Here is a 53,703-nt window from a genome sequence, read left to right as displayed (position 1 = left end):
CCGGGCGCCCACCCCCCCGCCCCCCCCCCCGCGCCCGCCGCCCCCCCCCCCCCCCCCCCCCCCCCCCCCCCCCCCCCCCCCCCCCCCCCCCCCCCCCCCCCCCCCCCGGTGCACCCGGTCCACAGACCACGGAGGCCCGGTCATGACAGACCAGCGACCCACCCCGCCCCGCCTGCAGGTGCGCGGCGTCACCAAGCGGTTCGGCGCCGTCCGCGCGATCCGCAACGCCGACATGGTCGTCCAGCCGGGCACCGTGCACGCCCTGGTGGGCGAGAACGGCGCCGGCAAGTCGACCCTCATCAAGATCCTGGCCGGGGCCGAACGCCCCGACTCCGGGTCGATCACCTTCGACGGCGAACCCGTCTCGATCACCACCACCACCGACGCGATGGCCCTGGGGATCGCGACCGTCTACCAGGAACCGCAGCTGTTCGACGAGCTCACCGTCGCCGAGAACGTCTTCCTGGGCCGGGAGATCACCCGGGGCGGCCGGGTCGACTGGGCCGCCCAGAACGCCCGGGTGACCGAGCTGCTCGAGCTGATCGGCCTGCCCGCCCGCTACGCCACGGTGACCGCGGGAGACCTCTCGATCGCCGAGAAGCAGCAGGCCTACATCGCCAAGGCCCTGGCCGGTGACGCGAAGGTGCTCATCCTGGACGAGCCGTCGGCGATCCTCACCGACCGCGAGGTGGAGGTGCTCTTCGGCGTCGTCCGCCGGCTCACCGAGCGCGGGGTCTCGATCATCTACATCTCCCACCGGCTCGACGAGCTGTTCGTGATCGCCGACGAGGTCACCGTCATGCGCGACGGGGAGACGATCGGCACCCACCCGATCGGCGACCTCACCGTGCGCCAGGTCGTCGAGATGATGGTCGGCGGCGCGATCGAGGACACCCGCCCCGAGCGGACCGTGCCCCCCGGCGACCCGCGCCTGGAGCTGCGCGGGCTCGGGCTCGCCGACCGGTTCCACGACGTCGACCTGCAGATCCGCCCCGGGGAGATCCTGGCCCTCTACGGGCTGGTCGGCTCCGGCGTCGCGGAGATCGGCGCCACCGTCTACGGCATGTCCCGGGCCACCTCCGGCACCGTCCTGGTCGACGGCCGCGAGGTGCGCCCGCGGTCGCCCCGCGAGGCGCAGGAGCTCGGCATCGCGCTGCTCCCGGCCAACCGCAAGGAGCAGGGGCTGTTCTCCTTCCAGCCCATCTCCTTCAACATCTCCGCCGGCCACCTGGGGCTGCTCTCCCGCTTCGGGGTGTGGCTCGACCGCCGCCGGGAGACCTCCGTCGCCCGGTCGATGATCGACCGGCTCGCGGTGAAGGCGCCCAGCGAGCGGACACCGGTCGGTGCCCTGTCCGGCGGCAACGCCCAGAAGGTGGTCCTGGCCCGGCAGCTCGTCGACAAGCCGGGGGTCCTGGTCCTCGCCGAACCCACGCAGGGGGTCGACGTCGGCGCCAAGGAGGAGATCCACCGGCTGATCACCCAGCTCGCCGACGACGGGGCTGCGGTGCTGATCGTCACCTCCGACCTCCTGGAGGCCATCCGGATCGCCGACCGCCTGCTCGTGGTCCGCGCCGGCACCACCACCGTGGAGTTCGGACCCAACGCCGACCAGGTCGACGTGCTCACCGCCGCTGCCGGTGACGAGTCGGCCGCTCCACCCCCCGGGCAACACCCCCAGCAGACAGGAGTCCCGGCATGAGCAGCCCGACGCTCACCCCACCCGGCCCGGGGGGCAGCTCCGCCGCCGGGGAGGCGGAGGCAGGCACCGGCGTCCGCGGCCGGGTGCTGCCCCCGCCGGTCACCGGCCAGGAGACCGTCCTCATCGCCGTCATCGCGCTGCTGTGGCTGGTGCTGAGCCTGGCGACCCCGGCGTTCTTCACCGCGGGTTCGATCGTGCCGCTGCTGGTCGCGACCACCCCGATCGCGCTCATCGGCATCGGCATGACGATCGTGATCATCACCGGGGGGATCGACGTCTCGGTCGGCAGCATCGTCATGGTCGCCTCGGTGATCACGGCGAAGACGATGGTCGACACCGGGCTGCCCCTCACGCTCGCGGTGCCCCTGTCCATCGCGGCCGGCGGCGTGCTGGGCCTGGTCAACGGCGTGCTGATCGCCTACGGCCGGGTGCACGCGATCATCATCACCTTCGGCACCCTGAACCTGTTCCGCTTCATCGGGCTGCAGATCTTCGGGTCCTCGACCGTCGAGGGCATCCCCCGGACGCTGAACTTCTTCGGCCGGGGGGAGGCCGGGCGCACCCTGGGCATCCCGCACGCCTTCCTCATCACCATCGTGATCGCCGCCCTCGCCTGGTACTACCTGCGGCACACCGCCGGTGGCCGGCACTTCTACGCCATCGGCGGGGACGCCCACGCCGCCCGGCTGGCCGGCGTCGCGGTGCGGGCCCGGGTGCTGTCCGCCTACGTGGTCACCGGACTGCTGGCCGGGCTCGCGGCCTGCTTCGTCCTGGCCCAGGGCACCTCCAGCCTGGCCGCGAACGTCGGATCCGGGCTGGAGCTCGCGGTCATCGCCGCGGTGGTGATCGGCGGGACCTCGATCACCGGGGGCCGCGGGTCGGTGCTGGGCACCGTGCTCGGCGCGCTGCTGGTGCAGACGGTGGCCACCGGGGTCACCCAGCTCGGCTGGCCCACGCAGCTGTCCTCCCTCTTCGTCGGGCTGTTCATCATCATCGCCGTCGGGGCCGACCTGCTCCGGCAGCGCACCAGGAGCGCGTCATGACCACCTCGACCACCCCACCCGACGCCCCGGCCCCGGAGAAGCAGCAGCCCGGCGCCGCCACGGACCGCCCCGAGAACCTCGCGGCCCGGACGCTGCGCATCCTGCTCACCCAGCGGATCGCCCTGCTGGTGCTGCTGCTCGTCGTCGTCGTGGTGACGATGCTGACGCTGAGCCGGAACAACTACCTGGCCGCGCCCTACGACGGCTCCTACATGGCCGCGACCCTCATCAACGCGGTGCCGCTGGTGCTGCTGGGCCTGGCCGAGCTGCTCGTCATCACGTCCGGCCGCGGCGGCATCGACCTGTCGGTCGGCGCGATCGTGTCGCTGACCGGGATGGTCTTCGGCTTCGCCTACGGCGAGTGGGGCTGGTCGCTGTTCCCCGCCCTCGTGCTCGCCGTCCTCTTCGGTGCGCTGTGCGGGGCGATCAACGGCTTCCTCGTCGCCTACCTGGGCTTCCCGGCGCTGATCACCACGCTGGCGACCTACTACGCGTTCAGCTCCCTGGCCCTGGTGATCAACGACCAGCAGCCGATCAACGCCCGGCCGATCCAGGAGCTCTACTCCACGGCCCGGGCGGTGGAGCTCCCGTTCCTCCCCGACCCCGTCCCCGCCGTCCCGCTCGGGGTCTTCACCTACCTGATCCCCGCCGTGGTGGTGATCTGGCTGGTGATGGCGCGGACCACCTACGGCCGCCGGCTCTACGCGATCGGCACCAACGACGTCGCGGCCGAGTGGACCGGGATCGACGTGCGCCGCACCCGGTTCCTGGCCTACGTGGGGGCCGGCGCGCTGTCCGGGCTGGTCGCGGTCTACACCGTGGCCCAGTTCGCCTCCGCCCGGCCGGACGCCGGGGTGGCCGGCAACGGCATGGCGCTGCCGGCCATCACCATCGCCGTGCTCGGCGGGGTCGCGATCACCGGCGGCATCGGCCGGGTCGCGGGGGTGGTGCTGGCCACGCTGCTGATCGTGTGGCTCAACGCCGGGATCCTGCTCGCCGTGCCGGGCAACGCCGGCACCCAGTTCCAGCTGTTCGCGCTCGGCTTCGTCCTGGTCTTCGCCGCGCTGCTCAACGGCTTCGCCAACCGGCGCTACGGCGGGACGTCCTAGCCGGCCCGCCCACGGATGCCACCGCCCGCTGCACGGCCCCGGGCCACCGGGGCAGGGAGAGAGGAAGTCCCATGACCGTGACCCACGGCGTCCACGCCCTGGTCTGGACCGGAGGCTGGTCGCGCGAGGAGGCGCGCCGGGCGATCGCCGCCACCGCCGAGGCGGGGTACGACCTGATCGAGATAGCCCCGATCGACCCGGCGGGGTTCGACGGGGACATGACCGCCCAGCTGCTGCAGGAGCACGGGCTGCAGGTCAGCGCCTCGCTCGGGCTGAGCGCGGACACCGACGTGTCCAGCGAGGACCCGGAGACGGTGGCCCGCGGCCGCGAGCGGCTGGCCGCCGCCCTCGGGGTCCTCCGCGACAGCGGCGGCACCACGCTGTGCGGGGTCCTGTACTCCAAGCTCGGCAAGTACGACGCCCCGGCGACCGAGCGCGGCCGGGCGAACTCGCAGGAGACGATCGCCTGGCTGGCGGACAAGGCCGCCGCGTCGGGGATCACCCTGGCCCTGGAGTTCTGCAACCGGTACGAGACCAACATCGTGAACACCACGCAGGAGACGCTGGACTTCATCGCCGCGGTCGACCGGCCCAACGTGATGGCCCACCTGGACACCTACCACATGAACATCGAGGAGCACTCGTTCGCCGCGGCGGTGCGGGCGGCGGCGGCCGCCGGTCGGCTGGGCTACGTGCACATCGGCGAGTCGCACCGCGGTGCCCTGGGCACCGGCTCCATCCCGTGGCCGGAGTTCTTCGGGGCGCTCGACGAGGTGGGCTACGAGGGGATCGTCACCTTCGAGTCCTTCTCCTCCGAGGTCGTGCACCGGACGCTCTCCAACGACCTGGCGATCTGGCGCAACCTGTGGACCGACAACGACCGGCTGGCGCGGGACGCCCTGGCGTTCACCCGGGCCGGCCTGGCCGAGGCCGCAGCCCAGCGGGGCGCCGGACCGCGCTGAACCGGCGACCCCGCTCCACCGGGCCGGTGGAGCGGGGTCAGCCCCGCGTGGGCTGTGGTCGGCGGGTCGCGCCGGGGACGTACCGCACCAGGTCGGAGGTCTCCGCCACCAGCGCGCGCAGGTCCTCCAGCGCCCCGGTCACGGTGCCCGCGGCGCGGGCCTGCACCAGCACGTTGCCCAGGGCGGTCGCCTCGACGGGCCCGGCCAGCACCGGCCGGCCGCAGGCATCCGCGGTGAGCTGGCACAGCAGCGCGTTCTGCGCCCCGCCGCCGACCACGTGGACGACGTCGACGTCCCGGCCGGACAGCCGCACCGCGTCCTCCACCACCCGCGCGAACGCGGCCGCCAGGCTGTCCAGCACGCAGCGCACCACCGCCGGCCGCCCGGCCGGCACCGGCTGCCCGGCCGCCTCGCAGGCCCGCTGCACCCGGGTGACCATCGGCCCGGGCGGGAGGAACACCGGGTCGTCCACGTCGATGACCGGGCCGCCGGCCGGCAGCTCCCCGGCCGCGGCCAGCAGCCCGGGCAGGTCCGCGCCGTCCTGCCCCCAGTCGGCGAGGCAGCCCTGCAGCACCCACAGGCCCATCACGTTGTGCAGGTAGCGGATCCGGTCGTCGACGCCCCGCTCGTTGGTGAAGCCGACCGCCAGGCTCTCCTCGGTGAGCACCGGCTCCTCCAGCTCCACCCCGACCAGGGCCCAGGTGCCGCAGGCGACGTAGGCGAACCGCTCGTCGGTGGCCGGCACGCCGACCACCGCGGAGGCGGTGTCGTGGCTGCCGACGGCCACCAGCCGCGCATCGGCCAGGCCGGTGCTCTCGGCCACCTCGGGCCGCAGCCCGGCCAGGACGGCGCCGGCGTCGTGCACCGGCGCCAGCAGCGCCGGGTCGATGCCGGCGAGTTCCACCAGGTCCGGCGCCCAGCGGCCGGTGCGCACGTCGGCCAGCCCGGTGGTCGAGACGTTGGTCGACTCCGCGCCACGGTGGCCGGACAGCCACCAGCCGACCAGGTCCGGCAGCAGCAGCAGGCTGCGCGCCGAGCCGAGCAGGGGCTCCTCCCGCTCTGCCACCAGCTGGTAGAGCGTGGTGAACGGCAGGTGCTGGAGGCCGTTGCGGCGGTACAGCTCGGCCGCCGGCACCCGCTGGTGCACCAGCTCGGCGATCCCCTCGGTCCGGGGGTCCCGGTAGGAGCGTGGGGCGGCCAGCAGCGTGCCGTCGGCGTCCAGCAGGCCGTAGTCCACCGCCCAGGTGGCCACCCCCACGCTCACCACCGGCTCCCCCGCCGCCCGGGCCAGCTCGGCGACCCGCGTCAACCCGGCCAGGGACTCCCGCCACAGGCCCAGCAGGTCCCAGCACAGCGCGACGTCCCGGGCCCGCGGCACGGTCACCGCCCCGTTCCGGAAGCGGGCCGCCTCGGTGAGCGCCAGGTGGCCGGGCCCGACCGCGCCCAGCATCACCCGGCCGCTGGAGGCGCCGAAGTCGACGGCGGCGTGCAGGCTCACCGCAGGAAGGCGGCGGCGACGCCGGAGTCGACCGGGACGTGCAGACCCGTCGTCCGGGTGAGCTCGCCACCGGTGAGCGCGAACACGGCGTCGGCGACGTGGTCGGGCAGCACCTCGCGCTTGAGCAGGGTGCGCTGGGCGTAGAACTGGCCCAGTTCCTCCTCCGGCACGCCGTAGACCGCGGCCCGCTTGGCGCCCCAGCCGCCGGCGAAGATCCCCGATCCGCGGACCACGCCGTCGGGGTTGATGCCGTTCACCCGGATCTGGTGCTCGCCCAGTTCGGCGGCCAGCAGCCGCACCTGGTGCGCCTGGTCGGCCTTGGTCGAGGAGTAGGCGATGTTGCTCGGGCCGGCGAACACCGCGTTCTTGCTGGAGATGTAGACGACGTCGCCGCCCATCCCCTGCTCGATCATGATCCGGGCCGCCTCGCGGGAGACCAGGAACGAGCCCTTGGCCATCACGTCGTGCTGCAGGTCCCAGTCGGCCTCGGTGGTCTCCAGCAACGGCTTGGAGATCGACAGCCCGGCGTTGTTGACCACCAGGTCCACCCCGCCGAAGGCGAGCACCGCCGACCGGAACGCGGCTGCCACCGCCTCCGCGTCGCTGACGTCGGCCGCCACACCCACCGCAACGTCGGCCGAGCCGATCTCCGCAGCTGCGTCGGTGGCCTTCTGCAGGTCCAGGTCGGCGACGACGACGCAGGCGCCCTCGGCGGCCAGCCGCTGGGCGATCGCCTTGCCGATGCCGCTCGCCGCGCCGGTCACCAGCGCGACCCGGGTGGCCAGCGGCTTGGGCTTCGGCATCCGGGCCAGCTTGGCCTCCTCCAGCGCCCAGTACTCGATCCGGAACTTCTCGCTCTCGTCGATCGGCGCGTAGGTGGAGACCGCCTCGGCACCGCGCATCACGTTGATCGCGTTGACGTAGAACTCGCCGGCCACCCGGGCGGTCTGCTTGTTCGCGCCGAAGCTGAACATGCCGACGCCGGGCACCAGCACGATCGCCGGGTCGGCGCCGCGCATCGGCGGGGAGTCCGGGCCCGCGTGCCTCTCGTAGTAGGCCGCGTAGTCGGCGCGGTATGCCTCGTGCAGCTCCTTGAGCCGGGCGACGACGTCCTCGACCGGGGCGGACGCCGGCAGGTCGACGACCAGCGGGCGCACCTTGGTGCGCAGGAAGTGGTCGGGGCAGGAGGTGCCCAGCGCCGCCAGCCGCGGGTGCTCGGTGGAGGCGAGGAAGTCGAGCACGACGTCGGTGTCGGTGTAGTGCCCGACCTGCGGCTTGTCGGTGCTCGCCAGCCCGCGGACGACGGGCAGCAGCGCGGCGGCCTTGGCCCGGCGCTCGGTCTCCGGCAGCGCCTCGTAACCCGGCAGCGGCGCCCCGAAGGGCTGCGGCCGGCCGCGCTCGGCGAGGAAGCGCTCCGCCGTCCGGATGATCTCGAGGCTGTTGGCCTCGCACTGCTCGCTGGTGCCGGCCCAGGCGGTGATCCCGTGGCCCCCCAGGATCGCGCCGATGGCCTGCGGGTTCTCCTCCGCGATCTGGGCGATGTCCAGGCCCAGCTGGAAGCCGGGACGACGCCACGGCACCCAGACGACGCGGTCGCCGAAGCACTCCCGGGTGAGCGCCTCGCCGTCAGCGGCGGTGGCCAGGGCGATCCCGGAGTCGGGGTGCAGGTGGTCGACGTGCGCGGCGCGGACCAGCCCGTGCATCGCGGTGTCGATCGACGGGGCCGCCCCGCCCCGGCCGTGCAGGCAGTAGTCGAACGCGGCGACCATCTCGTCCTCGCGGTCGACGCCGGGGTAGACGTCGACGAGCGAGCGCAGCCGGTCGAGTCGGAGCACGGCCAGGCCGGGCTCGGTGAGCGTGCCGAGGTCGCCGCCGGAGCCCTTCACCCAGAGCAGCTCGACGGGCTGCCCGGTCACCGGGTCGGTCTCGGTGCCGGCGGCGGAGGTGTTGCCGCCGGCGTAGTTGGTGTTGCGCGGGTCCGCACCCAGGCGGTTCGAGCGGGCGAGCAGGTCACTGACCACGGGGTTCGTCATGTCGTCGTCCTTCGTCGTCGGTTCAGGCGCCCCAGGAGGCCTGCTGGCCCCCCACGCGCTCGGTGGCGATCCGCTCCTGGTGGCCGGAGGCGGCGTAGGCGGCGTACGGGTCGCCGGCCAGGCCCTTCGACTCGCGGAGCTCGGCGAGCAGCGGGCGGACGTCGGTGTTGTAGGCGTCCATCAGCGCGGCGTTTGCGCCGAGCACGTCACCGGACTGCTGGGCGGCCCGCAGCGCGTCCCGGTCGACCAGCAGCGCCTTGGCGGTGGCCTCCTGCACGTTCATCACCGAGCGGATCTGGCCGGGGATCTTCGGCTCGATGTTGTGGCACTGGTCGAGCATGAAGTTCACGCCGGAGTCCGGGCGGAGCGCGTCGGCCCGGACGATCTCGTTCATGATGCGGAACAGCTGGAACGGGTCGGCAGCGCCCACGATCAGGTCGTCGTCGCCGTAGAAGCGGGAGTTGAAGTCGAAGGCACCGAGCCGGCCGACCCGCAGCAGCTGGGCGACGATGAACTCGATGTTGGTGTTCGGCGCGTGGTGGCCGGTGTCCAGCACGACCTTCGCCTGCTCCCCCAGGGCCAGGCAGTGCAGCAGCGAGGTGCCCCAGTCGGGGATGTCCATCGTGTAGAAGTACGGCTCGTAGAACTTGTACTCGAGGATCAGCCGGTGCTCGGGGTCCAGCTCGGCGTAGATCTGCTGCAGCGAATCGGCCAGCCGGTCCTGCCGGTCGCGGATGTCGTCCTGGCCCGGGTAGTTGGTGCCGTCGGGCAGCCAGATCTTCAGATCGGTGGAGCCGGTCGCCCGCATCACGTCGATGCACTGCACGTGGTGGGCGACGGCCTTGGCCCGCACAGCCGGGTCGGCGTGGGTGAGCGACCCGAGCTTGTACTCGTCGGCCTGGAACAGGTTCGAGTTGATCGCGCCGATCGAGACCCCCTCCTCGGCGGCGTGCTGCGCGAGCTTCCCGAAGTCGTCGACCAGGTCCCACGGGACGTGCAGCGAGACCCGGGGGGCGGCGCCGGTGTACCGGTGCACCACGGCGGCGTCGCTGATCTTCTCGAAGGGGTCGCGGGGCACACCGGGGGTGCTGAACACCTTGAACCGGGTGCCGGCGTTGCCGAACGCCCAGGACGGCAGCTCGATGGTCTGCTCGGCGAGCGCGGCGAGGGCCTGGGTGCGGAGGTCGGTGGTCACGGGGTCTCTCCGTTCGTGGTGGTGTGCTCCCCAGCGGCGCGCAGCTGGGCGTCGAGGTCGAAGACGAGGTCGAGCGAGGACTTGCCCCGGCCGTCCCCCGTCTCGAAGAAGGGGGCCATCTCGGCCTCCCACCGGGCGCTGACCTCTGCGGCGTCCACGGCCGCCTGGGCGGCGACCAGGTCGTCGGTGACCACGGTCCCGACGAGCAGGCCGTCCTCGCGCAGGAAGAGCTGGTAGTCGCGCCAGCCGGCGTCCCGCAGCGCACGGAGCATCTCCGGCCACACGGCGGCGTGCCGCTCGCGGTACTCCGCCAGCCGGTCGGGCCGGACCTGGAGCGTGAAGCAGGCACGAGCCACGGGACCTCCTCGTCGAGTGGCGGGGTGAAACGTTTCAGAGTGCTTGTGGCGCAGACCATAGGGAGCCTGCTAAGAAGTGTCAACCGCCACCGGCCGGTGGCGCCAGCGCTCACCCCGCACGGTCCGACCCGGGGGTTGAGACGTTTCAACGGTCCGGGCCGTTACCGTGACCCCACACACCGAGGGAGGCCCGCGCTGACCGCCAGCATCCGAGACGTCGCCCTCCGGGCCGGGGTCTCCGTCGGCACGGTCAGCAACGTCCTGAACCGTCCCGACGCGGTCAGCCCGCCCACCCGGGAACGGGTGCTCGACGCGATCGCGCAGCTGGGCTTCGTGCGCAACGAGTCGGCCCGGCACCTGCGGGCCGGCCGCAGCCGGACGATCGGGCTGGTCGTCCTGGACATCGCGAACCCGTTCTTCACCGACGTCGCCCGCGGGGTGGAGGAGGTCGCCAACGCCGCCGGGCTCGCCGTCGTCCTGTTCAACTCCGACGACCGGCCGGCCAAGGAGCGCGCGCACCTGGACGTGCTGGCCGAGCAGCGGGTCCAGGGCGTGCTGATCACGCCCACCGCCGAGCTGTCCCCGCACGTGGAGTCGCTGCGCTCCCGCGGCACGCCCGTCGTCCTGCTGGACCGGCGCGCCGCCACCGCGGACCGCTGCGCCGTCGCGGTGGACGACGTGCACGGCGGCCGGCTCGCCGCCGACCACCTGCTCGAGCGCGGCCACCGTCGGATCGCCTTCATCGGCAGCTCCTCGGGTCTGCCGCAGGTGCAGGAACGGCACGACGGGGTGGTCGCCGCGGTCCGTGAGCGCAGCGGGTCCGACGACGCGCTGACGGTCCTGCCCCCTGTGGCCCTGACCGTCGCGGGCGGGCGCGAGGCGGCGGCGCGGATCATCGGGCTGCCGGCCGCCCGCCGGCCCACTGCCGCGGTCTGCGCCAACGACCTGGTCGCCCTCGGCGTGCTCCAGGAGATGGTCCGGCACGGGGTGCCGGTGCCCGACGACTTCGCCATCGTCGGCTACGACGACATCGACTTCGCCGCGGCCGCCGCCGTCCCGCTCACGTCGGTGCGCAAGCCACGGCAGGAGCTGGGCCGCCGCGCCGCCGAACTGCTCCTCGACGAGGCCACCCGGGGCGCCGAGCACGTCCACGAACAGCCGGTCTTCGAGCCCACGCTCGTCGTCCGCGAGTCCAGCATGGCCCGGCGTCCCCGGGCCGGCACGAGCTGAGAGGGGAACGACCGATGCGGGTCTCGCTCTTCGCCACCTGCCTGGTGGACACCATGACGCCCTCGGTGGCGGTGGCCACCGCGGCGCTGCTGCAGCGCCTGGGCCAGGAGGTCGTCGTCCCACCGACCCAGGCGTGCTGCGGGCAGATGCACGTCAACACCGGCTACCGGCGCGAGGCGGTCTCGATCGTCGCCAACCACGTGCGCGCCTTCGAGGGCGCGGAGGTGGTCGTCGCACCGTCCGGCTCGTGCGTGGCCTCGATCCACCACCAGCAGGCCGCCGTCGCCCGGCGGGCCGGGGACGAGGCGCTGGCGCAGGCCGCCGAGGAGCTGGCCGGGCGCACGTACGAGCTGTCCCAGTTCCTGGTCGACGTGCTCGGGGTGACCGACGTCGGCGCGTACTACCCGCACCGGGTCACCTACCACCCCACCTGCCACTCGCTGCGGATGCTCGGGGTCGGCGACCGTCCGCTGCAGCTGCTGCGCGCGGTGCGCGGGATCGACCTGGTCGAGCTGCCGGGCGCCGAGCAGTGCTGCGGGTTCGGTGGCACCTTCGCGGTGAAGAACGCCGACACCTCGACCGCGATGCTCACCGACAAGATGGCCAACGTGCTCGGCACGCACGCCGAGGTCTGCACCGCCGGCGACGCCTCCTGCCTGATGCACATCGGCGGCGGGCTCTCCCGGTTGCGTGCGGGCACCCGCACCGTGCACCTGGCGGAGGTCCTGGCCGCCACCGAGCACGACCAGGCGCTCGTCACCGGGACGGTGACGTCGTGACCGCGACCTTCCTCGGTCTGCCCACCGCCCCCCGGGGGGTGGGCCACCTGCGCGGCGACGAGTCGTTCCCCGACGCCGCGCGTGGCGCACTGCGCGACGGGCAGCTGCGGGCCAACCTCGGCCACGCGACCAGCACCATCCGCGGCAAGCGCGCCCGGATGGTCGCCGAGGTGCCCGACTGGGCGCAGCTGCGCGCCGCGGGCAAGGCGATCAAGGCCGCCACCATGGCCCGGCTCGACGAGCACCTGGAGGAGCTCGAGCGCCAGGTCACCGCCCGCGGCGGCACGGTGCACTGGGCCCGGGACGCGCACGAGGCCAACGCGATCGTGACCCGCCTGGTGCAGGCCACCGGCACCCGCGAGGTGGTCAAGGTCAAGTCGATGGCCACCCAGGAGATCGGCCTCAACGAGGCGCTGGAGGCCGCGGGGCTGGACGTCTTCGAGACCGACCTGGCCGAGCTCATCGTGCAGCTCGGCGAGGACCGGCCCTCGCACATCCTCGTGCCGGCGATCCACAAGAACCGGGCCGAGATCCGGGAGATCTTCGCCCGCACCATCCCCGGCGTCGACCCCGGCCTCACCGACGACCCCCGCCAGCTGGCGATGGCCGCCCGCACGCACCTGCGCGAGCGGTTCCTGCGGGCCCGGGTGGCGGTCAGCGGCGCGAACTTCGGCGTCGCCGAGACCGGCACGCTCACCGTGGTGGAGAGCGAGGGCAACGGGCGAATGTGCCTGACCCTCCCGGAGACACTGATCACCGTGATGGGGATCGAGAAGGTGGTGCCGACCTGGCGCGACCTGGAGGTGTTCCTGCAACTGCTCCCCCGCTCCTCCACCGGCGAGCGGATGAACCCCTACACCTCCACGTGGGCCGGGGTCACCCCCGGCGACGGCCCCCAGGAGTTCCACCTGGTGCTGCTGGACAACGGCCGGACGGCGGTGCTCGCCGACGAGGTGGGCCGCGAGGCGCTGCACTGCATCCGCTGTTCGGCCTGCCTCAACGTGTGCCCGGTGTACGAGCGGGCCGGCGGGCACGCCTACGGCTCGGTCTACCCCGGCCCGATCGGCGCGGTGCTCTCCCCGATGCTCACCGGGGTGGAGGACAACGCCTCGCTGCCCTACGCCTCCTCGCTGTGCGGAGCCTGCTACGAGGTCTGCCCGGTGGCGATCGACATCCCCTCGATCCTGGTGCACCTGCGCGCCGAGCACGTCGAGGCCCAGGAACGGCCGACCGCCGAGGGCACCGCCTTCAAGGCGCTGGCCCGGGCGATGAGCAACCCGCGGCTGTGGCACCTCGCGCAGCGGGCGGCCCGGCTCGGCCGGCTGATCGCCCGGGGGCGGCCCACGCTGCCCAACGCCCTGCCGCCGCCGGTCTCCGGCTGGACGCGCAGCCGTGACCTGCCCACCCCGCCGGCGAAGACCTTCGTGCAGCAGTGGACCGAGGAGCACGGGAAGTGAGTGCACGCGAGGAGGTGCTCGGCCGGATCCGGACCGCGCTCGGGGAGACCCGGTCTCCCGCGCCCGAGGTGACGCGCGACTACCGGCAGGCCGACGACGTGCCTGCCGACGCCGCCCTGCTCGACCTCCTCGTCGAGCGGGTCGAGGACTACCGCGCCGAGGTGCTCCGCTGCGCGGCCGACCAGGTCGGGGCGACGGTCGCCGCCGCGCTCGACCGCGGCCTGGGCGCCGGCTGGTCGGCGTCCGGCGTCGTCGTGGCGCCGGGGCTCCCCGCGGCCTGGCGCCCGGACGGCTGCGACGTCGACGACGAGCGGCCCGCCCCCCAGCTGGCCGAGCGGACGGCGTCGGTCACCGCCGTCGCCGTGGCCATCGCCGAGACCGGCACCCTGGTCCTGGACGGCTCCCCCGCCTGCGGCCGGCGGGCGCTGTCGCTGCTGCCCGACGTGCTCGTCTGCGTGGTGACCGCCGACCAGGTCGTCCGCGGGGTGCCCGAGGGCATCGCCCGGCTGGACCCGCTGCGGCCGCTGACCATGGTCAGCGGCCCGTCGGCGACCAGCGACATCGAGCTGGAGCGGGTGGAGGGCGTGCACGGGCCGCGCACCCTGCTGGTGGTGCTGGCCGGCTGACCTGCGCCACGCCGGGCAGGGCCCTCCGGAACCGCCAGGACGGGAGCGACCCGCCGTCCCGGGGAGAGGTCCGCTCCGTGCCCCGTCCCGAGCCGGACGGTCACCTGGCCACCCCGCTCCCCGCTCAGTTCGAGGCCCTCACGTCGGCGGTACGTCCGCGCACCCGCTCGACGGGGCGCCGGCGGCCCTCTCGCTGCGTTCGCGCCAGGAGACCGCGGACGGGCTCGGACCGGACGGCCCGACCTGCGGGCGGCCTCCGGCCGGCCAGCTCACCGACTGGGTGGACGCCGGCCGGGCCTGGGGTCGGCGGTCGATGAGGCCGGCCCGGCGCCCTACCGGGTGCGGTGAGTCGAACCCGCCAGCTGCGGCCGTCCGCCGTCCGGCGGACGGCGAGGGGTCGCTCTTGCACCGCCGGCACGTGACGACGTCGTCCTCGCCGTACCGCTCACGCACCAGCTGCCGTCGGCTACTCGTGCACCGCCCAGACCTCGGCGGGGCCGCGGGGGGTGTCCACCGTCCGCCGGGGCTCGACCCGCTCGTAGACCCCGAGCCAGCGGGGCCCGTCGTAGACCAGCAGGGAGGAGGCGAGGGCGTCGTCGGGCAGGTCGTCGACCTGCCCGTCACGAGGCCCGCCGACGTGGAGGATGAGCGGCACCGAAGCAGTCTAGTCAGCGGTGTTTACGGTGTAAACCGCCCGACGGTGCGGTGTCCGCGGATCAGCCGCCGACGTAGGCCGCCAGGTGCTCGCCGGTCAGGGTGGCCCGGGCGGCGACCAGGTCGGCCGGCGTGCCCTCGAAGACCACCCGGCCGCCGTCGTGACCGGCACCGGGGCCCAGGTCGATGATCCAGTCGGCGTGGGCCATCACGGCCTGGTGGTGCTCGATGACGAGGACCGAGGTCCCCGAGTCGACCAGCCGGTCCAGCAGGCCGAGCAGCTGCTCGACGTCGGCCAGGTGCAGTCCGGTGGTCGGCTCGTCGAGGACGAGGACACCGCCCGGCTCCCCCATGTGCGTGGCGAGCTTGAGCCGCTGCCGCTCGCCACCGGAGAGCGTGGTGAGCGGCTGACCGAGGGTGAGGTAGCCCAGCCCGACGTCGGCCAGGCGGGTCAGCACCTTGTGTGCCGCGGGCGTGCGCGCGTCACCGGCGCCGAGGAACTCCTGGGCCTGGGCCACCGACATGGCCAGCACCTCGCTGATGTCCCGCCCACCGAGCCGGTGCTCCAGCACCGCGGCCTGGAACCGCCGGCCCTCGCACTCCTCGCAGACGGTGGCGACGCCGGCCATCGTGGCCAGGTCGGTGTAGATGACCCCGGCGCCCTTGCAGGTGGGGCAGGCGCCCTCGGAGTTGGCGCTGAACAGCGCGGGCTTCACGCCGTTGGCCTTGGCGAACGCCTTCCGGATCGGGTCGAGCAGCCCGGTGTAGGTCGCCGGGTTGCTCCGGCGTGAGCCGCGGATCGGGCTCTGGTCGACGGTGACGACGCCCTCCCGGCCGGACACCGAACCCGAGATCAGCGAGCTCTTGCCCGACCCCGCGACGCCGGTGAGGACGACGAGCACGCCGAGCGGGATGTCGACGTCGACGTCGCGCAGGTTGTGCGTGCGGGCGCGGCGCACCTCCAGCGCACCCGTCGGCGTCCGGACGGCGGGCTTCACCGAGACGCGGTCGTCCAGGTGCCGGCCGGTGAGGGTTCCGCTGGCCCGCAGCCCATCGACGGTTCCCTGGAAGCAGATCGTGCCGCCCCCCGTCCCGGCGCCGGGGCCGAGGTCGACCACGTGGTCGGCGATCGCGATCGTCTCCGGCTTGTGCTCGACCACGAGCACGGTGTTGCCCTTGTCGCGCAGCCGCAGCAGCAGGTCGTTCATCCGCCCGATGTCGTGCGGGTGCAGGCCGATCGTCGGCTCGTCGAAGACGTAGGTGACGTCGGTGAGCGAGGACCCGAGGTGCCGGATCATCTTGGTCCGCTGCGCCTCGCCACCGGACAACGTGCCCGCGGGCCGGTCGAGGCTCAGGTACCCCAGCCCGATCTCGACGAAGGCGTCCAGCGTCTCCCCCAGCCCGCCCAGCAGCGGCGCCACGGACGGCTCGTCGAGGGCGCGCACCCACTCGGCGAGGTCGCTGATCTGCATCGCGCAGACCTCGGCGATGTTCTTCCCCCGGATCCGCGAGGACCGGGCCTCGGCGCTGAGCCGGGTGCCCTCGCACTCCGGGCAGGTGGTGAACACGACCGCCCGGTCCACGAACGCCCGGACGTGCGGCTGCATCGCCTCCCGGTCCTTGCTGAGCATCGACTTCTGGATCCTCGGGATCAGGCCCTCGTAGGTCAGGTTGATCCCGTCGACCTTGATCTTGGTCGGCTCCTTGTGCAGCAGGTCGTGCAGCTCGGTGTCGGTGAACTCGCGGATCGGCTTGTCCGGGTCGAAGAACCCGGACCCGCTGTAGATGCGCCCGTACCAGCCGTCGGCGCTGTACCCGGGGACGGTGAACGGGCCCTCGTTGAGGGACCTGCTGTCGTCGTAGAGCTGCGTCACGTCGATGTCGGTGACCCGGCCCATCCCCTCGCAGCGGGGGCACATGCCGCCGGTGATGCTGAACTCGCGCCGCTCCTTGACCGTCTTCCCGCCCTGCTCGAAGGTGACCGCGCCGGCGCCGCTGATCGAGGCGACGTTGAAGGAGAAGGCCTGCGGCGAGCCGATGTGCGGCTGCCCGAGCCGGCTGAACAGGATGCGCAGCATCGCGTTGGCGTCGGTGGCGGTGCCCACCGTGGAGCGCGGGTTGGCGCCCATCCGCTCCTGGTCGACGATGATGGCCGTCGTCAGCCCGTCGAGCAGGTCCACCTCGGGGCGGGCCAGCGACGGCATGAACCCCTGCAGGAAGGCGCTGTAGGTCTCGTTGATCAACCGCTGCGACTCCGCGGCGATCGTGCCGAAGACCAGCGAGCTCTTGCCCGAGCCGGAGACACCGGTGAACACCGTCAGCCGGCGCTTCGGGATCTCGACGCTGACGTCCTTGAGGTTGTTCTGCCGCGCGCCGACCACCCGGATCAGGTCGTGGCGGTCGGCCACGTGGCGCTCACCGGACGGCGCGTCGGTGCTGGTGGCCGTGCTCATCGCACTCTCCCTCCGCCCGGCTGGGGCCCGGGCTGCTCAGCGCAGCTGCTGGATGCGGATCAGGTTGCCCGCCGGGTCCCGGACCGCACAGTCACGCAGACCATAGGGCTGGTCGGTCGGCTCCTGGACGACCTCGACGCCGCTGCCGGCCAGTGCCGTGAACGTGCGGTCGAGGTCGCGGGTGGCCAGGTTGACGCCGAAGAAGCTGCCCTTGGCGAGCAGCTCCTCGATGGTGCGGCGCTCGTCGTCGGTGAGGCCCGGTCCGGCGGCCGGCGGGTGCAGCACGATCGCGGTGTCGGGCTGGCCGGGCGGGCCCACGGTGATCCAGCGCATCCCCTCGTAGCCGACGTCGAGGCGGACCTCGAAGCCGAGGGTGTCGCGCCAGAAGAGCAGCGACGCCTCCGGGTCGGTGTGCGGCAGGAAGCTGGAGTGGATGGTCAGTCCAGGGCTGGTGGTGTCCATGCCGGTCACGCTAGGGATGCCTCGACCGTTCGTGCTTCTCGATTCCTGACCGGCCTGGTCACCTGCCGCGCCACGCACGACGGCATGCCCGCCGTCGCGTCACCGGCCACCCGCCGGTAGACGCTCGGCGGCACCCCGACCAGCTCGGTGAAGCGGGTGCTGAAGGTGCCCAGCGACGAGCAGCCGACCGCGAAGCACACCTCGGTGACGCTCAGGTCACCGCGGCGCAGCAGCGCCATCGCCCGCTCGATCCGCCGGGTCATCAGGTAGGCGTAGGGCGGCTCGCCGTAGGCCGCCCGGAAGGCCCGGCTCAGGTGGCCGGCGGACATGTGCACGCCCCGCGCGAGGGCCTCGACGTCCAGGGGCTGCGCGTACTCGCGGTCGATCCGGTCACGGACCCGGCGCAGCCGCGCGAGGTCGCTCAGGCGCTGGTCGGCGGCGGACGAGCTGCTCACCGGCCGGATCCTGCCGTACCCGGTGGGCCGGTGGCGTGCTCGACGCCGCGCCCGCCGCCGGAGCTCGTGGGAGGCTCAGGTCCATGCCCCGGCCGCTGTGCTCGGTTGACACGGTGCGATCGCTGTTCCAGCCGATCGTCGACCTGCAGGACGGTGCCCTGGTGGCCGTGGAGGCGCTGTCCCGGGGGGTGACCGGCCCGCTGGAGTCGCCCACCGCCTTGTTCGCCGCCGCCGCCACGACCGGGACGACGGCAGCGCTGGACGGCGCGTGCCTGCGCGCCGCGCTGGCCGGGGTGGCCGGGGTGACCGAGCCGACGACGCTCTTCGTGAACATCGAACCGGCGACCCTCTCCGGCCTCTCCCCGGAGGCCGTCGCGGAGCTCGCCGCCCTCACCCCTGACCTGGTCCAGGTCGTGCTGGAGGTGACCGAACGGGACCTGCTGGAACGTCCCGCGGAACTGGTGCGCGGAGTGGGCCGGGCCCGTGACATCGGCTGGCGGGTGGCGCTCGACGACGTCGGCGCCGAGCCGGCCGGGTTGGCCCTGGTCTCGTTCCTGCGGCCGGACGTGATCAAGCTGGACCTGGCCCTGGTGCGGGGACACACCACCCTGCAGGTGGCCGGGGTCGTCAACGCCGTCCGGGCCGAGGCCGAACGCTCCGGCGCCGTCGTCCTGGCCGAGGGGATCGAGACCGAGCAGCACCTCGAGCGGGCGCTGGCGCTGGGCGCGCGGCTGGGGCAGGGCTGGATGTTCGGTCGCCCCGAGGCGCGGCTGCCCACCGGCATGCGGGCGGTGCGCTTCCGGCCGACCGCACCCCGGGCGCTCTCCTCGGCGGCCGGCGCGGCGCCCACCCCGTACACGGTGCTCGCCGCCGCCTCGGAGCCACAGCGCACCAGCGTGCCGCTGCTGGCCTCGATGACCCGGCAGCTCGAACGCCAGGCCCTGCTGCTGGACGAGCAGACCGTCGTCCTGGCGAACTTCCAGCACGCGGCGTCCCTGAACGCGCGCACGCGACGCCGGTACGAGACGCTCGGCAGCGTCACCGCCCTCACCGCGGTGACCGGGGTGAGCATGCCCGCCGAGCCCGCTCCGGGGGTGGTGGGCACCGCGCTGGACGCCGACGACCCGCTGGCCGCCGAGTGGGTCGTGACGATCGTCAGCCCGCACTTCTCCGCCGCGCTGGCCGCCCGCGACGTCCCGACGGAGCGGAGCGGGAACGGCGGCCCGGCGGGGGCCGCGGACCGGCGGCTGGACTACGCGCTGACCTACGACCGGCAGCGGGTGCTCGACGCGGCCGGGCTGCTGCTGGCCAGGACACGGCCCCGGACGACCGGCACCACGGCGCCGGTGACCACCGAGCACCGCGCCGACCCCGAGGTGCGGCGCGTCGCCGAGGGCGAGCTCCCGGACCTCATGCTGCGGGCCGTCGCCGTGGCGAGCAACGGCATCGTCATCGCCGACGCGCGCCGGCCCGACCAGCCGATCGTCTACGCGAACACGGCGTTCCTGCGCATCACCGGCTACCCCGAGGCGGAGGTCCTCGGCCGCAACTGCCGCTTCCTGCAGGGCCCGGACACCGACGCCAGCCAGGTGCAGCCGATCCGGCGGCGGATCCTCGCCGGCCGGGACGTGCACGCGGTGCTGCTCAACTACCGGCGCGACGGCTCCCCGTTCTGGAACGAGATCCGCGTCAGCGCCGTCTGGAACGGCGGGGAGATCACCCACTACATCGGCAGCCAGCTCGACGTCACCGCACGGGTCGACCGGGAACGACGGACCACGTACCTCGCCCACCACGACGAGCTGACCGGCCTGCCCAACCGGGCACACGTCCTGGAGCACCTGGACCTGGAGCTGCGGCGGGCCCGGCGGAGTGGCACCGGCGTGGCCGCCGTCCTGATCGACCTCAACGGCTTCAAGGCCATCAACGACCGCTTCGGCCACGCCGTCGGCGACGCCGCGCTCGTCGGGGCGTCGACCCGGTTGCGCGGCGTCCTGCGCGCCGGTGACCTGCTCGGACGGCTCGGCGGGGACGAGTTCCTCGTCGTCCTCGCCGGCCTGCCGCCGACCCACGGTGCGCCACCGGGCACGAGCGGTGCCGAGGCGACCGTCCGCCGCGTGCAGGAGCACCTGCACACCGCCCTCGGCCAGCCGCTCGAACTCGCCGGGGCCACCCTCCGGCTCAGCGCCAGCTCCGGCGCCGCCTTCTTCCCGCGGGACGCGCACGACCCCGCGACGCTCATCGCCCGGGCGGACGCGGTCATGTACCTGGGCAAGCCACGAACCGCGTGACCGAGAGGAACTCCGTGACCGAGACCATCGCCGGCATCGCCGTCCCCGACTCCACCCTCGCCCGGGAGGCGACGGAGCTGGTCCGCGACGCCACCAGCGACCTGCTCTTCCACCACTCGCGCCGGGTCTTCCTCTTCGGCTCGCTCCAGGGCCGTCGGCTGGGCCTGAGCGCCGACCCGGAGCTGCTCTACGTCGGCGCGATGTTCCACGACCTGGGCCTGACCGAGCGCCACCGCCGCGACGACCAGCGCTTCGAGCTCGACGGCGCCGACGAGGCCCGGCGGTTCCTGCAGGCGCAGGGCGTGCCCGAGCCGCGCGTCCGGCTGGTGTGGGAGGCGATCGCGCTGCACACCACGCCCGAGGTGCCCTGGCGACTGGAGCCCGAGGTCGCCCTGGTCACCGCCGGCGTGGAGACCGACGTCCTGGGCATCGGCTACCGGGAGCTCTCTCCCACCGACGTCGCCGCGGTGACCGCCGCGCACCCGCGCCCGGGGTTCAAGACGGCGATCGTCGACGCCTTCGCCGACGGCTTCCGGCACCGCCCCGACACCACGTTCGGCACCGTCAACGGCGACGTCCTGGAGCACCGGGTGCCCGGCTACCGGCACGTCGACTTCGTGGAGGTCATCGAGAACTCCCCCTGGCCGGAGTGACCGGCGCGCCGGGCGACGTCAGGAGCTGGTGAGTTCGGCAGCAAGGGGTGACATGGGTGGAAAGGCCGCGACCCGTCCAGGGCTGACCCAGCGCCTGAGTGGTCCGAGGCCCCTCGGTCACGACCTCCTCGTTCCGGAGGCGCGCCGTAGCGGCACCGTGGGTGCTCACCGAGTCACCGGACTGGCGAATCGCAGAAGCGGCGCAGCCCCACCGTCGAGGCGACGGTGGGGCTGCGTCCTCACTCGCCCGCGTGAGGCGTGCGACCTGCTAGCGGTAGTCGCTCAACAGCGTGCGAAGCACACGGGTGACGTCCGCCAGGACACTGTCGAGGTCGGTGAGGTCACGCCACTCGTGCCAGTTGGCACCGCCGCGCCGGCGCCACCACGGGCCGCCGCGGTCCTGCCACGCCGCGATGTCCTCATCGAGCCCGTCGAACCACACCTCGATGGGGTCGCCTGCTGCCTCGTCGCGGGACAGCAGCGCCTCGTCGCAGTCGTCGCCCGCGCGGCGCAGCGCGGCCTCGTCCCGGGGCGGCGAGGAGGTTGGCGTGGGCCGCGGGTCAGCCCTGGGAGGGCGGCAGGACGTCGAGGACCCAGGTGACGCCGAACCGGTCGGTGACCATGCCGAACAGCGGCGCGAAGCCGGCCGGGCCCAGGGCCGTGCGCACGGTGCCGCCCTCGGCCAGCCCGTGCCAGTACCGGCTGATCTCCTCGGCGTCGTCGCCGCGCACCGAGACGTAGACGGCGTCGGTGCCGGCATCGTACGGCCGGTTCGGCGGCACGTCGAAGGCCATGATCGAGAAGCCGCCGGGAGCCTGCACGCCACCCCACTTGAGCTGCTCGGGCACTGCGCCGTCGGCGGCGTCCCGCTCGTCGCCGCCCTGGGCGAAGGTGAACGCCATGACCTCCCCGCCGAAGACGGCGGCGTAGCGGTCCAGCGCCGCGCGGGCCTGGCCGCGGAAGTTCAGGTGCGTGGTCGTGGTGACGCTCATGTCGGGCTCCTCGCCTCGGTTCGGTCCGCCGGCGGTGCCCGCTGGCGGTCTGCACCCACCGTGACAGCGGTAGCGGACGGGTTCTGTCCTCTTCTTCGGGCATCCTCCGTCGCATGAGCGGAACGTCGTCCCGGCTGCTGGCGCTGCTGTCGCTGCTGCAGGCGCGCCGTGACTGGCCCGGCGCACTGCTCGCCGAGCGCCTCGGCGTCACGCCCCGCACGGTGCGCCGCGACGTCGACCGGCTGCGCGAGCTCGGCTACCCGGTGCAGGCGGTCAAGGGCCCGGACGGCGGGTACCGCCTGGCTGCCGGGGCCGAGCTGCCGCCGCTGCTGTTCGACGACGACCAGGCCGTCGCCCTCGCCGTCGCCCTGCGCGTCGCCGCGACCAGCGGCGCCGGCGTCGCCGAGGCAGCAGCCAGGGCCCTGGTCACCGTGCGGCAGGTGCTGCCCAGCCGGCTGCGGCACCGCGTCGACGCCGTCCAGGTCACCCCCGTGCCCGCACGTCCCGACGGCGACGCGGTCGACCCCGCGGTCCTGGTCGCGCTCTCCGCCGCGGTCCGCGCCCGCGAGGTGCTGCGCTTCGACCACGCGCGTCCGCACCCCGAGGACGGCGGGACCCCCGGACCCCCGCGGCGGGTGGAGCCCCACCACCTGGTCACCCGGGCCGGGCGCTGGTACCTCCTCGCCTGGGACCTCGACCGCGCCGACTGGCGGACCTTCCGCGTGGACCGGATCAGCCCCCGCTCCCCCACCGGCCCGCGATTCAGCCCGCGCGAGCTGCCCGGCGGGGACGTCGCCGCCTTCGTCGCCGCCCGGTTCCGGGGTTCGACCGGCACCGACGCCTGGCCCTGCACCGGCGTGGTCGAGCTGGACCTGCCCGCCGCCGACGTCGCACCGTTCGCGTTCGATGGGACCGTCGAGCCCATCGGGCCGGACCGCTGCCGGCTCACGCTCGGTGCCTGGTCCTGGGCGGGGCTGGCCGCTACCCTCGCCCGGTTCGACACCGGGGTCCGCGTGCTCGACCCGCCACAGCTGCGCGAGGCCTTCGCCACCCTCGCGGCCCGCTGCGCCGCCGCGGCCTGCTGAACACCGGCCCCGGCACGCCGCTCAGCAGGCCGCGAGGTCCTCGGCCAGCGCCTTCAGCGTCGCGGCGGGCAGCATCGCGGCGCGCGCCAGGCCCAGCAGCCCCATGGTCGGCGGGACCGTCAGCAGTTCCGTCTGGGTCAGCTGGGGAGCGTGCCGCTCCACCACCGCCCGGGCCCGGTGGTCCTGCAGCAGGCGGGGCAGCGGCTCGGTGAGCAGGTCGGCAGCCGGCAGCTCGGCCAGCGGCGGCAACGGCTCGGCCGTGGCCGCGGCCCGGTCCGCCTGGGTCCGCACCAGCAGGTGCTCCGCCCCGATCTCGCCGTCGAACGGGATGCCCAGCCGCTGGAACTGGCTGGCCGGTGCGTCGTTCTCGTGCATCAGCCGGGCCAGCAGCCGCAGCATCCGGAGCTCGACGTCGTCGTCCCGCAGGGGGTGCTGCTGGCCGGGGTCCGCCGCCAGGTCGAACAGCAGCGTCCCGTGCAGCCAGGGGTTGTTCCGGGCCGGGCCGGCCGGGATGCGCATGGTCCGCAGGCCCTTGGTGAACGAGAACGGCTCGGCCGGCTCCCAGGCGGCGAGCTCCCCCACCCCGAACCGGCTGCGCATGTGATTGGGCATCAGGGTGTGCTCGTCCAGCGGGGCGTTGGCGGCCTCGGCCGGCGCCCGCATGTAGACGTACCGGCCGTCGGTGACGTTGACGTGGCCCCCGTGCGCCCCGAAGAGCGCGCCCTCGCGGGCCAGGCGGCCTGCGGCCAGCGCATCGGCCAGGTCCCGGCCCTGCATGTCCGGGGTCGGCTCGAGGCCGAAGAAGCGGAGCAGCGTCGGCGCCAGGTCGATCGTCTGGGCCAGCGCCCCGCAGCGCGTGCCCCGCTCACCGGTGCGCGGGTCCCAGAGGAAGAACGGCAGCCGCACCAGCTCGTTGAACCACGGCATGGCCGACTTGGCCCACCAGCCCCGCTCACCGAGCAGGAAGCCGTGGTCGGTGTTGACGATCAGCATGGTGTCGGCCCACATGTCGTGGCCGTCCATGAAGTCCAGCAGCCGCCCGAGCGAGGCGTCGCACATCGAGACCAGGGCCGCGTACTCGAAGCGGGCGTGCGCCACCTGGTCCGCGGGCTCGGTGACCTTCTGGTAGCCGGGCCAGTCAAACTCCGGGCCGGCGTAGTCGTGTGCGTAGCGCTTCTTGTAGTCCTCGTGCGTGAAGAAGGGCTCATGCGGGTCGAACAGCTCCAGCTGCAGCAGCCAGTTGTCCGCCTCGACGTTGGTCTCCAGGAAGTGGATCCCGGCGTCGACCGTGCGGGTCTGGTTGTGGTCGGCCTCGGTCGGCATGTAGCTGCGGTTGATCACGTCCTGCCGGCGCATCGCCTGGAAGAACGGAGGCCCGGGGTAGTCGACCACCGGGTCGGTGGGACGGGGGACGACGCCCTTCCACGGGTCGCCCTCCTGGCCCCGGAAGAACTCCCAGGTGGAGTAGCGGGTGTGGTAATCGCCGCCGCCGTCCTCGAAGTAGTGCTGGTGGTCGGTGGCCAGGTGCGTGTGCACCCCCGCCGTCTTCAGCAGCTCCGGCATCGAGTCGTCGAAGGGCTCGAGCGGGCCCCAGCTGCGGTGCAGGAAGTTGTACCGGCCGGTGTGCATCTCCCGGCGAGCCGGCATGCAGGGCATCGACCCGGCGTAGAAGCTGTCGAACGTCACCGTGCGCTCCGCCAGCCGGGCGAAGTTGGGGGCGTCGACGAAGGTGTCCCCGTAGGGCGGCAACATGTGCCGGTTGAGGCTGTCGAACATCAGGACGATGGCGCGCATGGGTCCTCCTCGGGGACGGCGGCGGAGACGGTCGGATGGCGGTGCCGGGCCCTGCGGGGCCGCTCCCGGAGGGAACGGCCCCGCAGGGCCCGGGTCACGTCGCGGCGATCACCCCGGCGCGGGGCCGGTCGCCCCGTGCTCGGGCCGGACGGAGTCGAGCGCCCGCTGCAGGCGTCGCTCGACCTCGTACAGCGGGGCGGGGCGGCTGTGCTGGTCGAAGGCCATGCCGCCCTGCCGGTCGGCCCACCGGGGCCAGCCGGGGTCGCCGTCCCGGATGAACCGGACCCACGCGGCGTGCATGGCGTCGGCCAGCGACTGTGGGGGCGTCGCCCCGAGCGCTGCCGGCACCCCAGGGGCGTCGAGCAGGTCCCAGGCGAAGGGGAGCTCGGCGCAGTGGACAGCCAGACCCGCAGTGGTCCCGCGGAAGCGGAAGTCGTACAACCAGGTGCGGTCGGCCGCGCTCCCCCGGGCCGCGCGGGCCTCGGCCCACCGCAGCAGGGGCAGCCGGAACGTCGCCTCGGTCCGCAGCTGCGCGAGCTGTTGTGCCGGCTCGGTCAGCTCCGGGTGGTCGCCGAGGAACTCCGCGGCCGCCTCCGGCGGCAAGCCGGCCTGCACGAGCACCTCCCGCGCGTCGAGGCCGGCCAGGGACTCACGCACCCGCATCAGGCTCATCGTGAACTCGTGCGCGGTGGTGCCGGCCAGCAACGGCTTGCCCGCGCCGGTGCCTCGCGCCAGCGCTACATCGACCGGGTGCGGCATCAGCTCCCCGTCGACCACCGGCCCGAAGGCGAGCCCGTCGTCGACCGGGAACAGGCTCTTCCTGGTCACGGCCACCGCGTCCACGGGGCCGGTCAGCGGGCGGAACCCGAACGGCGCCTGGACGTCGAGCACCTCGTCCTCGCTCAGCCTCGACCACCCGGCGCGGGTGGGGGGCACCCCGGCCGCCTCGGCGATCTGCCGCCCGATCCGCTCGGACACCACCGAGTCCTGGGTGCGGCCCGCGGCGGAATGGCTGATCACCGAGCGGAACAGGTGCTGGGCCCCCGGGGTGGCCAGCAGCGCCATCACCGAGGTGCCGCCGGCCGACTGCCCCGCGATGGTGACGGCGTCCGGGTCCCCACCGAAGGCGGCGATCTCCCGCTGCACCCACTCCAACGCGGCGATCTGGTCGCGCAGGCCGCGGTTCTGCGGGGCGTCCTCGATCCAGCCGTAGCCGTCGAAGCCCAGTCGGTAGGACAACGAGACCACCACGACGCCGTCCCGGTTGAACGCGGAGCCGTCGTACCACGGGCTCGCCGAGACACCGGCGATGAAGCCCCCACCGTGGATCCAGACCAGCACCGGCAACCGCGCTGCCGGATCGCCGGGAGCGGGCGTGAACACGTTGACGCTGAGCGTCTCGTCCCCGGGCACGGAGCGCTCCGGGATCATCGCGACGGCGGTGAACGGGCGCCGCTGCGGCGTCGGACCGATATCGGTCGCCGCGCGGACCCCTTCCCACGGCACCACGGGCTCGGGTGCGGCGAACCGCAGCGGTCCGACCGGGGCCTGGGCGTAGGGGATGCCCAGGAAGGCCGCACCCGTGGACCGCCAGGAGCCGCGGACCGTGCCGGACGTGGTGTGCACCGTGGGTGCCGACGACCGGTTCACGACAGCACCAGCGTCGCGCGGACGTCGCCCAGCCCCCGGGCGACCAGCAGGGCACCGTCGAGCGGCAGCAGCTCCCAGCTGGCTGCACCGGGGTCCCAACGCCGCCACATCCGCAGGTCGGTCGGCACCTCCACGGTCCGGCTCTGCCCCGGTTCCACGGTCACCGCCTGCCAGCCGGCCAGTCGCACCGGCTGCTCGGGGTCGGCCGGCTGCAGGTAGACCTGCACGACCTCCCGGCTGCGCCGGAGACCGGTGTTGGTCACCGTCACCGCCGCACCGGGGCGCTCCGGGCCGGTGAGAAGGCGGGCATCGGTGTACTCCCAGCTGCCGTAGCCCAGGCCGTGCCCGAACCAGAACGCCGGCTCCGGCGCCCGGCCGGCGGCGTGCCCGCGGTGGCCCAGGAAGGCTCCCTCGGCGTAGACCAGCCGGCCGTCGACCGGCGTCACCGACCAGGCCGGGGCCGCGCCGTCCGCGACCGGCCAGGTGGAGACCAGCCGGCCGGCGGGCTCGCGGTCGCCCAGCAGCGCCGCGGCGACCGCGTGGCCGGCCTCCTGCCCGGGCAGCCCGGCGATGAGCACGGCGTCCACGTCGTCGATCCACGGCATCAGCACCGGGGTGGCGGCGTTGACGACGACGATCGTGCGCCGGGCCGCAGCGGCGACCGTGCGCACCAGGGCGTCCTGTTCGCCGGGCAGCGCGAGGGTCGACTTGTCGACCGACTCGGTCTCCTGCTCCTCGGTCACCCCGACGACCACGACGGCGACGTCGGCGTCCCGCGCCGCAGCGGCTGCCTCGCTGAGCACGGTCCCGGGGTCCCGCGGTGCCGGCCCGGCGACCAGGCCGAAGAGCCCGGCGCCCGCCATCCGGCCCGGACGGCCCAGCCCGCTGGCCGAGCGCAGGTCCACGGTGGCCTCCACGAGCGCACCGTCGGGAACGGCGGCGAGCACGGTCCCCGACGGCGGCCGCAGTATGGCCTCACCGGCATCGTCGGTCGAGAGCCGCAGGTCGAAGCCGCCGACCGGGCGGCCGGCCACCGCGAACCGCCAGCTGCCGACCCCGAGGGCACCGAGCTGCATGTCGCCACCCTGCGGGACCACCGCCCGGAAGCGGGCCTCGGTCACCGGCGCCGGCAGGTCGTCGTCGACCCCGATCATGCTGCTCGCCGTCCGTTCGTGCCGCTCCTCGATCACCTCGCCGTCCGCACCCAGCAGCAGCAGGTGGACGCCGTTCCCGCCGGTCACCGGGTCGAGCACCGTGCCGGCCCGGGCAGCCACTGCCCGGCTGCGGACCTCGACGCCGTCGACGATCCGCACCGCCGAGCCCAGCAGCGAGGTGAGCCCGTCGGCGATGCTGACCTGGTGGGCCGCCCGCACCTGCGCCGACCCGCCCCCCATGCAGATGGTGTCGATCGCGTGCCGCCCGATGAGGGCCACCGTCGTCCCCCGCTCCAGGGGCAGGGTGGCCCGCTCGTTCCGGACCAGCGTCATGCCCTGCGCCGCCAGCTCGGTCAGCTGCGCCCGGCGCGCGGCGCTGTCCGGCCGAGGCGGCGCCGCGGGCGCCGGCCGGGGAGCGCCGAGGGTCCCCACCCGCTCGGCGAGCAGCAGCAGCCGGTACAGGTGGTCGTCGACGACCCGCTCGTCCACCTCACCGTCGGAGACCGCCGCGACCAGGGCGTCACCCCACGGGCCCACCGGGCCGGGCATCACCAGGTCCAGGCCACCGTTGGCCGAGGCCGCCGTGCTGCGGGTGGCGAACCAGTCGGAGATGACCAGCCCGTCGTAGGACCACTCGCCCTTGACCACGCCGTTGAGCACCGCGTCGTGCTCCGTGGCGGCCACCCCGTTCACCCGGTTGTAGGCGGCCATGACCGACCACGGGTCGGAGTCGGCGATCGCCATCTCGAAGGGCAGCAGGTAGACCTCCCGCAGCGTGGCCTCGTCCACCACGCTGTCCACCGCGTGCCTCTCGGTCTCGGACTCGTTGGCGACCACGTGCTTCAGGCAGGCACCGATGCCCCGCTCCTGCAGGCCACGCACGTAGGCGGTGGCCAGCCGGCCGGAGAGGTAGGGGTCCTCGGAGAACGCCTCGAACAAGCGGCCACCCAGCAGGCTCCGGTGCAGGTTGATCGTCGGGCCGAGGACCACGTGGACGTCCTGGGCGTACGCCTCCTCGGCGAGCAGCCGCCCGGTCTGGTGGAGCGCCTCGTCGCTCCACGTCGAGGCCAGCAGCGAGGCGTTCGGGAAGAGCGTCACCGGCGGACCGCTGGTGAAGGTCAGGCCCCGGACGCCCGTCGGCCCGTCGGACAGGTGGATCTCGGCGAGGCCGATCTCGTCCTCGGCGTGCAGGCCGTACATCGTGCCACCGGTGAGCAGACGCACCTTGGCCTTGAGATCCAGCTGGGCGATCAGGGCGTGCAGATCTGGGCGGGGCATCGGAGTGCTTCTCTCTGGCGTCGTTGCGAGGGTCACGGAGCCGGGGCGGCCGCTCAGTCGAGGTCGTCGTCGCGCTGGGCGAACATCCGCGCCATGCTCGTCCGCCGCTCCGGCGTCCAGGACTGCTCCGAGGCGTGCCAGGACACCGGGGTGGCGCCCACGGCGGTGGCCAGCTGCTGCTCGAGGTCGTCGGCCAGGTGCGCCCGTCCGGTGGCGCGGAGGTGCTCGGCGTACATGACCGGGTCGTTGTAGTAGGTCGGCCCGACCTGCAGGGTGGTCTGCATCGGGTCCGGCAGCGCGCCGGGCCGGCCGGCGTAGGTGTGCCACCACTCGGCCAGGTGGGTGCGCATCGTCCCCGCCAGCTCCGGCTGCTCCTCGACCAGGTTGCGGGTCAGGTGCCGGTCGGCGGTGACGTCGTAGAGCTGCTCCCAGTCCACCTTCATGCACCCCGGGTGGTAGGTGCGGATGTACATGTGGTCGCGGGTGCGCACCGCACGCTGGTAGGTGTGCGCTCCCTGGCCGAGAACCAGGTACTCCCGTGAGCCGATCTCCTCCCCGCGCACCGCGTCGGCGAAGGAGGTGCCCTGCCAGCCGGAGGGGATCGGGACGTCGAGCAGGTCGCAGAGGGTGGGCGCGAGGTCGATGTTGTACAGCAGGCTGTCGCAGTGCCGGGCCGACTCGGGCAGGTCGTCGGTGACGCCGGGCCAGTAGACGACCAGCGGCAGCCGGAGCACCGCCTCGTTCGCGTGGCCGTGCTCGCCGTAGGAGCCGTTCTCGCCGAAAGACTCGCCGTGGTCGGCGCTGACGATGATCGCCGTCTCGTCGGCGATGCCCAGCTCGTCCAGGGTGGCCAGCAGCTCACCGAACAGCTGGTCCCAGTACATGATGGTGCCGTCGAAGCCGTTGATCAGGTGCTCGAAGTCCGCGCGGGTGCGGATCTGGTCGGGGGCGTTGTGCGGGGTCGGCGACTTCTGCGGCACGACGCTGTAGTGCAGGTCGCCCGCGCTGCGCGGGCCGTAGACCTCCTGGTGCCCGTCGATCGCGGCCTGGTCCGGCCAGGCCGGCGGCGGGCCCGAGGCGGCGGCCTTCTCCGTCCAGCCGGGCTCGGTGAGGTACGGGGTGTGCGGCTCCCAGTAGGTCAGGTGCAGGTACCAGTCGTCCTCGTCGGCGTGCCGGCGGATCCAGTCCAGCCCCACCCGGTTGATCGCGCTGCCGTCCTCGTCGTTGATCTCGTTGGTCGCCCGGATCGACTCCCGGAAGTTGCCGAGGAAGTGGTAGGCCCGGTGTCGCTCGGCGAACATCGACACCGCCGCGGTGTACCAACCGTGGTCACCCAGCCGCTGGCCCAGCAGCGGGCGCTCCGGGTGCGGCCGGTGGCCGGAGTCCAGCCGGTAGCGGGCCGCCTCGCCGAAGTGCCCGATGACCCCGTTGCTGATGCCGAACTGGCCGCTGGTCAGCGCCGTACGCGAGGGCAGGCACGGGGAGTCCGAGCAGTAGTAGCGGTCGAAGGTGACCCCCCGGTCGGCCAGCGCCTGCAGGTTGGGCGTGGTGGGCCGGGCGTAGCCGTAGGGGGTGGTGTGGTCGGCGCGCAGGGTGTCGACGTCGATGTAGATGATGCGCATGGGTCGCCTCCGGGGCGGTTCGGTTCGGACGCTGGGGCTTCGGACGACGCGCCGGCTCAGCCGGCGTCGCGGGCGCAGCGAAAGCCGGTGTTCCCGCCGGCGCTGCCGAGCTCGTTGCGGGTACGGGCGGCCACCCGGTAGCGGTTGCAGTAGCTGTCGTGGCAGAGGTAGGAGCCGCCGCGCATGACCTTGCCGGGGCCGGCGGCCGGCCCGGCCGGGTCGCGGACCCGGCCGGTCGGGTGGTCGGTCCCCCACCAGTCGGCGCACCACTCCCACACGTTGCCGGCGGTGTTGAACAGCCCGAAGTCGTTGGGCGCGAAGGCGTCGACCGGCGCCGTCCCGGCGAAGCCGTCGTCCTTGGTGTTCTTGACCGGGAAGCGGCCCTGCCAGATGTTCGCCCGGTGCTCGCCACCCGGGGTGAGCTCGTCCCCCCAGGGGTAGCGCCGCTGGTCGTGCCCACCCCGGGCTGCGTACTCCCACTCCGCCTCGGTCGGCAGCCGCTTGCCGGCCCACGTGGCGTAGGCGACCGCGTCGTCCCACGACACGTGGACCACCGGGTGGTCACCCCGGTCGTCCAGCGAGCTGCCGGGGCCCTCCGGCCGCCGCCAGTCGGCCCCGGTGACCGCCGCCCACCACGGGGTGATGTCGGGGCGGGGGGAGACGCGGCGCAGTTCACCCGGCAGGAAGCCGGCGAACACGTACGACCACCCGAACCGCTCGGCCTCGGTCACGTACCCGGTCGCCTCGACGAACGCGGCGAACTCGTCGTTGCGGACGGCGTGCCGGTCGATCAGGAAGGGGGACAGCTCGACCTCACGCACCGGTCCCTCGCCGTCGGAGGGGAAGCCGTCCGTGTCGGTCGTCCCCATCCGGAAGGCCCCGCCGGGCAGGTACACCATCGCCTCCTGCCCCACCACGGTGCCCGCCGGGACCACACTGGGAGCCGGACCCGGCGCGGGGCGGCCCGGGGGTGCGGAGTCCGCCCCCCGGGCCGGGGTGCAGCAGGAGCCGGTCACGCCGGCGCCCCCGCGCGGGACAGCTCCCCCGCGAAGTGGCACGCGGCCAGCTGTCCGGTCGGGGTCGGCTCCAACGCCGGAGCCTGCTCGATGCAGATCGTGCGGTCCGGGTGCGCGAGCGGGCCGATCGGGCACCGGGTGCGGAACCGGCAGCCCGACGGCGGGTTCTTCGGGCTGGGCAGGTCCCCGCCCAGCACGATCCGGTCCCGGTCCCGCTCGGCGGTGTCCGGGATGGGCGAGGACGCCAGCAGCGCTGCGGTGTACGGGTGCTGGGGGTTGCTGTACACCGCCTCGGCGTCGCCCATCTCGACGAACGACCCCAGGTACATGACGACCACCCGGTCGGACAGGTGGCGGACCACCGACAGGTCGTGGGCGATGAACAGGTAGCCGAGGTCGAACTCGTCGCGCAGCGACTCCAGCAGGTTGATGATCTGCGCCTGGATCGAGACGTCCAGGGCCGACACCGGCTCGTCGAGGATGAGCAGCTTGGGCCGCGCCGCCAGGGCGCGGGCGATGCCGACCCGCTGGCGCTGCCCACCCGAGAAGGCGTGCGGGTAGCGGTCGAGGTGCCGCTCGTGCAGCCCGACCCGCTCGACGAGGGCGCGGGCCTCGTCGCCCCGCTCGGCGGTCGGCACCCCGCGGACCGCCAGCGCCTCCTCCAGCGACTGGCGGATGGTGCGCCGGGGGTTGAGCGAGGCGTAGGGGTCCTGGAAGACGTACTGGACGGTCTCTCGCAGCGCTTCGGACCCGGCCCCCTCCTTGGACCCGACGACGTGCTCGCCGACCTGGATCGACCCGGAGGCGGCGGCGTTGATCCCGACGATGGTGCGGGCCAGGGTGGACTTCCCACAGCCGGACTCACCGACCAGCCCCAGCGTCTCGCCGCTGCGGACCGTGAGGCTGACCCCCGCCACCGCGTAGACCGGTTCGTGTTTGCGAAACAGGCTGCGCTTGTCCCCCGCGACGTCGACCTTCAGATCCTCGATCTGGAGCAGCGGCCTCGACTCGCTGTTCCGGGCCGGCCCGGCTGCATCGTCCGCCCTCAGCGGCGGGATCTCCGTCCCGCGCTGGGTGACGTGGCAGGCGGCCAGGTGCCGCTCACCCTCCCGCGGCAACAGTCCGGGGACCCGCTCGGCGCAGACGTCCTCGGCCAGCCGGCAGCGCGGCTGGAACGGGCACCCCGGCGGCAGGTGTGCCGGGTCGGGCGGCGATCCGGGGATCGCCGGCAGCCGGCGGCCGGCGGACTGCTCGTCGATGCGCGGCATCGCGGCGAGCAGGTCGGCGGTGTACGGCAGCTGCGGACGACGGAAGATCGTCTCCACCGGCCCGCGCTCCATGACCCGGCCGCCGTACATGACGACGACTTCGTCGCACATCTCCGCGACCACGCCCATGTCGTGCGTGATCATGATGACCGCGATCCCGAGTTCGTCGCGCAACTGTCCCAGCAGTCGCAGGATCTGTGCCTGGATGGTGACGTCCAGGGCGGTGGTCGGTTCGTCGGCGATCAGCAGCGACGGCTTGCTGGCCAGCGCGACGGCGATGACCACGCGCTGGCGCATGCCGCCGGAGAACTGGTGCGGGTACTCGTCCAGCCGCCGGTCGACGTCGGGGATGCCGACCTGGCCGAGCAGTTCCCGGGCCCGGGCGCGGGCCTGCTCCTTGTCGGTGCCGTGGACGATGAGCGCCTCGGCGATCTGGTCGCCAACCGTCATCACCGGGTTCAGCGCCGACTGCGGGTCCTGGAAGACCATGGCGATCTCCTGGCCGCGTAGCTCACGCATCCGCTTGTCGTCCAGGGTCAGCAGGTCGGTGCCGCGGTAGTGCACCTCACCGGCGGTGATCTGGCCCGGCGACCGCACCATCCGCAGGATCGAACGGGCGGTGACCGACTTGCCGGACCCGGACTCCCCGACGATGCCGAGGACCTGGCCGGGGCGAACTGAGAAGCTCACGTCGTTGACCGCCCGGACCACCCCCTCGCCGGTACGGAACTCGGTGCGCAGACCGCGCACGTCGAGCAGGACGTCGGTCGCCGGGGTACCGGCGACGGGGGCACCCAACGCGGTGGCACCCGAGTGCTTCGAGGAGAGGGTCATCGCCGGTTCGCCACCTGGTTGAGAGCGTCGGACAGGAGGGTGAAGGCCAGCGCCAGCAGCAGCAGCATGACGCCCGGGCCGACGACGTAGGTCGGGAGCGTCTGCACGTACCGGGCACCGACGTTGAGCATCGCGCCCAGCGAGGGGTTCGGTGGGTTGATGCCCAGGCCGACGATGGACAGGCCGGCCTCGATGAAGATCGCGACCACCATGAACACCGAGGCCTGGACCAGCAGCGGGTCGACCACGTTGGGCAGGATGTGCCGGGTCATCACCGTCGACCGCTTCACCCCGAGCACGCGGGCGGCCATCACGTACTCCCGCTGTTCCTCGCTCAGTAGTCCGGCGCGGGCCATGCGGCCGAAGCCGGGCAGCCCGGCGACGACGATGGCCAGGAAGAGCGCCAGCCACCCGGTGCCGATGACCAGCACGATCATGATGCCCAGGATGAGCCCGGGGAAGCCGAGGATGATGTCCAGTACCCGCTGCGTCACCGACCCAAGCGTCTTGGAGACGTAGCCGGACAGGCCGAGGGCCGTGCCGATCACCATGCTCACCGGCACCGCGGTGAGGATCAGCGAGAGATCTGTCCGCAGCCCGTAGATGGTGCGGGTCAGGATGTCCCGGCCGAACTCGTCGGTGCCCAGCAGGTGGCTCGCCGAGGGCCCGGCCAGGGCACCCCGGCCCTGCTGGTCGTACCCGCCGGGGAAGATGACCGGCGCCAGGACCGCCACCCCCACCAGCAGGAGCAGCAGGACGGCCGCGGCCATCCCCTTCGGGGTGCGCAGCGAGCTGGCGTACCGCGACAGGGCGCCGCCACCGGTGGCCCGCCGGCGGCGCCTGGCAGGAGCGGTGGGCACCGGGCCCGAGCCGGGGTCCCCGGGGACGTCCCCGGGGCCGTTGGTCGACGTGTCGATTGCCTTGGTCATGTCGATCAGCCCAATCGGACTCGGGGGTCGAGGGCGGCCAGTACGATCTCGGTCAGCAGCTGACCCGCCACGGCGATGAAGACCGCGAACACGATGAGCACCTGGACGACCGTGTAGTCGGCGCTCTGGGCGCCGGAGACCGCCAGCTGACCGAGGCCGTTGCGGGCGAAGATCGCCTCGATCACCACCGCGCCGGCGAGCAGGTCACCGAACCGGATCCCGATCGCCACCACCGCGGGGCCGAGGCTGTTGCGCAGCACGTGCCGCAGGCTGATCCGCCGCGGCGGCACGCCCTTGCTGACGGCCAGGTCGATGAACTCCTCCTGGCGGATCGCCAGCATCCGGGTCTGCACCAGCCGGGCCACTCCCGCCGACATCGGCAGGGCGAGGGCCAGTGCCGGGAGCACCAGGTACTGGATCCCGATCGACGGGTTCTCCAGCACCGACACCTCACCGCTGGTGGGCAGGATCCGGAAGGCGACCCCGAAGAGCAGGATGAACAGCAGCCCGACGAGGAAGGGCGGGGCGGCCAGCAGGCCGGTGTTGGTGCCCTCCACCAGCACCCGCGCCCAGCGGGCCCGGGCCGAGCCGGCCAGCACACCGAGCCCGATGCCGAAGACGATCAGGAACAGGCCCGACAGCAGCGCCAGCTCCAGCGTGCTGGCCAGGCGGTCACCGATCAGCTCCGACACCGGCCGGTTGAAGCGCAGGGACTCCCCCAGATCGCCGGTGAGGACACCCCCGATCCAGTCGAAGTACTGGCTGATCAGCGGGCGGTCGAGCCCCAGCTCGGTCCGGATCGCTGCGATCGTCTCCGCCGACGCATCCGGACCAGCGACGACCGCGGCAGGGTCGCCGGGCACCAGTCGTGGCAAGAGGAAGGCGATTACGCTGGTGGCGACGAGCACCAGGGCGACCGACGGGATCCTCCTGATCAGGAAGCGGATCATCGGACGAAACAGGTCTCGTTCGGCACCCAGCCCATCAGGTCCATGGGCGCGTTCCGGACGTCGGCGCTGCGCACCGACACGCCCTCGGTGGTCACCAGCGGCACCACGACGGCCTGGTCGTTCATGTACTCGGTGAGCTCGCGGACGGCGTCGGCGCCCTGGTCCCCCTCGGCCTGGACGACCTGCTCGACCAGCTGCTCGTACTCCGGGGTGGTGGTCTGCCGGTGCGCCCCGGTCAACCGCAGATCGGTGTTGGTCTGCACCATGAACGCGGCGGTCCCGTTCAGACCCCGCAGGGCGAGGAAGTTGCCGGCACTCCCGGCCGCCAGGCGCTGCTGGTAGTCCGGCGGGGCGAGCGCGGTGAGACTCGGCTGCAGCCCGATCTCGGTCAGGTTGTTGGCGATGATCTCGTACTCCGCGGCGATCACCGGCAGGTTGATGATCGTGATCGGGACCTCGGTGCCCTCCGCGCCGGCCTCCTCGATCAACTGCCGCGCCTGGTCGGGGTCGTACGGGTAGGGGTTCGCCAGGTCGTCGGGGTAGTCGGAGCTGCCCTGCGACCAGTAGAGCCCCTCGGTGGTGCCGAGACCGCCGTACACCTGCTCGTTGATCCGCTCCTTGTCGATCGCGTACGCGATCGCCTGCCGCACCCGCTGGTCGGGCACCTGGTCCAGGACGATCGGGTAGACCCCGTTGATCGTGCGGTCCAGCTCGAACTGGTCGCTGCCCTCGGTGACGCTCAGCGCGTCCTGCACGGTGAGCCCGTTGGAGAGCTGGGTGCGGCCGGACCGCAGCGCGGAGACCTGGGCCGTGGAGTCCGGGATGATGTTCAGCTCGATGCCGTCGAGGAAGACCCCGTCCTGCCAGTAGTCCTCGTAGCGCGTCAGCGACATCGAGGCGCCGGGCTCGTACTCCGTCACCTGGAACGGCCCGGTGCCGATCAGCTGGGAGCCGTCGGCCACCCCGGCCCAGGTATCGGAGTCCACGATCGGGGCCATGTCGAGCGTGCTGCCCAGCACGGGCGACAGCGGCGCCGAGGAGCGGATGGTCACCTCGAGGTCACCCGTCGCCTCCACCTCCCACTGGCTCACGATCGGCGCGACGTTCGAGGCGTTCACCGGGTCCAGCGTCTGCTGCAGGGTCAACAGCACGTCCTCCGCGGTGAACGGGCGACCGGAGTGGAAGGTCACGCCCTCCTGCAGCTGGAGCACGACCTCGCGGTCGTCATCGGAGAACTCCCAGGACTCCGCCAGCAGCGGCTGCGGGTCGTCGATCGACTCGGTGGTCACGGTCATCAGCGGCTCGAAGACCGCCCGGGCCCAGAGCAGGTTCGTCGCGCTCTGCGCGAGCACCCGGTTGGTCTGCGGCGCACCTGACGCGGCCACGACCACGGTGCCACCCTGCTGGCAGGCGGCCTCCTCGCCGGAGGCGGCGACGTCGTCGGCCTGCTCGACCGCCGACTGGCAACCGGTGGCGAGCGCCGTGACCGCCGTCAGGGCCAGCGCGCTGCGGACGAGACGCGGACGGCGGCTGGGGGGGACGGTTCGCATGGGAGCAACCCCTTCGTCACTCGATGGAACAGGTGGGGCACCGCGCAGCCGTTGATCCGAGAACCCTGTGACGGCGAGCACCGTTGTGATGCCGGTAACTTACCTAACACTCGGTAGGGCGCAAGAGGCAGCGGACGGATGACGCAAGCGTTACCGAACGGTGACACCGCCCCCCGCCGACCCTGCCCCGGCGGGGACGGCGGAGGACGACCGGACGCACCACGGCCCCACCGGGCAGCGCCGGGCGGGGCCGGGTGCGGCCGTGGTGCAGCAGGCGCCCTCAGCGGTCGGCGGCCTCCACCGCCGAGCGGGCAGCCAGCGCGTCGCTGAGCTCGCGGAGCAGCCCGACGGGCAGGAGGCCGACCGCGAACGCGGCGATCTCCACCAGGCTGAGCGGGCCGGCCACCGTGCGCAGCGGTTCCCGGAGCAGCCCGGGGGCGGTGGACGCCAGCACCGCTGCTGCGGCGCCGTCGGCGAGCAGTTCCCGCAGTGGCGTGTGCACGCTCGTCGGACCTGCGGTGTAGTCGTCGCGGCGCACCGGCGTCCGGGCCGCCTCGACCTGCAGCCACTGCCGCCGGACCAGCAGGTGGCGGTCGTCCGCATCTCCCCCGACCGGCAGGCCGAGCCGCTCGTACTGCTCCGGCGGGGCGTCGTTGGCCCGCATCAGGTCCAGCATGAGCCCGATCATCCGGGCCTCGAGCGCGTCGTCAACCAGCGGCGACCGCTGCTCCGGGTCCGCCTCCAGGTCGAACAGCAGGGTGCCGAACGCAAAGGGGCTGGCCAGGGTGCTCCCCGGGGTCCGGAGCGTGGGCACGCCCTTGGTGAACCGGAACGGCTCGGCCAGGGTGGCCGACCGCAGTTCGGCCGGGGTGAACCGGGCCATCATGTGGGTCGGCATCAGCGTGTACTCGGCCAGCGGCTCATTGGCCGCGGCGACCGGGGCGCGCATGTACACGTACCGCCCGTCGGTCACGTTCACGTGCCCGCCGAAACCCCCGAACAGGCCGGCCCGCCGGATCGGCTCGTCCCGGGCCACGACGTCGCGCAGCGGCAGCCCCTCCATGTCCGGCGTCCGGTCGACCCCGAAGAACTCCAGCAGGGTGGGGCCGACGTCGATCGTCTGGACCAGGCTCGCCCGTCGCTCCCCGGCCACCCGGCTGCGGGGGTCCCAGACGAAGAGCGGGGTGTGGATCGTCTCCTCGTACCACGGCGGGATGTTCTTGCCCCACCAGCCGTGCTCACCGAGCAGGAAGCCGTGGTCGGTGACGACCATCAGCAACGTGTCGTCCCACAGGGCCAGCTCGTCCATCCGGTCCAGCACGCGCCCCAGCGAACGGTCGCACATGGTCAGCAGCGCGGCGTACTGCCGGCGGAGGTGGGCTGCCTGATCCCGTGACTCCAGCACCTGGGCGTAGTCCGGCCAGTCGAAGTGCGGGCCGCCGTACTCCTCCGGGTACAGGTCGGCGTACCGGTCGTAGCTGAAGAACGGCTCGTGCGGGTCGAAGGTCTCGATCTGCACCAGCCAGCCGTCGGAGTCGGCGTTGGTGTCGATGAACTCCAGCCCGGCATCGAAGGTGAGCGTCTGCGGGTGGTCGGCCTCGTCGGTCAGGTGCTGGCGGTTCACCCAGTCCTGCCGATAGGCCGGCCGGCGCAGCCGCTTGAGGTCCTCCGGCATCGGCGGGTCGGCGACCTGCCCCTTCCAGAAGTCACCCTCCTGGCCGCGGAAGAACTCGTAGGTGCTGAACCGGTTGTGGTAGGTGGCCCCGCCGTCCTCCCAGTAGTGCTGGTGGTCGGTCACCAGGTGGGTGTGCACCCCGGCCGCCTTCAGCATCTCCGGGACAGAGTCGTCGAAGGGCTCCAGCGGACCCCAGCCGCGGTGCAGGAAGTTGTACCTGCCGGTGTGCATCTCCCGCCGCGCCGGGATGCACGGCATGCTGCCGGCGTAGCAGGTGTCGAAGGTCGCCGTCCGCTCTGCCAGCCGCGCGAAGTTGGGCGCGTGTACCCCCTCGGCCCCGTACGGCGGCAGGTAGCGCCGGTTGAGACTGTCGAACATCACCACGATGGCCTTCACGCGTGCTCCTTCGTATCCAGCCGGGGGGCGGCGCAGTGCGACCCCGGCCGCCTGGACGGCGACCGGGGTCGGACCGGGTCCTGGCGGGTCACTCGGTGAAGCAGGTCCTCGCCGGCAGCCAGCCACCGATCGCCACGTCCACGTTCTGGATGTCGGCGGTCTGCACCGCGACACCCGACGAGGACACCAGCGAGTGCAGGAACGCCTGGTCGTTCATGTACTCGGTCAGCTCGCGCACCGCCTGTGCGCTCTCCTCCTCGCTGCTGGCCTCGATGACCGCCTGCGCCAGCCCCTCGTACTCCGGGGTGCTGAACTGCCGGTGCGCACCCTGCAGGCGGAGGTCGGCGTTGGTCTGCAGCAGGAAGGCCGGCGAGCCGTTGATGCCGCGTAGCGAGAGGTACGTGCCACCCGCACCGCTGGACAGGCGCTGCTGGTAGTCCGGCGGCGCCAGCGCGTTCAGCGTCGGGTTGAGCCCCACCTCGGTGAGGTTGTTGGCGATGATCTCGTACTCGGCCGCGAGGACTGGGACGTTGATGGTGGTGATGGGCACCTCCATACCGGTGGCGCCGGCGTCCTCGATCATCTGCCGGGCACGGTCGGGGTCGTACTCGTAGGCGCCAACCAGGTCCTCCGGGTAGGTGGCCGAACCAGGCGCCCAGTAGAGGCCATCGGTCTCGCCGAGGCCGCCGAAGACCTGCTCGTTGATCCGCTCCTTGTCGATCGCGTAGCCGATCGCCTGACGGACGGCCTGGTCCTCGATGCCGTCCAGGATGATCGGGTACGTGCCGTAGACGGTGTCGAACAGCTCGAACTGGTCGTTGCCCTCGGTGATCGAGAGGGCGTCCTGCACCGTGAGCCCGTAGGAGATCTGCGTGCGGCCGGAGCGCGCGGCCGAGACCTGAGCGGTCGAGTCGGGGATGATCGTGATCTCGATGCGGTCCAGGTACGGCCCCTCGTCACCCCAGTAGTCGGCGAAGGGCGTCAGCGCCATGTCGGCGCCGGGCGTGTAGTTGTCCACCTGGTACGGACCCGTGCCGATGATCTGCGAGCCATCGGCGAGGCCGTCGTAGGTCTCGGAGTCGACGATGGGGGTCAGCGCCAGGGTGCTGGCCAGGGTCTCGGTCAGCGGCGTGGTCGAGGTGATGGTGATCTCGTGCTCGCCGGTGGCCTCGATGGTCCAGTTCGCGAGGATCGACTTCACGTCGGAGACGGTCGCCGGCTCGAGCGCCTTCTGGATGGTGAAGACCACGTCGTCGGCGGTGAACGACCGGCCGGTGTGGAAGGTGACCCCCTCGCGCAACTGGAGGACCGCCGACAGGCCGTCCTCGCTGATCTCCCAGTCGGTGGCCAGCGCCGGCGTGGGGTTGTCCAGGTCGGTGGTGTCCACGTTGATGAGCGGCTCGAAGACGCCACGGACCCAGAGCAGGTTGGTCGCGCTCTGGGAGAGCACGCGGCCGATCTCCGCGGGTGTGTTGGCGGCGGCGACCAGGGTGCCGCCCTGCTGGCAGGTGGCTTCCCCGTCACCGGAGGCGGCGGCGTCGTCGGCCTGCTCGACCGCCGACTGGCACCCGGCGGCCAGCAAGGACGTCAGCGCCAGAGCGGCGACCCCGGCCCGACGATGACGTGTGGTGGTGGACTTCCGCATGGACAGACTCCTCGATGAGCGCTGAACGGGCCTTCGGGCGGGAGCGCCCGGCTGGTCGGGCGTCACGCGGCACGGATGTGATGCGGACCACGTGACTTGGTTCAACTTACCGACCACTCGGTAAGGGGCAAGCCCTTTCCGGGTGGAAACCGGGATGTCACCGAACCGTTACCCGCCGATCCCGAACTGGCCGGGACCGGCAGGCCGGCGACCGGGCTCAGCCGACCTCGACCCGGACGTCCTCGCTGGGCTCGTGCCCCAGCCGCCAGGCACGGACCCAGACGACGTCGGAGTCCGGCAGTTCGACGGGGCCGGTGTAGAGGCGCCAGCAGCGGCCGTCCTGCTCCGGGGACCCGATGGCGGCCGCGAGGAAGGTCGGCGGCCCCGGGTCCACCCCGGGATCGGTGGTCCAGCCGATGGACGCGCCGGGCGTGGCGCAACTGGCCTCGAGCCGCCCGTTCCGCACGACGACGTCCGGCGCCGCCGTCGGACGCGGCCGGCCGCCGGGACGCCACTGCTCGAGCAGCTCCTCCTCGGGGACCTGCCCGAGGTCGCCGTACTCGGCGATCCAGCCGTCCAACGCCCCGCGCAACCGGTCGAGCGTCTCCGCGTGCTCGGGCACACCGGCCAGGTTCACCGTCTCGTGCGGGTCCTCCTGCAGGTCGTACAGCTCCTCGGCGGGCTTGCTGGCCGCCACGACCGACCGCTGCAGCGGGGTGAGCTGGTCGGGAACCTGCCCCGCGGCCAGCCGGTTGCCCTCCAGCGAGTGCAGCCGGCGCATCTCCGCCCAGGTGGCGAGGTGGTCGGGGTACTCGCAGTGCTGCATGCCGGAGCGGTCGGGGTGCAGGTTCCGGATGTACCGGTACCGCGCGTCCCGCACGGTGCGGCAGGTGTCCTCCTGCACGTCCATCCGGTCGCGCCCACCGAAGGCGTACTCGTTCTGGGCAAGGAACTCCCCGGTCCGGTCCAGGAACGGCTTGGCCTGTACGTGCTCCGGGATCGGGATGCCGCAGACCTCGAGCATGGTCGGCGCGAGGTCCATCAGCTGGATCAGCTCCGTGCGCCGCTGCCCCGGGGCGAGGACACCTGGCCAGCGTACGATCAGCGGCTCACGCAACCCGCTCTCGTAGGCCCAGCGCTTGCCCCGCGGCATGCCCAGCCCGTGCTCGCTCCAGAACACGACCACGGTGTTCTCCGCGAGTCCGTCCTCCGCCAGCTGGTCGAGGATGTCCCCGGCCCACTGGTCCATCTCCGTGATCAGGTCGGCGTAGCGGGCCCAGGCCTGCCGGAACACCGGGGTGTCCGGGTGGTAGGGCGGCAGTGGCGCCTGGGCCGGGTCGTGCCGGTCCTCGGGTCGCACCCGACTGGTCCGCGCCGCGAACGCCTCGTCGTCCAGATAGATCTGCGACTCGTGGGTGATCATGCCCTGGAAGGTGGCGAAGAACGGGGTGTCGTCGCTCGGCCGGTTCCGCCAGTGCGCCGTGGTGCTGCAGTCGTCGAACGCAGTTCCGGGGGTCTGCACCTGGAAGTCGGTGAACCAGTTGTTCGTCGTGTAGTAGCCGGCCGCCCGGAAGTACTCGGTGAACAGCTTCACCTCCGGCGGGGGCACCGCCTTGGTGCGCATGTGCATGGTGCCGATGGACACCGGGTGGCACCCGGTGTAGATGGCCGACCGGGACGGCGCGCACACCGGCGCGCTGGCGAAGGCGTTGTCGTAGACGACCCCTTCGGCGGCCAGCTGGTCCAGCCGGGGGGTGACCGCGTACTCGGCGCCCGGGTAGACACCCTCGTAGCAGCCCAGGTGCGGGTTGATGTCGTGGGTGCTGATCCAGAGCACGTTCGGTCGCTCCATCGCGATCCCCTCCTCCTGCTCGGTGGCCACAGCCCACCACCGGCGGACCGAGGACGTGACGCAGGCAACTTACCGAGTGTTCGGTAAGCAGCCAAGGGGTGCCTTCAGCGTTCGAGCACGAACGCGAGCGCGAGCACACCGACCACCAGCCCGGAGCAGGCGAGGACCGCGATCGGCACCCCGGCCTGTCGGACGCCGGTGAGATCACCGCGGGTGGTCAGCGACTCGTGCACGGCGCGGTACCGGCGGCCCGCCGCTGCGGCGACGACCACCGCCTGGAGCACGCCCACGCCGGCGACGACCAGAGCGGCCACCCCGAGCGCCGGGACAGCCAGCCGGCCGGCCCCGACGGCGCCGACCGCCATGGCCAGCGCGGTCCGCCGCCAGGCCAGGGCGGTGCGCTCGGCCTGGAGGCCGGTGTCGAACACCCGGCCCGGAGGGCGGCTCACCGCAGGAGGAGCCCGATCAGCACCAGCAGCCCCGCGACGGTGACCCCGACGGCGGTCAGCAGGCCGAGCCGCGGCGACGGCAGCGGCCTCGACTGCCGCATCGCCCGCTCGGTCGCCACCCAGCCGAGCCACGCCTGCACCGGCGCCAGGAGGCCCAGCACGATGAACACCAGCGCGCTGGCCAGCCGGACGCCTTCGGCGATGGGCAGGTCCAGCGCCTCCAGCGCCACCCCGGCCGCCAGCAGCGCCAGCGAGGTGCGCATCCAGGCCAGGAAGGTCCGCTCGTTGGCCAGGCTGAACCGCGGGTCCGGCTCCTCCCCAGTCCCGTACACCCGCCGGGGGAAACGGCGGTCGGCGCGCTGGCCGGCCCTGGTTCCCTCAGCCATCAGACCGAGCCCCCTCGCGCCGCGCGCCGTCGGCCACCAGTCGCCGCAGGAACTGCTCGAGGAGAGCACACATGTCGACCGGGGGCTGCATGAGCCACTGCAACTGCAGGCCGTCCATCAACGCGATCATCTCGGAGGCGAGGTCTTCGGGGACCAACGTCGCCGGGAGCCGCCCCTTCTCCTGGTCGAGCTCGACCCGGCGGGCGACCGCGCGCCGGATGCGCTGGTACCTGCCCTGGAAGTACTCGTGTGCGGGGTGCGCCGGGTCCAGGCTCTCGGCCGCCGTCACGGTGTACAGCCGCACGAGCTCGGGCTGGTCGGCGTTGCGGGCGCACAGCGCCGTCAGCCAGTCCACGACACTGGGGTCCGCCCCGCGGAAGTGCTCGTCGAGGTAACGGGTCTGCACCTCGTCGCGCTCCTCGAGCACGGCCAGGATGAGGGCCTGCTTGTTCGGATAGTGGTGCAGCAGCCCGGGCTGGGACACCCCGACGCGGGTCGCGACGTCGGCCAGGCTGGTGCCGTGGAAGCCGGTCTCGGCGAAGGCCTGAGCCGCCGCGGCCAGGATCTGCTGCCGGCGCTGCGTCCGCGGCAGGCGCAGCCCTTCGATGCGTTCAGCCACCACTGCAGGACCCCTTGCCACCGACGAACTGATGTGCGGGCACTGAGCCCCGTGCTGGGGATCATGCCATGAGACACGCCACTTACCGACCGGTTGGTAGGTCACCTCACCCCCGGGGCCGAGCCGGCGCGGCGCTCGGAGCGGATGGCGGGGGTTGCCCGTCACTCGTTGCTTACCGAGCGCTCGGTAGGTGCATTACAGTGGGCCACGTCACGCACCCCGTCTCCTCGCCCTCCGGGTCGCTGCCCGCGCGAGCAGCCTTGACCGAACGGATCCCATGACGAACAAGCCGGAACGTCCCGACCCGAGCGTCACCGAGGCCCTCGCCGCGCTCTCGCTCGAGGAGAAGGTGCAGTTGCTGACCGGCCGCGACTTCTGGACCACCTGGCCGGTGGAGCGGATCGGGCTGCGCCGGCTCCTGGTGTCCGACGGCCCCTCCGGCGTCCGCGGCGAGGTGTGGGACGAGCGCGACCCCTCCCTCAACCTGCCCTCGGCCACCGCGCTGGCCTCGGCCTGGGATACCGACGTCGCCCGCCGCTACGGGGCCGCCGCCGCGGTCGAGGCCCGCCGCAAGGGCGTCGACGTCGTGCTCGGCCCGACGATCAACCTGCACCGCTCCCCGCTCGGCGGCCGGCACTTCGAGGCCTTCAGCGAGGACCCGGTGCTCACCGGCGAGCTCGCCGCGGCCTACGTCACCGGGGTGCAGGACAACGGCGTCGGCGCGACCCCCAAGCACTACGTGGCCAACGACTTCGAGACCGACCGCTTCACCGTGGACGTCCGGGCCGACGAGCGCACGCTGCGCGAGGTGTACCTGCTGGCCTTCGAGAAGGCGGTCACCGAGGCCCGCGCCTGGGCGGTGATGAGCGCCTACAACTCGGTCAACGGCGCCACCGCCACCGAGAACGAGCTGCTGGAGACCCCGCTGAACAGCGAGTGGGGCTTCGACGGCGTCGTCATCAGCGACTGGACGGCGGTCCGCAGCCTGGAGTCCGCGAAGGCGTCCCAGGACCTGGTGATGCCCGGTCCGGACGGCCCGTGGGGCGATGCGCTGGTCGCCGCGGTGCGCGGCGGGGAGATCGCCGAGGCCGTCGTCGACCGCAAGGTGCTCCGGATCCTCACCCTGGCCCAGCGCGTCGGCGCCCTGGCGGGGTCGCCCACGACCGAGCCGGTCTGGGTGGAGGACGGCGTCGCGTTCGCCCGCGAGGCGGCCGCCGAGGGCACCGTGCTGCTGGAGAACCGCGGTGTCGACGGGAGCCCGGAGCTGCCCTGGGACGCCGCCGCACTGCGGAAGGTCGCGGTCATCGGCAACAACGCGGCGGCCGCCCGCACCCAGGGCGGGGGCAGCGCCACCGTCGTCCCGGAGCGCACCGTCTCCCCCCTGGACGGCCTCCGGGCCGCGCTGCCCGGCGTGGACGTCAGCTACTCCGTCGGCGCGGTCGTGCAGAGCGGGGTGGTCGAACTCCCGCTGGCCGAGCTGACCAACCCGGTCAGCGGCGCACCGGGGCTCCGGGCCCGGTTCCTGGCCGCGGACGGCACCGAGCTGTCCGGCGAGGACCGCCGGTCGAGCAACCTGGTCTACTTCGGTGGCGACGCCCCGATCGACGCGGCCGCCACCTACGAGCTGAGCACCCGGTGGACCCCCGCCGAGTCCGGTGCGGTGCGGCTCGGCTTCGCCCTGGTCGGCCGGGCCCGGCTGTACGTCGACGGCGAGCTGCTCCTCGACTCCACCCTCGCCCCCGTCGGCACCGATCTCGGCGCGGCGTTCCTGAGCCCGCCGACCGCCGCCGCCGAGGTGCGGCTGACCGCCGGCACACCGATGGACGTCCGGCTGGCGTTCGACCTCAGCGACCGGGTCGGCTTCAACGCGCGGGCGATGTCGCTACGGCTGGGCACCGAGCCTGCCGACGCCGACCCCGACGCCCTGATCGCCGACGCGGCGCGGGCCGCGGCCGAGGCCGACGTGGCGCTGGTGGTCGTCGGCACCAACTCGGTCGTCGAGTCCGAGGGCTACGACCGGGAGTCCCTGGCGCTGCCCGGGCGGCAGGACGACCTGGTCCGCGCCGTCGTCGCCGCCAACCCGCGCACCGTCGTGCTGGTCAACGCCGGCGCCCCGGTGCTGATGCCGTGGTGCGACGAGGTCGCCGGCCTGTTGATCGGTTGGTTCGGTGGCCAGGAGTTCGGCAACGCGGTCGCCGACGTCCTGCTCGGGGTCACCGAACCGGGGGGCCGACTGCCCACCACCTGGCCGGCGCGCGAGGCCGACGTCCCGGTGCTCGACTGCACTCCCGTCGACGGGGTCGTCGAGTACACCGAGGGCGTGCACATCGGCTACCGCGGCTGGCTCCGGTCCGGCGCGGAGCCGGCCTACTGGTTCGGCAGCGGGCAGGGCTACACGACGTTCGAGGTGACCGGCGTCGACGCCCCGGACGAGGCCCGGCCCGGCGAGGTGGTGACCGTGACCGTCGAGGTCGCCAACCGCGGTGAGCGCGACGGCAAGGAGGTCGTGCAGGTGTACGCCGAGCGGCCGGACTCCGCCGTCGACCGCCCGGTCCGCTGGCTGATCGGCTCGGCCGCCGCGCGGGTCCCGGCCGGGCAGACCCGCCGCGTCGACGTCGCCGTGCCCACCCGGTACCTGGCCCACTGGGCCGACGGCTGGCAGTACGAGGCGGGCACCTTCCGGCTGCGGATCGGCACCTCGGTCGCGACCCTGCCGGCGGACCGGACGTTGCGCCTGCAAGCCTGAGGAACGGGTGTTCTAGCGTCTGGGTGTGGAGATGTCGTCCCCGGCCGAGCTCGGTTCCGCACTGGGCCGGGCCGGGGTGTCCGACGTGCTCACCGACGCCACCTACCGGGCCGCCTACTCGGCGGACGCCTCCCTGTACCGGGTGGTGCCACAGGCCGTGGTCCGCCCCCGGCACGAGGACGACGTCGCGGCCACGCTGCAGGTCTGCCGGGACCTCGGCGTCCCGCTGACCGCCCGCGGCGCCGGCACGTCGGTCGCCGGCAACGCGATCGGCCCGGGCGTCGTCCTCGACCTCTCCCGGCACCTGGACCGCGTCCTGGACGTCGACCCGGACGCGCGGACCGCGCGGGTGCAGGCCGGCGCCGTGCATGCCACGCTCCAGGCGGCCGCCGCCCGGCACGGTCTCCGCTTCGGCCCTGACCCGTCCACGCACACGCGGTGCACCGTCGGCGGGATGATCGGCAACAACGCCTGCGGCGCCCGGACGCTGGGCTACGGCCGCACCGTGGACAACGTCGCGGGCCTGCGCGCGCTGACCGCCGGGGGCGACTGGCTGACCACCGGCCGCGAGGGCGGCGGGCGGCCCACGGTGTCCGGCCCCGCTCCGCTGCTGGACCGGCTCCGCGAGGTCGTCGGGGGTGGGCTCGCGGTCGCCCGCACCGAGTTCGGCACCTTCGGCCGCCAGGTGTCCGGCTACGCCGTCGACGCGCTGCTGCCCGAGCGCGGGTTCGACGTCGGGTCGCTGCTGGTCGGCAGCGAGGGCACCCTCGCTGTCGTCACCGAGGCCACCGTCGACCTGGTCACCGACCCCGCGGTCCGGCTGCTCGTCGTGCTCGGGTACCCCGACTTCGGCACCGCCGGTGACGCCATCCCCGCCCTGCTGCCGCACGCACCCACCGCCTGCGAGGGGATCGACTCCCGGATCGTCGAGGTCGTCCGCGAGCGCCGCGGGCCCGGCGCGGTGCCCGCCCTGCCCGGTGGCCGGGCCTGGCTCTTCGTCGAGATCGCCGACGCCGACCTGCCAGCCGCGCGCGAGCGGGCGGAGCGGCTGATCGCCGACGCGGGTGCGGTGGACGCCGTCCTCGTCGACGAACCGGCCCGCATCGCCGCGCTCTGGCGGATCCGCGAGGACGGCGCCGGACTGGCCGGCCGTGCCCCCTCCGGCCGGCCCGCGCACGCCGGCTGGGAGGACGCCGCCGTCCCCCCGGCCCGGATCGGCGACTACCTGCGCGCCTTCGACGCCCTCGTGGACGAGCACGGGCTGACGGCCATGCCCTACGGGCACCTGGCCGACGGGTGCGTGCACGTGCGGCTGGACTTCCCGCTGGACCGGCCCGGCGGCCCGGCCACCTTCCGGGCGTTCCTGGAGGCCGCGGCCGACCTGGTGGTGGGCTTCGGCGGGTCGCTCTCCGGCGAGCACGGCGACGGCCGGGCCCGCAGCGAGCTCCTGCCCCGGATGTACTCCCCCGCCGCGCTGGGGCTGTTCCGCGCGGTCAAGACCGCCTTCGACCCGGCCGGGCTGCTCAACCCAGGAGTGCTGGTCGACCCCGACCCCGTCGACGCCGCCGTCCGGGTCGCCGCCGCCCGGCCGGTCCGCCGGCAGCTGGCGTTGGCCTACGCCGAGGACGGCGGTGACTTCACCCAGGCGGTGCACCGCTGCACCGGGGTGGGCAAGTGCCGCGCCGACACCACCGCGAGCGGTGGGGTCATGTGCCCCTCCTGGCTGGCCACCCGGGAGGAGAAGGACTCCACCCGCGGCCGCGCCCGGGTGCTGCAGGAGATGGTCGGCGGCGACCCGGCCGACGGGCTCGTGGACGGTTGGCGCGCCCCCGCCGTGCACGAGGCGCTGGACCTGTGCCTGCAGTGCAAGGGCTGCGCGTCGGACTGCCCGACCGGTGTGGACATGGCCGCCTACAAGACCGAGGTGCTGCACCAGTCCTACCGGCGCCGGCTGCGGCCCCGGACGCACTACACCCTCGGCTGGCTGCCCCGGTGGTCCCGGCTGGCCACCCGGGTGCCGCGGCTGGCGAACGCGGCCACCCGGCTGCCCGGGCTGCGCCGGCTCGCGCTGTTCGCCGCCGGCGTCGACGCCCGCCGGTCGGTGCCCGCCTTCACCACCGAGACGTTCCGCGCCTGGTTCGCCCGCACGGCCGACCGGCGGCGCACCGAGGGCCGGCCGGTGCTGCTGTTCGTCGACAGCTTCACCGACGCCTTCACCCCCGAGGTCGGCCGCGCCGCCGTCGAGGTGCTGGAGGACGCCGGCTACCGGCCGCGGATCACCTCGTCGCGCGCCTGCTGCGGGCTGACCTGGATCACCACCGGGCAGCTCGACGCGGCCCGCCGCATCCTCGGCCGCACCGTCGACGAACTCGCCGCCGCCGTCGACGCCGGCATCCCGGTGGTCGGCCTGGAACCCTCCTGCACCGGGGTGCTCCGCGGCGACGCCACCGAGCTGCTGCACACCGACGCCGCCGCCCGGGTCGCCGCGGGCACCCGCACGCTGGCGGAACTGCTGACCGCCGACGCCGGCTGGGCTCCGCCGTCGCTGGCCGGCACCACGGTGATCGCCCAGCCGCACTGCCACCACCACGCGGTGATGGGCTGGTCGGCCGACGCCCGGCTGCTCGCCGACGCCGGCGCGGAGGTCACCCGGCTGGGCGGCTGCTGCGGGCTGGCCGGCAACTTCGGTGTCGAGCGCGGCCACCACGAGGTGTCGGTCGCGGTGGCCGCGCTGCAGCTCTCCCCCGCGCTCGCCGCCGCAGCGCCCGGGGACGTGCTGCTCGCCGACGGGTTCTCCTGCCGCACCCAGGCCGACGACCTGCACGGGGTGCGCGGCGTGCACCTCGCCCAGCTCCTCGCCCGAGGCCTCGCCGCCGGCGCCCCCGAGCCGGGCACCGGCGGCGAACGGGTCTAGCCGTTCAGCGGCCGGCCTTGGCCAGCGCCGCGTCCAGCCGGGGGTAGACCCGGCGGACGTTGTGCTCGAAGACGTCGGCGCGGGCCTGCTCGTCCAGGGAGCCCTTGTCGAACGCGGCCTCGACGTAGCGGCGGGTGTCGTCGTAGTAGTGGCCGGTGCGGGCGTCGATCCCCCGCACCGCGCCGACCATCTCCGAGCCGAAGAGCACGTTGGGGGTGTCGATGACGTCCAGCAGCAGGTCGATGCCCGGCTGGTGGTAGACGCAGGTGTCGAAGAAGACGTTGCCCATCACGTTCGTCTCCACCGCGGGCTGCTTCAGCATGTCGGCCAGGCCCCGGTAGCGGCCCCAGTGGTAGGGCACCGCCCCGCCGCCGTGCGGGATGACCAGCCGCAGGTCCGGCAGGTCGCCGAAGAGGTTGCCCTGCACCAGCTGCATGAACGCCGTCGTGTCGGCGCTGATGTAGTAGGCGCCGGTGCCGTGGAAGAACGGGGTCGCCGACGCCGACACGTGCACCATCGCCGGCACGTCGAGGGAGATCATCGCCTCGTAGAACGGGTACCAGCTGCGGTCGGTCAGCGCGGGGGACGTCCAGTGCCCCCCGCTCGGGTCGGGGTTGAGGTTGCAGCCGACGAAGCCCAGCTCCTCGACGCAGCGCCGCAGCTCGGCGATGGACCCCTCGATCGGCACGCCGGGTGACTGGGGCAGCTGGGCGACGCCGACGAACCGGTCCGGGTAGAGCGTCGTCACCCGGTGCACCAGGTCGTTGCAGCGCCGCGTCCACTCCAGGCTGACGCCCTCGTCGCCGACGTGGTGCGCCATCGCCGAGGCGCGCGGGGAGAACAGCGTGACGTCGATGCCGCGCTCGTCCATCAGCCGCAGCTGGCTGCCCTCGATGACCTCGCGCAGCTCGTCGTCGCTGATGTCCGGGTAGGCCGGGGCGGACGTGCCTGCCTCCCAGGCAGCCACCTGCTCCTCCCGCCAGGCGGTGTGCGCGGTGGGGGCGGTCGTGAAGTGGCCGTGGCAGTCGATGATCATGCGGGAGCTCCCTGCTGTCGGTCGCGCAGCTCGCCGAGCAGGTCGCGGGCGGCTGCCGCGACCCGCGGCTGCACCCCCAGCTCGGTCAGCTGCTCGGTGGCGGCGGCCATCTCGTCGGCCCGCCGGCGGGCGTGCTTGTGGGTGCCGTCGACCAGCCGGTCGATGGTGTGCTCGTCGAAGCCGGCGAGCTCGGCGCTGATGTTGCCGCGGAGCCAGTCGGCACAGCCGGCCACCTCGGCGGCGGCCAGTGCCTCGACCACGGCCGCGGCCAGCCCCTTGTAGAAGACGCTGCGCAGCAGCTTCCGGGAGATCGCCTCCCCCACCGGGCCGGGCTGCACGGTGACCTGGGCACCGAGGCCCCCCATCAGCTCCGCGTACCGGGCGGCGGCCGGCCCGGAGACCAGCATCGGCGTGCGCAGGCCCTTGCCGGGGACCGGCGCCATCAGCGCGACGTCGACCACGTCGGCGGCCGACCCGGCCGCCTCGGCCAGCGCCACCTTCACCCCTGGCGAGGCGGTGTTCAGGTCGGCCCAGACGGTCCCCGGCCGCAGACCCGGCAGCGCGTTCTGCAGCGCGGTCAGCGCGTCGTGGGAGCTGTTGGCGCTGAGCACCAGGTCGGCGTCCCGGACGGCGTCCGCCTCGTCGGACCGCGGGGCCACCCCCTCGACGGCGGGCACCGCCGGGTCGTAGCCGCGGACGTCGGCGCCCGCGGCCACCAGGTCACCGGCGATCTCCGCGCCGGCCTCCCCCAGGCCCAGCAGGGCGATCCGGACCGTCACCGGGACCCGCCCCAGGCGTCGCCCTCCGGGTCGGTCGCGGCCGACTCCTCCTGCTCCTCACCGACCGGCGGCGTGCCGTGGGTGTGGAACGTGGAGATGGTCTGCAGCCCCCACGCCTGCCCCTTGGCCCGCTCGGCGGCCGACCAGTCGATCGGCTGCCAGTCGGGGGCGAGGACCAGCCGGGCCCCGGGGTTGTCCAGCTCGATCCGGTTGCCCGCCGGGTCCCAGACGTAGAGGAAGAAGCTCTGCTGGATGGTGTGCTTGTGCGGCCCGGTCTCGATGTGGATGCCGTGCTCCAGCGCCAGGTCCGCGGCCCGGATGACGTCGTCCCGGCTGTCGACGGCGAAGGACAGGTGGTGCAGCCGGCCGGAGGTCCCGGTGTTGTCCCGGGTCCAGACCGCGTCGTAGCCCTTGTTGGTGAACGTGGTCCAGCTGCCGGCCACCCCGTCGTCCAGGACGATCTGCTCGGTGACCATGCCGCCGAGGACGTCCACGGCGAAGTCGCGGTTGGCGACGGGGTCGACCCCGAGGTAGTTGATGTGGTCGATGCGGCGCACGCTCACGCCCCGGCCGGGGTAGGCCTGGGCCTGGTTCTTCAACGCCGGCTTGAGGTCGCCCTCGGGCCGGTACCACTCGGTCTCGTGGTAGACGCCCATCTCGTGGCCGTCCGGGTCGGTGAACACGTAGACCGGGCCGTAGCCGGGGTCGCCGTCCTGCCAGCCCCTGCCCAGCCCGGTCGCCTCGATCGCGGCCACCCGGCGCTGGAGCGCCTCCGGGCTGCTCGCACGGAAGTTCGTCCGGCCGACCCCCGGCCGCGCGGCCGCCGTCAGCTTGATCGTGGTGTTCTCGTAGTCGTCCCAGGCCCGCAGGAAGACCGAGTCGCCGGACCTGCCGTTCTCGGTCATCCCGAGGTACCGGACGTAGAAGTCCAGGCACTCCACCGGCTTGTCCGTGAGCACCTCGACGTGGGCGAGGTGGGCGATGTCGTGGAGCGGGGGCACGAGCTCTCCTTCGAGTCGGGTGTCCGGGGCGGGGTGCGTCAGCGGGCGCGGGGGAAGGCCGTGCCGTCGAACAGCTTGCGGGCGGTGCGCACCACGCCGGAACGCCGCACCGTCGGCGGGGTGGTGCCGGCGTCGACGACGACGTCGACCAGCAGGTGCCCGGTGGGGTGCTCGACGTCGACCTGGGAGGTGTCGGCCGGCCAGTCAGCGGTGAGCTCGGAGCCGACCGCGCCGGGCAGCAGCATCCCGGTGACGACGCTGACCGCGGCCAGCACCCCGATCGAGCTGTGCGGGTCGACGGGGATGAACGAGCGGGTGCACACCTGGCCGCCGTCACGCGCCGGCGCCAGCAGTGCGGTCTTGGGCACCGAGCTGCCGGAGACGTCGCCCAGTCCCATGAGCTCGCCTGCTCGCCTGCGGAAGGCGTCGACCCGCTGGAGCAGGGCGGTGTCGGCGGCCAGCTCCTGGTGGCTCTCGTAGCCGGTGAGGCCGAACGACGTGGCCATCGCGAGGACGACCACCATGCCGTTGTCGACGCAGGTCGCCTCGATGCCGTCGATCGTGTCGCGCACGTGCCCGGTGGGCAGCAGGCTGCCGGTCGTCGACCCCGCGGTGTCGGAGAAGGCCAGCGTGACCGGCGCGGCGGTGCCCGGGACGCCGGCGATCGCGACGTCTCCGCGGTACTCCGGCCGGCGGCCGGGGGTCGGGAAGGTGGCGACTGCGGTGCTGTCGGAGTTGACCATCCGGATCCGCACGCTGGTCTCGCCGTCCTCGGCGGGCACCAGGCCGCGTTCGACCGCGAACGGGCCGACGCCGGCGAGGATGTTGCCGCAGTTCTGCTGGTCGCTCACCGTGGGCTGGTCGACCCCCAGCTGCAGGAACAGGTAGTCGACGTCGGCGTCCGAGTGCTCGGAGCGGCTGACGATCGCCACCTTGCTGGTCAGCGACGTCGACCCGCCCAGGCCGTCGATCTGGCGTGGGTCGGGGCTGCCCATCAGGCGCAGCAGCAGGTCGTTGCGCTCGGCCTCGTCGCGGGGCAGGTCGCCCGGCTCGAAGTACAGGCCGCGGGACGTGCCGCTGCGCATCATGGTGCAGCGGACGCCGGTGTCGTCGTAGCTGGTCACCGTC

At 73.4% G+C, this 53,703-nt stretch carries 42 protein-coding genes; 13 read left to right on the top strand and 29 right to left on the bottom strand.

What is annotated here, in order from left to right:
* The first annotated feature begins 142 nt into the window (after nt 1-142).
* From ACI795_RS12595 to ACI795_RS12580, 4 genes are all read left to right on the top strand, one after another.
* Nucleotides 143-1,699: a sugar ABC transporter ATP-binding protein gene (locus ACI795_RS12595; protein ID WP_457075855.1), complete on the top strand. Its 1,557-nt coding sequence runs from the start codon at nt 143-145 to the stop codon at nt 1,697-1,699.
* Nucleotides 1,696-2,742 (top strand): ABC transporter permease, encoded by a 1,047-nt coding sequence (locus ACI795_RS12590; protein ID WP_457075854.1) that lies wholly within the window; start codon nt 1,696-1,698, stop codon nt 2,740-2,742. Before ACI795_RS12595 ends, ACI795_RS12590 begins: the two co-directional genes overlap by 4 nt.
* On the top strand, nt 2,739-3,851 hold the full coding sequence (locus ACI795_RS12585; protein WP_457075853.1) for an ABC transporter permease: 1,113 nt from the start codon (nt 2,739-2,741) through the stop codon (nt 3,849-3,851). The genes ACI795_RS12590 and ACI795_RS12585 overlap by 4 nt, the downstream gene beginning before the upstream one ends.
* 71 nt (nt 3,852-3,922) lie before the next feature.
* Nucleotides 3,923-4,813 (top strand): sugar phosphate isomerase/epimerase family protein, encoded by an 891-nt coding sequence (locus tag ACI795_RS12580; protein ID WP_457075852.1) that lies wholly within the window; start codon nt 3,923-3,925, stop codon nt 4,811-4,813.
* Nucleotides 4,814-4,850: 37 nt separating this feature from the next.
* Here ACI795_RS12580 and ACI795_RS12575 read toward each other — a convergent pair whose 3' ends face one another.
* The 4 genes from ACI795_RS12575 to ACI795_RS12560 are packed head-to-tail and all read right to left on the bottom strand — an operon-like array spanning nt 4,851 to nt 9,895.
* Nucleotides 4,851-6,311 (bottom strand): rhamnulokinase, encoded by a 1,461-nt coding sequence (locus ACI795_RS12575; RefSeq protein ID WP_457075851.1) that lies wholly within the window; start codon nt 6,309-6,311, stop codon nt 4,851-4,853.
* Nucleotides 6,308-8,344, bottom strand: a complete 2,037-nt coding sequence (locus ACI795_RS12570) for a bifunctional aldolase/short-chain dehydrogenase (RefSeq protein ID WP_457075850.1) — start codon at nt 8,342-8,344, stop codon at nt 6,308-6,310. Before ACI795_RS12570 ends, ACI795_RS12575 begins: the two co-directional genes overlap by 4 nt.
* A gap of 22 nt (nt 8,345-8,366) precedes the next feature.
* Nucleotides 8,367-9,539: an L-rhamnose isomerase gene (gene rhaI, locus ACI795_RS12565; RefSeq protein ID WP_457075849.1), complete on the bottom strand. Its 1,173-nt coding sequence runs from the start codon at nt 9,537-9,539 to the stop codon at nt 8,367-8,369.
* Nucleotides 9,536-9,895, bottom strand: coding sequence for an L-rhamnose mutarotase (locus tag ACI795_RS12560; RefSeq protein WP_457075848.1), 360 nt, complete (start codon nt 9,893-9,895; stop codon nt 9,536-9,538). The genes rhaI and ACI795_RS12560 overlap by 4 nt, the downstream gene beginning before the upstream one ends.
* Before the next feature lie 135 nt (nt 9,896-10,030).
* On the opposite strand from ACI795_RS12560, the gene ACI795_RS12555 reads away from it, so the two are divergent.
* From ACI795_RS12555 to ACI795_RS12540, 4 genes are read left to right on the top strand one after another with little or no spacing between them, the layout of a single operon-like run.
* On the top strand, nt 10,031-11,125 hold the full coding sequence (locus tag ACI795_RS12555) for a LacI family DNA-binding transcriptional regulator (RefSeq protein WP_457075847.1): 1,095 nt from the start codon (nt 10,031-10,033) through the stop codon (nt 11,123-11,125).
* A 14-nt stretch (nt 11,126-11,139) separates the two neighbouring features.
* Nucleotides 11,140-11,904 carry a (Fe-S)-binding protein gene (locus tag ACI795_RS12550; protein ID WP_457075846.1) on the top strand — a complete coding sequence of 255 codons (765 nt, stop codon included), beginning with the start codon at nt 11,140-11,142 and terminating at the stop codon, nt 11,902-11,904.
* On the top strand, nt 11,901-13,361 hold the full coding sequence (locus ACI795_RS12545; RefSeq protein WP_457075845.1) for a LutB/LldF family L-lactate oxidation iron-sulfur protein: 1,461 nt from the start codon (nt 11,901-11,903) through the stop codon (nt 13,359-13,361). The genes ACI795_RS12550 and ACI795_RS12545 overlap by 4 nt, the downstream gene beginning before the upstream one ends.
* Nucleotides 13,358-13,987: a LutC/YkgG family protein gene (locus tag ACI795_RS12540; protein ID WP_457075844.1), complete on the top strand. Its 630-nt coding sequence runs from the start codon at nt 13,358-13,360 to the stop codon at nt 13,985-13,987. The genes ACI795_RS12545 and ACI795_RS12540 overlap by 4 nt, the downstream gene beginning before the upstream one ends.
* 466 nt (nt 13,988-14,453) lie before the next feature.
* Here the strand turns inward: ACI795_RS12540 and ACI795_RS12535 are convergent, their stop codons facing one another.
* The 4 genes from ACI795_RS12535 to ACI795_RS12520 form a co-directional block, all read right to left on the bottom strand.
* On the bottom strand, nt 14,454-14,642 hold the full coding sequence (locus tag ACI795_RS12535; protein ID WP_457075843.1) for a hypothetical protein: 189 nt from the start codon (nt 14,640-14,642) through the stop codon (nt 14,454-14,456).
* 61 nt (nt 14,643-14,703) lie between these two features.
* Nucleotides 14,704-17,094: an ATP-binding cassette domain-containing protein gene (locus tag ACI795_RS12530; protein WP_457075842.1), complete on the bottom strand. Its 2,391-nt coding sequence runs from the start codon at nt 17,092-17,094 to the stop codon at nt 14,704-14,706.
* A 36-nt stretch (nt 17,095-17,130) separates the two neighbouring features.
* On the bottom strand, nt 17,131-17,556 hold the full coding sequence (locus ACI795_RS12525) for a VOC family protein (RefSeq protein WP_457075841.1): 426 nt from the start codon (nt 17,554-17,556) through the stop codon (nt 17,131-17,133).
* Nucleotides 17,557-17,561: 5 nt separating this feature from the next.
* Nucleotides 17,562-18,011: a helix-turn-helix transcriptional regulator gene (locus ACI795_RS12520; RefSeq protein ID WP_457075839.1), complete on the bottom strand. Its 450-nt coding sequence runs from the start codon at nt 18,009-18,011 to the stop codon at nt 17,562-17,564.
* Nucleotides 18,012-18,124: 113 nt separating this feature from the next.
* On the opposite strand from ACI795_RS12520, the gene ACI795_RS12515 reads away from it, so the two are divergent.
* Both ACI795_RS12515 and ACI795_RS12510 read left to right on the top strand, forming a co-directional pair.
* Nucleotides 18,125-20,302, top strand: a complete 2,178-nt coding sequence (locus ACI795_RS12515) for a diguanylate cyclase domain-containing protein (protein ID WP_457075838.1) — start codon at nt 18,125-18,127, stop codon at nt 20,300-20,302.
* Between the two features lie 14 nt (nt 20,303-20,316).
* Complete coding sequence (locus ACI795_RS12510; RefSeq protein ID WP_457075837.1) at nt 20,317-20,955, top strand: HD domain-containing protein; 639 nt, start codon at nt 20,317-20,319, stop codon at nt 20,953-20,955.
* Nucleotides 20,956-21,223: 268 nt separating this feature from the next.
* Here ACI795_RS12510 and ACI795_RS12505 read toward each other — a convergent pair whose 3' ends face one another.
* Nucleotides 21,224-21,397: a hypothetical protein gene (locus ACI795_RS12505; RefSeq protein WP_457075836.1), complete on the bottom strand. Its 174-nt coding sequence runs from the start codon at nt 21,395-21,397 to the stop codon at nt 21,224-21,226.
* A gap of 118 nt (nt 21,398-21,515) precedes the next feature.
* Nucleotides 21,516-21,947: a VOC family protein gene (locus tag ACI795_RS12500; RefSeq protein ID WP_457075835.1), complete on the bottom strand. Its 432-nt coding sequence runs from the start codon at nt 21,945-21,947 to the stop codon at nt 21,516-21,518.
* Between the two features lie 113 nt (nt 21,948-22,060).
* Here ACI795_RS12500 and ACI795_RS12495 point away from each other — a divergent pair, with 113 nt between their 5' ends.
* Entirely contained in the window at nt 22,061-23,032 is a 972-nt protein-coding gene (locus ACI795_RS12495; protein ID WP_457075834.1) for a helix-turn-helix transcriptional regulator, read from the top strand.
* A 21-nt stretch (nt 23,033-23,053) separates the two neighbouring features.
* Here the strand turns inward: ACI795_RS12495 and ACI795_RS12490 are convergent, their stop codons facing one another.
* The 15 genes from ACI795_RS12490 to ACI795_RS12420 all read right to left on the bottom strand — a co-directional run bounded on the left by ACI795_RS12490 (nt 23,054) and on the right by ACI795_RS12420 (nt 44,099).
* A complete protein-coding gene (locus ACI795_RS12490) occupies nt 23,054-24,826 on the bottom strand; it encodes a sulfatase (RefSeq protein WP_457075833.1) in 1,773 nt (590 codons plus the stop codon).
* A 108-nt stretch (nt 24,827-24,934) separates the two neighbouring features.
* Nucleotides 24,935-26,476, bottom strand: coding sequence for a carboxylesterase/lipase family protein (locus ACI795_RS12485; RefSeq protein ID WP_457075832.1), 1,542 nt, complete (start codon nt 26,474-26,476; stop codon nt 24,935-24,937).
* Complete coding sequence (locus ACI795_RS12480; RefSeq protein WP_457075831.1) at nt 26,473-28,908, bottom strand: beta-glucosidase; 2,436 nt, start codon at nt 28,906-28,908, stop codon at nt 26,473-26,475. The genes ACI795_RS12485 and ACI795_RS12480 overlap by 4 nt, the downstream gene beginning before the upstream one ends.
* 53 nt (nt 28,909-28,961) lie before the next feature.
* Nucleotides 28,962-30,530, bottom strand: a complete 1,569-nt coding sequence (locus tag ACI795_RS12475) for a sulfatase family protein (RefSeq protein ID WP_457075830.1) — start codon at nt 30,528-30,530, stop codon at nt 28,962-28,964.
* Nucleotides 30,531-30,586: 56 nt separating this feature from the next.
* Nucleotides 30,587-31,465: a formylglycine-generating enzyme family protein gene (locus ACI795_RS12470; RefSeq protein ID WP_457075829.1), complete on the bottom strand. Its 879-nt coding sequence runs from the start codon at nt 31,463-31,465 to the stop codon at nt 30,587-30,589.
* Nucleotides 31,466-31,542: 77 nt separating this feature from the next.
* Complete coding sequence (locus ACI795_RS12465) at nt 31,543-33,648, bottom strand: ABC transporter ATP-binding protein (RefSeq protein WP_457075828.1); 2,106 nt, start codon at nt 33,646-33,648, stop codon at nt 31,543-31,545.
* Nucleotides 33,645-34,577 carry an ABC transporter permease gene (locus tag ACI795_RS12460; protein ID WP_457075827.1) on the bottom strand — a complete coding sequence of 311 codons (933 nt, stop codon included), beginning with the start codon at nt 34,575-34,577 and terminating at the stop codon, nt 33,645-33,647. Before ACI795_RS12460 ends, ACI795_RS12465 begins: the two co-directional genes overlap by 4 nt.
* Nucleotides 34,578-34,582: 5 nt before the next feature.
* On the bottom strand, nt 34,583-35,527 hold the full coding sequence (locus ACI795_RS12455) for an ABC transporter permease (RefSeq protein ID WP_457075826.1): 945 nt from the start codon (nt 35,525-35,527) through the stop codon (nt 34,583-34,585).
* Nucleotides 35,524-37,077 carry an ABC transporter substrate-binding protein gene (locus ACI795_RS12450; protein WP_457075825.1) on the bottom strand — a complete coding sequence of 518 codons (1,554 nt, stop codon included), beginning with the start codon at nt 37,075-37,077 and terminating at the stop codon, nt 35,524-35,526. Before ACI795_RS12450 ends, ACI795_RS12455 begins: the two co-directional genes overlap by 4 nt.
* Before the next feature lie 280 nt (nt 37,078-37,357).
* The gene (locus ACI795_RS12445) at nt 37,358-39,148 is read right to left on the bottom strand and encodes a sulfatase (RefSeq protein WP_457075824.1); all 1,791 of its coding nucleotides are present in this window, start codon (nt 39,146-39,148) and stop codon (nt 37,358-37,360) included.
* 88 nt (nt 39,149-39,236) lie between these two features.
* Complete coding sequence (locus tag ACI795_RS12440; protein ID WP_457075823.1) at nt 39,237-40,793, bottom strand: ABC transporter substrate-binding protein; 1,557 nt, start codon at nt 40,791-40,793, stop codon at nt 39,237-39,239.
* 217 nt (nt 40,794-41,010) lie between these two features.
* Nucleotides 41,011-42,675: a sulfatase family protein gene (locus ACI795_RS12435; protein ID WP_457075822.1), complete on the bottom strand. Its 1,665-nt coding sequence runs from the start codon at nt 42,673-42,675 to the stop codon at nt 41,011-41,013.
* 74 nt (nt 42,676-42,749) lie between these two features.
* Nucleotides 42,750-43,094, bottom strand: a complete 345-nt coding sequence (locus ACI795_RS12430) for a DUF202 domain-containing protein (RefSeq protein ID WP_457075821.1) — start codon at nt 43,092-43,094, stop codon at nt 42,750-42,752.
* A complete protein-coding gene (locus ACI795_RS12425; protein WP_457075820.1) occupies nt 43,091-43,480 on the bottom strand; it encodes a YidH family protein in 390 nt (129 codons plus the stop codon). Before ACI795_RS12425 ends, ACI795_RS12430 begins: the two co-directional genes overlap by 4 nt.
* Nucleotides 43,473-44,099 carry a TetR/AcrR family transcriptional regulator gene (locus ACI795_RS12420; protein ID WP_457075819.1) on the bottom strand — a complete coding sequence of 209 codons (627 nt, stop codon included), beginning with the start codon at nt 44,097-44,099 and terminating at the stop codon, nt 43,473-43,475. Before ACI795_RS12420 ends, ACI795_RS12425 begins: the two co-directional genes overlap by 8 nt.
* Nucleotides 44,100-44,376: 277 nt before the next feature.
* Here ACI795_RS12420 and ACI795_RS12415 point away from each other — a divergent pair, with 277 nt between their 5' ends.
* Both ACI795_RS12415 and ACI795_RS12410 read left to right on the top strand, forming a co-directional pair.
* Nucleotides 44,377-46,845 (top strand): glycoside hydrolase family 3 protein, encoded by a 2,469-nt coding sequence (locus ACI795_RS12415; protein ID WP_457075818.1) that lies wholly within the window; start codon nt 44,377-44,379, stop codon nt 46,843-46,845.
* 31 nt (nt 46,846-46,876) lie between these two features.
* Nucleotides 46,877-49,759, top strand: a complete 2,883-nt coding sequence (locus tag ACI795_RS12410) for an FAD-binding and (Fe-S)-binding domain-containing protein (protein WP_457075856.1) — start codon at nt 46,877-46,879, stop codon at nt 49,757-49,759.
* A 4-nt stretch (nt 49,760-49,763) separates the two neighbouring features.
* Here the strand turns inward: ACI795_RS12410 and ACI795_RS12405 are convergent, their stop codons facing one another.
* From ACI795_RS12405 to ACI795_RS12390, 4 genes are read right to left on the bottom strand one after another with little or no spacing between them, the layout of a single operon-like run.
* Entirely contained in the window at nt 49,764-50,795 is a 1,032-nt protein-coding gene (locus ACI795_RS12405) for an amidohydrolase family protein (RefSeq protein WP_457075817.1), read from the bottom strand.
* Entirely contained in the window at nt 50,792-51,574 is a 783-nt protein-coding gene (locus ACI795_RS12400) for a DUF1932 domain-containing protein (protein ID WP_457075816.1), read from the bottom strand. The genes ACI795_RS12405 and ACI795_RS12400 overlap by 4 nt, the downstream gene beginning before the upstream one ends.
* On the bottom strand, nt 51,571-52,575 hold the full coding sequence (locus tag ACI795_RS12395) for a VOC family protein (protein ID WP_457075815.1): 1,005 nt from the start codon (nt 52,573-52,575) through the stop codon (nt 51,571-51,573). Before ACI795_RS12395 ends, ACI795_RS12400 begins: the two co-directional genes overlap by 4 nt.
* Nucleotides 52,576-52,613: 38 nt before the next feature.
* A complete protein-coding gene (locus ACI795_RS12390; protein ID WP_457075814.1) occupies nt 52,614-53,699 on the bottom strand; it encodes a 4-oxalomesaconate tautomerase in 1,086 nt (361 codons plus the stop codon).
* Nucleotides 53,700-53,703: the final 4 nt, after the last annotated feature.

The organism is Modestobacter sp. SYSU DS0290 (assembly GCF_054050955.1).
This window is presented reverse-complemented; position numbering and strand designations above follow the sequence as displayed.

Excerpts from the sequence above, each read along its gene's own strand:
- ACI795_RS12570 (WP_457075850.1), bottom strand. The coding sequence starts at position 8,344 with ATGACGAACCCCGTGGTCAGTGACCTGCTCGCCCGCTCGAACCGCCTG.
- ACI795_RS12525 (WP_457075841.1), bottom strand. The coding sequence starts at position 17,556 with ATGGACACCACCAGCCCTGGACTGACCATCCACTCCAGCTTCCTGCCG.
- ACI795_RS12450 (WP_457075825.1), bottom strand. The coding sequence starts at position 37,077 with ATGCGAACCGTCCCCCCCAGCCGCCGTCCGCGTCTCGTCCGCAGCGCG.
- ACI795_RS12455 (WP_457075826.1), bottom strand. The coding sequence starts at position 35,527 with ATGATCCGCTTCCTGATCAGGAGGATCCCGTCGGTCGCCCTGGTGCTC.
- ACI795_RS12415 (WP_457075818.1), top strand. The coding sequence starts at position 44,377 with ATGACGAACAAGCCGGAACGTCCCGACCCGAGCGTCACCGAGGCCCTC.
- ACI795_RS12480 (WP_457075831.1), bottom strand. The coding sequence starts at position 28,908 with ATGCCCCGCCCAGATCTGCACGCCCTGATCGCCCAGCTGGATCTCAAG.
- ACI795_RS12440 (WP_457075823.1), bottom strand. The coding sequence starts at position 40,793 with ATGCGGAAGTCCACCACCACACGTCATCGTCGGGCCGGGGTCGCCGCT.
- ACI795_RS12580 (WP_457075852.1), top strand. The coding sequence starts at position 3,923 with ATGACCGTGACCCACGGCGTCCACGCCCTGGTCTGGACCGGAGGCTGG.
- ACI795_RS12425 (WP_457075820.1), bottom strand. The coding sequence starts at position 43,480 with ATGGCTGAGGGAACCAGGGCCGGCCAGCGCGCCGACCGCCGTTTCCCC.
- ACI795_RS12595 (WP_457075855.1), top strand. The coding sequence starts at position 143 with ATGACAGACCAGCGACCCACCCCGCCCCGCCTGCAGGTGCGCGGCGTC.
- ACI795_RS12590 (WP_457075854.1), top strand. The coding sequence starts at position 1,696 with ATGAGCAGCCCGACGCTCACCCCACCCGGCCCGGGGGGCAGCTCCGCC.
- ACI795_RS12585 (WP_457075853.1), top strand. The coding sequence starts at position 2,739 with ATGACCACCTCGACCACCCCACCCGACGCCCCGGCCCCGGAGAAGCAG.
- ACI795_RS12475 (WP_457075830.1), bottom strand. The coding sequence starts at position 30,530 with ATGCGCATCATCTACATCGACGTCGACACCCTGCGCGCCGACCACACC.
- ACI795_RS12490 (WP_457075833.1), bottom strand. The coding sequence starts at position 24,826 with ATGCGCGCCATCGTCCTGATGTTCGACAGCCTCAACCGGCACATGTTG.
- ACI795_RS12530 (WP_457075842.1), bottom strand. The coding sequence starts at position 17,094 with ATGAGCACGGCCACCAGCACCGACGCGCCGTCCGGTGAGCGCCACGTG.
- ACI795_RS12465 (WP_457075828.1), bottom strand. The coding sequence starts at position 33,648 with ATGACCCTCTCCTCGAAGCACTCGGGTGCCACCGCGTTGGGTGCCCCC.
- ACI795_RS12460 (WP_457075827.1), bottom strand. The coding sequence starts at position 34,577 with ATGACCAAGGCAATCGACACGTCGACCAACGGCCCCGGGGACGTCCCC.
- ACI795_RS12410 (WP_457075856.1), top strand. The coding sequence starts at position 46,877 with ATGTCGTCCCCGGCCGAGCTCGGTTCCGCACTGGGCCGGGCCGGGGTG.
- ACI795_RS12405 (WP_457075817.1), bottom strand. The coding sequence starts at position 50,795 with ATGATCATCGACTGCCACGGCCACTTCACGACCGCCCCCACCGCGCAC.
- ACI795_RS12500 (WP_457075835.1), bottom strand. The coding sequence starts at position 21,947 with ATGAGCGTCACCACGACCACGCACCTGAACTTCCGCGGCCAGGCCCGC.
- ACI795_RS12495 (WP_457075834.1), top strand. The coding sequence starts at position 22,061 with ATGAGCGGAACGTCGTCCCGGCTGCTGGCGCTGCTGTCGCTGCTGCAG.
- ACI795_RS12550 (WP_457075846.1), top strand. The coding sequence starts at position 11,140 with ATGCGGGTCTCGCTCTTCGCCACCTGCCTGGTGGACACCATGACGCCC.